The following is a 57,671-nucleotide window of genomic DNA, read 5'->3' on the forward strand; positions in this document are numbered from 1 at the left end:
TTTCAATCAAAGATGAGTCTGCTTATGTCGTCGAGTTAGCATTACGGCTGGAAGCGACTTATCAACTTACAGATGTGATTGTCATTCCAGCTAATGAGCAAAAAGAAGCTGAGATAGTGAAAAAGGAAGTTAGTCGAGCCGCAGCAACTTATCTTAAAGAACGTTTAAAAACTGGAATGAGTGTGGGCTTATCATGGGGAACAACATTGGCTGATATGATCGACGAGATGCCTTATTGCTCATTTCCAACGATTAATGTTTGCCCTTTAGTGGGTGGGGTTTCTAGTGAACACCTCTATTATGATACAAATCACCTGGTTTTCAGATTAGCTGAAAAGCTCAATAGCCGCTGTCAGTATTTTTATGCGCCAGCATTAGCTGAGAGCATCGATTTAGCTGATGTGCTAAACAAGACACAGCTAGTTGGGAAAGCGCTAGATCAAGCTCGAAATGTTGATTTAGCAATCATTGGTGTTGGCAACCCAAATAAAACTTCTACATGGAAACGCCTTGGTTACATTGAAGCAGAAGAATTAAAAGTGATCAAGGAAACAAATGTTAAAGGAGATGCCGTAGCGTCCTTATTTGACAAAAATGGTCAAACAGTGAACAATGAAATAAGTAAACGCATGTTAGGTGTTAAAGTAGAGGATTTAGCAACTATGCCTGATGTAATGATCATTGGCTGCGGCAATGAAAAAGCTGAAAGCATCAAGTCATTATTATTAGGTAAATGCTGTACTATTTTAGTTATTGATCAAACAATTGCTGAGGCTTTGGTTTGAACTTGACGGACATGTCACAGGGAAGCTAAAATATGATTGTAGCAGATAGGGACATCCACAGACTTTTTATTTTCCAGGCAAGGATCAATAGACGTAGTCAATTGGTGGTCCTAGAAAAAGGAATCAATGAGCTGGCTACGGGTTTTATATTAAGGAGAGTGTTTTTAATGGATTTATCACAAGGAACACCAGTATCTATTCAGCTGAAAACAGTTGTGGATCAAGCTGGTGAAAAGAAGAACTTTTATTTTGATTTGGAAGGCCAAATAGTAAAAATTGGCGATACGCTATATATTCGTTACAAAGAAGAGCAAGAAGAAGGCGAAGCAGTTCCAGTTACGATCAAAGTTGAACCGGACGGAAAGATACAATTGATTCGTGCAGGTGGTCTTAGAATGCGGTTGAAATTCGCTTATCAGGAACGCTTAGAAACTAGCTATAAAACTCCCTACGGTTTATTTCAAATCACTACGTTTACTCGTAATTTACGGTTTAGCTTAAAAGATCAGCCTGTTGCTGGAACGATTTTGATCGACTACGATTTGTATTCTCAGGCCGAAAAAATTGGGGAATATCATTTAGAACTAGAATTTACTGCTTAATTATGCAATAATCAATTGATTTTTTCTTCATGTTTTTGTATGATAAGGAGTAGACTGTGAAAGGACGTGTACCGTTTGGAAATTAATGTATTTGACGGGTTGAACAAAGATGAATTATCCATGATCGAAGTTGCGCACGCAATTTTAGAACAACGTGAAGATGTGATGGACTTCTCTGACTTAGTAAACCAAATTCAAAATTATCTTGGAAAATCTGACAGCGAAATTCGTGACTCTTTAGCACAATTTTATACTGACTTAAATATTGATGGCAGTTTTATCTCTCTTGGAGATAACCGTTGGGGCTTGCGCTCATGGTATCCAATCGATTCTATCGACGAAGAAGTAACACATGGTTTAGATGAAGATGAAGAAGACAAACCACGTCGTAGAAAACGTAAAAAAGTTAATGCCTTCATCATTGATGCGAATGATGAAGATGTGATCGACTACAACGATGATGATCCGGAAGATGCAGAATTAACGGATGATGATGACGATGATATTCTTTATGACGATGACGATGACGAAGAAGATGAGGAGATCAAAGCTTATAACTCTGACCTTCAAGAAATCGGTGCAGATTCTGATGACGAAGAAGAAGAGCTACCAGGGATCGAAGAAGATCTTACAATTATCGATGAAGATGATGTAGACGATGACTTTGATGATGAAGATGAATATGCAGATCCTGAAGAAGAAGCATAACATTTAAAAATATGGGTGTTCTCAGTGTGAGAGCACTCACATTTGATTCATTAAAGCAAAAAATACGCTTTTTTTTAGTTTTGTAAGAAAAAAGTGAATCAAAATGATTGACAAATGGTCTATATCTTTGTAAACTGTCACTGTTAACAAAAACAAATAGCGTTTTCATGTGACTAGATAATACTAGGCATGGAAGAATTTCAAAAAAATATGATATACTCATATTTTGACGGGATTGTTCTATGCTTTTTTTGTTGTCTTGATGCATGTTAGCTGACAATCTACTTCTGCAGAAGAGGAATGTTTATGAAAATTAAAAAGGTACTTAATCAAAATGCTGTGCTCGTTGTTGATGCTGGGCAGGAAAAAGTGGCAGTTGGTAAGGGCGTGGGCTTTAACAAAAAGAAAAATGATTTGTTACCCCCGCAACAAGTGGAACGAATGTTTGTAATGGAACCAGAAGGCGTGAAAAAGCTTCAAGTTTTATTATCACAAATTGATGAAAAGTATTTTTTTGTCACAGAAGAAATCATCACCCATGCTGAGACAGTGCTTGGTGAAAAGCTAAATGAGCATATCAATATTGGCTTGAGTGATCACATTGCGTTTGCCGCAGAGAATATTCAAAATAATATTATCGTAAGAAATAAACTTTTGAATGAGATCGAAATTCTTTATACCGAAGAGTTTTCAATCGCACAATGGGCAGTGGATTATTTGACGCAAACGTTAGGTATTCCATTCAGTTATGATGAGGCAGGTTACATTGCAATCCATATTCACAGTGCTCGCAGTGGTCGCACGGATAATAGTAAAAGTATTCGTGAGGTCACAATTGTTTCAGAAATTATTCATTTGATCGAGCAGGAATTAGGGATCAACATTCATGATGAAAAAATGAGTCTAAGTTATTCACGATTAGTTAATCACTTACGTTTATTTATCCATCGTTTCCAACAAAGTCAGTATGCAGTATTAGATGATGAGATATTGGACGTTGTGCGTAAAAAATACGCAGAAAGTTACGAGATATCAAAAAAAGTTCAAGTTTTGTTAATGAGAAATTTCCACTATCAAGTACCAAATGAAGAATTAGGTTATCTGGCGATTCATATCGAACGGCTTAAGATGATCAAATAACAGACAAGGGGAGAAACAAAAATGAAAGCATATATGCAAAGAATGGGACGCTCGTTGATGCTTCCTGTAGCGGTATTGCCAGCTGCTTCTCTATTAGTAGGGATCGCAAACTGGATCGTAGGAACAGTGGGACCTAGTGCGGCTACGTCATTTTTAATGAATGGTGGTTTAGCTATTCTTGACCATCTAGCATTATTATTCGCGGTTGGTTTAGCTTTAGGGATGTCAAAGGATAAAGATGGGTCTGCAGCACTTGCTGGTTTAGTGGCATATTTAGTTCCTTCATCTGTATTAAGTACAGCTTCTGTACAATCCTTAATGGGGCTAAAAGACATCGCTGATGTAAGCCCAGCGTTCAATAGCATGGGAAATAATGTATTTGTCGGAATTATTGCAGGTTTGACAGCTGCTGCAATGTATAACCGATTCTCAAATGTGAAATTGCCGATGGCACTTTCATTCTTTAGTGGTAAACGTTTAGTTCCAATCATGTCAGCTATTGCAATGTTAGCAATTTCATTTGTTTTACTATTCATCTGGCCAGTTGTTTATAATGGCTTAGTTACGTTTGGTGAAGCTATTTCTAGCTTAGGTTTTGTTGGAGCTGGATTATACGGATTCTTTAACCGCTTGTTGATTCCAACAGGCTTACACCATGCCTTGAATTCAGTTTTCTGGTTTGATGTTGCAAATATCAATGATATTGGTAACTTCTTAGCAGGACAACAAGCATTAGATTCTGGTAAAGCTATTATTGGTCAAACTGGTATGTATCAAGCTGGATTCTTCCCAGTAATGATGTTCGGTTTACCAGCAGGAGCCTTTGCAATTTATCAATGTGCTCGTCCTGAAAAGAAAAAAGTAACTGCTTCGTTAATGTTAGCAGCAGGTTTTGCTTCATTCTTTACAGGTGTAACTGAACCATTGGAATTCTCATTCATGTTTGTTGCATGGCCTTTATATGTAGTGCATGCTGTACTAACTGGTCTGTCACTAGCATTTTCAGCATTCATGCATTGGACTGCTGGTTTTGCGTTTAGTGCTGGTTTTGTTGACTTCTTCTTAAGTCTAAAAAATCCAGTTGCAAACCACCCAATGATGCTAGTCGTTCAAGGTTTAGTAGTGGCTGTTATTTATTACTTTGCATTCCGTTTTGCAATCACTAAATTTAATTTAATGACTCCAGGACGCGAAGAAGGCGATGGCGAAGAAACACCTGATTTAGATACGACTGGTGATAATAAATTTGCCGTATTAGCAAACAAGATCTACCAAGGGTTGGGTGCTGATGCAAACGTTACTTCAATCGACAATTGTACAACTCGTTTACGTTTAACTGTTAATGACACAAGCAAAGTCGATCAAGCAAAAATCAAAGCAACTGGTGTACCAGGGGTGAAAGTGATCGATGACACGAATATTCAAGTTATTGTTGGTACCGAAGTTCAATTTGTAGCTGACGAAATGACTAAGCTGCATAATGGTGCTGCACCAGTTACCTCAGGTGAGCCTGTAAAAAAGCCTGAATCGAAAACTGTAGCACCAAAAGAAATTAAAAAAGCAACGACAAAAGAATCTGAATTATTCGCTGTTGCAAACGGAAAAGCTATTCCGATTTCAGAAGTACAAGATGACGTTTTTTCATCAAAAATGATGGGTGACGGTTTTGCAGTTATCCCAACTGATGGTGAAGTTTCGACACCTGTTGCAGGTAGAATCACAAGTATCTTCCCAACAAAACATGCATTAGGAATCCAAACTGATTCTGGTATTGAAGTATTGTTACACATGGGATTAGACACTGTTGAGCTTAAAGGCGCTCCATTTACCTTGCACGTTGAAGAGAATCAAGTCCTGAAACAAGGGGATAAAATTGCAACGATCGATCTAGCAGCGTTAGAAACAGCTGGTAAAAAATCTGATTTGATTGTTGTTTTCACAAATCAAGATGTTGTTGAAAGTTATGACTTAACTAAAGCAAATCAAACAGTTTCTGCTAATGAGTTAATCGGTAAAGTAACTGTAAAATAAGAACATAAAAGCTACCTAAGAATATTCTTAGGTAGCTTTGTTTCTTCTATTGCATTATTTTTTTTCTATGATATGGTTAAAGTGTACTTGTTTTATATTATCTAGCTTCAAGAACTAGCCTTTCAGGCAAAAGATAAAAATCGAATAAGGCAAAAAACGCCTTAGTCAATTTTTCCTATTTTCCTGTCACGGCTGATTGAGCTCTTTCAGCTTGTAAATCAGGAGGAGATTATCTTGCGCGAATAACACTGGACACAAAGAAGTGCCAGTTGATGATCATATCGTTTCTTTGTGTCATATTGGGTAAGTATGATGAAGAGTAAAGGAGCATAATCACATGATTATTATTAAAGGAAACAATCCGAGGAAAATCGACAACATTTGGGAATTTGTTAAAAAAGATCACACAGGTAAGAAAATTGCGATTATCGGCTATCCTGGAAGCATTCCTCATAATTTTGTTCGAGCAAAACAAATGCCTGCCTATGAAACAATTACAAAACACAATACACTTGATGATTTAACAGTTTTTTTAAAAGAGACAAAAGATCGATTTGAAGCAATCATTCTTTATATTGATTGTGAATCTCATTTGATAGAGTCAATAAAAGAGGTAACAAAGTCATATAAAGAACAATTCATCTTAACTGTTTATGATGAAAACGTATATGAGCAAGTGGTTGATGGAGAATAAAGGTGGTAATGGTATGAACGACAATACAGAAAAACTATTAGGCTTGATTGAAAAATTTAAAACAGAAGATCTTTCTTTAGATGATGCAATCGAACTTCGCCGACTATCAGCGGAATTTGCTAATGTTTGTGGGGAAGCTGTCGAAAAGAAGATGGATCAATTTTATAAAAATTAAACACTATATGACTAAGAAGAGCAGAGAGATTTCTGTTCTTCTTTTTTTATCATTGGCAATTTACCGTTTACTTATAAATAGTAAGCAAATAACTTGTAGATTCTTTTAAAAGGTATATAATAACACTATAAAGGTCAGAGATGGTCAATTATTACTTGATTTTCTACTATCCCTTTAACCAAAATAGGAGGTTTGTAAAATGGCAAAACAACATTATGACAGAAGTAAACCACATGTAAATATCGGTACGATCGGACATGTCGATCACGGTAAGACAACATTGACCGCTGCAATCACAACAGTATTAGGGAAAAAAGGCCTAGCAAACCCGCAAGACTATGCTAGTATTGATGCAGCGCCAGAAGAACGTGAACGTGGGATTACAATCAATACATCACATGTAGAATATGAAACAGAAGCTCGACACTATGCCCATATCGATGCACCCGGACACGCAGATTATGTTAAAAACATGATCACAGGTGCAGCCCAAATGGATGGGGCGATCTTAGTAGTATCAGCAACAGATGGACCTATGCCACAAACAAGAGAACATATCTTATTATCGCGTCAAGTAGGCGTAAAATATTTGATTGTTTTCCTTAATAAAATTGATTTAGTTGATGATGAAGAGTTGATTGATTTAGTTGAAATGGAAGTTCGTGAATTATTGAATGAATACAATTTCCCAGGAGACGACACTCCAATCATCAAAGGATCAGCTTTGAAGGCTTTACAAGGAGACGCAACCGCAGAAGCTGCGATTATGGAATTAATGAATACAGTGGATGAATATATTCCTACACCAGAAAGAGATACGGACAAACCATTGTTATTACCAGTGGAAGATGTTTTTTCAATTACTGGCCGAGGAACCGTTGCTTCTGGACGTATCGACCGAGGAAAAGTCAGTGTTGGGGATGAAATCGAAATTGTTGGGATTAAACCCGATACGCAAAAAGCTGTGGTAACAGGAATTGAAATGTTCCGTAAAACATTAGATTACGGCGAAGCAGGAGACAATGTGGGCGTTCTTTTAAGAGGAATTACTCGTGACGAAATCGAACGCGGTCAAGTAATTGCAAAACCTGGTTCAATTACTCCACATACAAAATTTATTGCCGAAGTCTACGTCTTAACAAAAGAAGAAGGCGGACGACACACGCCATTCTTCACAAATTATCGTCCGCAATTTTACTTCCGCACGACTGATGTCACAGGCGTCGTAGAATTGCCAGATGGTGTTGAAATGGTTATGCCAGGAGACAATGTTACGATTGATGTTGAATTGATTCATCCAATTGCGGTGGAACAAGGAACGACATTCTCTATTCGTGAAGGCGGTCGAACTGTCGGTTCAGGTATTGTTACTGAAATAGAAAAATAAAGAAAGAAGAATCTTTGATGATACGAGTCAGAGATTCTTCTTTTATTTTAATTACTAGAAATCAAACGAACACGTTTATGTTATACTATTTATCAAAAAGAAGAGAAGAGGGGGCAGAAGGGATGAAATGTACCGTTTTAAGGGTGGATGCCTTTACTACTATCGCTGGTCAAGGAAATCCAGCAGGTGTTGTGCTAATGGGAGATAGATATACTACAGAAGAAATGCAAAAAATCGCAAAACAAGTTGGTTTTAACGAAACTGTTTTTGTGTGTTCGAGTGAGAAGGCCGCAGTTAAATTAAGGTATTTTACGCCTGGTCATGAAACACCACTATGCGGACACGCAACAATGGGGGCAATTTACGCTCTTTTTAGGACTAAAGGTGATCAGAATCTGCAAATTGAAACCAGCGCTGGAGTACTATCGATTCAGTACGAAGAAAAACGACAAAGAATTACTATGGAACAGGCAGCGCCCAAGTTTATTGATTTTAAAGGAGATCGTGTAGCGCTTTGTCAAAGTTTAGGTATTGTGCCTTCAGACCTTCATCCAGATTTGCCTATTCAATATGGTAATACAGGGTCTTGGACGTTACTTCTACCTGTGGTTGATGCCGCAACTTTAGATAAAATGGCGCCGAATCAGGAAGTTTTTCCTGAGATTTTACAGGAATTACCTAGATCATCGATTCATCCTTTTGCAATTCTTGACGAACAAGCAGGGCTATTCACAGCAAGACACTTTTCCTCGCCATTCTCTGGAACATTAGAAGATTCAGTGACTGGGACGGCTTCTGGTGTGATGGGAGCATATGCGTTAACACACATTTATATCGATGAGGAAGTCAAAGAAATTACTATCTCTCAAGGCAAACACGTCCAAATGGAAGGTTCCGTTTTCGTTCATGTCACAAAAGATGAAACAGGTGCACAGACAGTCAAAATTTCTGGAACAGCTTGTCTTAATGAGGAATTTGAAGTTGAGATAACAAAATAGGTGTAAGTGGGACATAACTCTCTGAGTCATATCCCACTCACTTGGAATTCGGATAAACGGTAGGAGCAGAAGCAATCACTACACTACACTTCGTTTCGATCTCATTAACTTCTACGCATGGAACATGCTAGAGTTAAAGGCCTACGCTTCGATCACATCAAATTCTAAGTGCTAAAGCACTAAGATTTGAAGGGTTCGGAAATAAATACTTCTGTCCCATCCTCCCCTAAACGCTATTAAACGGTGGTAAAAAGCGCCTATTTCCTCTTTTTCACCTTAACGTTGATATCTATTTCTAAGAATCCGACGAACACCATGCATTTTCTTTTGCTGCTCAACCGGCGCATTATCGATGATCAATAAGGCAATCATTACATAAGCGATGAAGCTATCTCTTGAATACAAAGTGTATCTAGGTACCCATTTAGCAGCATATTTTTGTTTATAGTCGCGTAGACCTCGGAATGAATAAAATCGGGAGCCAAATTCGTAAACTAAATAGGCGATTCTTTCCTGAATAAAGCTTTTTTTAGAAGTCCCGACATTTGATAAAGGCGCCATACCTAAATTAAAGTAAGCAAATCCTTCATCATTCATATAGTTGAATAGAGAAATAAACAAATAATCCATCACACCAGAAGGCGCTTCTTTACTATAACGCATCAAGTCGATCGTGCCTTCTTCTTTAGTGTAAGTAGGTATAATATTTGCGAAAGCCACAATTTGATCTGATTGATTTTTTGCAACAGCTATTTTTCCTCGTTGCAGATAACTTTCAGAGAAAAAACCTAGAGAAAAGCCTTTTTCTTTGCGGCTGCCTAGCCATTCATCAGAAACTTGTTTCAACTCTTGCATCAATTCCCTAGAAAATGGGGGAGATAGGACTTCGAATCGATAATTTTCTTTAGTAAAACGATTCATGACCGCTCGCTCGCTTTTCATTTTTTTACCAGATAATGTAAAGGTTGGTAGATCCACATGGGCTTCTTCTCCCATTTTAATAAAATCATAGCCGAATTCGTGTAAAAACATCACCACTTCTTCAGATGATTCATAGAAGACGGGAAGATAGCCCCATTGATCTGCTTCATTAATGAACTGTTCAACAGCTGCTGGAAAATCTTCTTTTTTACCAGAAGGATCGCCCATTACAATGCACTTATTGTTGAATGTTTTAAACTGCAGCAACACTGTATCTTCGTTGTCTTGATCGGTGTAGATGTACATGTCTTTGTCTTTGAGAAAAATCAGCTGACTATCAGTATTTCCGCCATAGGTAGTCAAAAGAGCGAGAGCACGCTCCTCATCCAAGGTGGTACCCAAGGTATGTCGACTTCCCTCTAGATAACGGATGAATAAATAACTAAACAATGTAACCAATAATATCCCGATAAATCCAGAAAACCAAATTTTTCTGAAGGAAAGAAAAAGAACGAGATAAAATGACGCTTATGATGAGGAAAAGTTGGCAAATTGTATACGCCGATCACGATATATAAGATAGTCAGGGCTAAAAAAATTAGACCATCTACCGTAATCATCTCCCAAGAATACACTAATTGTTCTCTGAATAATTCTCTTTTTGAAAAAATAATGATTACAAGCAAAAGACTAAGAAAAATAAGGATGCCCCAACTAAAATCTTTCACAAATGTATAAACTAAGGTAACTAGTATTAAACCAATTGTTGGCACGTATGCACGTTTGACTCTGGCAGCTATCCCACGTCCTGTGATCAGTAACAAAAAACCTAGTAAAATAGCAGGAAGCTGTGTGATAAGGTGAAACGAAAGTGGATTTAATTGCCTTAACCAGTTAATTTGACTAAATGCTTCTGGGATCGTAGCAGAAAGGACAATCATAATACCTGAAAAATACATCAGGAAAACAACGAATTTATGTGCTAATTCTGTTGCCAGGTCTCTTGGAATTCCCGAATAACGTGAATTTAAACTATGGCTTAAATTTTTCACAAAAAAGAGGGCACCTATCATAAATGGTATAATGTAATAAAATAGACGGTAAAGTAAAATCCAAGCAATTACAACTTCTCGATTGATTCCAAGAGCAGATAATCCCACGATCATCATAATATCGAAACTGCCAAGTTCACCTGGAATCATCGACACAATGCCGATCACTGAAGCAGCGATAAAAAGAGGGATGATTTGAAGAGGATTCATCTTGATGCCCATCAACATACCGATTAGAATAAAGCTACCTAAAACCCCAGTCCATTCAAAAAATGAAGTCAAGATAAGTCCAGCACGCGTTTGATTATCAATATCCCCAATGTAGTCATCTTTTCTGATCAAGCTCACAATTAAAACAACTGGAAAATACAGGCCTCCGCCAATCAACCAAATCCAGTATTGCTGTAAGTAATCATTGGTATGACCGAATAGAACAAGGAAAAAGGCCATCAAGCTATAAATAGAGAGTCCAGACATCAAAAAGATCAGAATTTTTGAAAGAGCCTGAACAACTTTTTTCCCATCTTTTTCTTTTCCATAAAACTCTGAGCGCAAGCCAATACTGACTAAACCGCCAAATCCAGCAATATTATTGATCGTATTGATCATCCAGCTGCTTTCTATAAGAAAACTTTTTTTGGGTTTTTGCTTCAATATTTTATTAAGGATTATATCGTAGCCGATCATTGGCGAAACAGCAACCAGACCAATAAGCAGCATCAAACCAATTTTCCAAATAGCAAGATCTTGAAAAATTTCTCCCAGTTGTTCAAATGAAATTGTTTTGCTGATCGAAAGTAATTCACGAAAGACGATGATTACGACTGAGAAAATAAATATAGTTTTAAAATAACTAAGATGATCTTTGATCCATTGAAGCATGTTCTTCATTAATAGCACCTACTTTTCTTTTAAAAATGTTAAAATTTCTCGATTGAATGTTTCCGGATCTTTCTTAGCAAAAGAATGTCCTTGTTTAGAAACTAAGACAAATGAAGCGTGAGGAATTTCTTTTGCTAGATAAATTGAATGTGACCGCTTGATGATGTCGTATTTGCCAACAATTACCAAAGTTTCAGCTTTAAAATGTTGTAAATCAATGTTGGAAACGCCAATATCGTGGGTCATTAAACGAACAGTGAGAAGTTGTTTCTTCGCCTTTTTACTGAATAAAGCAAGGAACTGTAAAAAGGCATATTCGACAGCAGTAAAAACTCTTATAGGAAAACGGACTCCTTGAGTCACCGTGTTTCCAGCATTCAAAACAAGGCGATGGACCATTTCGGGGTGTTTTTTTGTGAAAACCATCGCAAGATTCGCCCCGTCACTAAAGCCGACAATATTTGCCTGTGTGATTTTTTCTTGCTTCATAATCTGGTATAAATCTTCGGCCATCTCTTCAAAGGTGAGCGAGTCGCGAGTGTTCGTTGAACGGGCATGTCCACGACTATCAACCGTATAGACAGTGAAATAACGACTAAATTCAGGTACTTGTTTTTCAAAATATTTTCCACTGCCACCATTGCCGTGTAAGAGAAACAAAGGAAATCCTTCACCAGATACTTCATAATATATCGAACTATTGTCCACAGTTAAAAGTGCCTTTTCTTGTTTTTTCATATCGTTACCACCTATCTTTCTTAGTATATCGGTTTTTGCTTAGATTTCAAACTGAAACGAGGAAAGCGTGCATCAAATTTTTATTAAAGAATCATAAAGAATGCTCCTTTTTTTAGATTTTTTTTTAATAATAAAGTATGATAAAAACTACTCACAAAAAGTTTGGATGATAAGATGGGCAAATTGATGAAAATCGTAAAAAAATTATTGCTTTTGTTTCTTCTACTGTTGATTATCGGTGCAGGTTACTTAGGCTACCAAATTCGACAAAACGTTCAGCAGGTAATGACCTATGAAGCTGAGGTAGAACAGGCAGTCAAAGCAAATAACATTCCAGAGTACAAAAATTTAGTGTTAGCCATTATTTATACGGAATCAAAAGGTCGGACAGAAGATCTGATGCAAAGTAGTGAAAGTGCCTATGGTAAACGACAGATGATCGGGACTACAAAAGAAAGCATAGATACTGGTGTATCATTTTTAGCACAAGCAATCGAAAAGGCTGATGAAGCAGGTAGCGATATTTGGACTGCTGTTCAAGCGTATAATTTTGGATTAGATTATATTCAGTTTGTAAAAGAACGTGGTGGAAAAAATTCAATTCGTTTGGCTGAAGAATATTCAAGAGAAGTACTATCTCCGTTATTGGGAAATGACGAGCAAAAGACATATCGCTATTATCGTCCACAGGCACTGATCTACAATGGTGGATTTTTATATAGCAATGGCGGAAACATGTTTTATGCTGATTTAGTCAAGATGAATGAGCAGTTTATTAAATGGTTAAAATAATCGAATGATCAAAAATATCGATCCTTAAGAATATCGTCTGATAAAAAGTACGAATTCTTAAGGATTTTCTTGAAGTTCTTTCTATTAACAAGTAAACTAAAGAGGATGTATTTTTAACAAGGAGAAAGTAGGGAACCAAATCCATGACAAATAAGTTTGACCTAAAACAAGGATTGACTCAATTAGAGGTTGAGGAACGAAAAAAACAAGGTTTACAAAACGACTACGAGGAAAACGTAGCTAAGTCTACGAAAACTATTATTTATGATAACGTAATGACGCTGTTTAACTTTTTAAACTTTGGGATTGCGCTTTGTCTGCTATTTGTTGGTGCATATTCCAACCTAGCATTTTTAGCCATTATATTAGTAAATATGGGGATGGGAATCTATCAAGAAATCCATGCTAGAAACTTAGTACAGAAATTATCGATCGTTGCCAAAGAAAGTGTTCATGTTATTCGAGACGGCAAGGAGATAGAAATCGATACGAAAGAATTAGTAATGGATGATATCGTAGTGATTTCTGCTGGAGAACAGGTACCTTCTGACTTAGAAGTTTTAGACGGAAAAGCAGAAGCCAATGAAGCTTTATTGACTGGTGAGTCAGATTTAATTGAGAAGACAGAAGGAGCGATTTTATTATCTGGTAGTTTTCTAGCGAGTGGTCAAGTTTATGGAAAGGTCATTCACGTAGGCGCTGATAACTATGCAGTAAAAATCACCGCAGAAGCGAAAGTACACAAGCCGATCCAATCTGAATTAGTGAATTCGATCCGTAAAGTATCAAAATTTACCAGCTTAGTAATTATTCCATTAGGGATTATTTTATTTGTAGAAGGTTTTATGATCCGCAACTCTGGGATTGAAGCTTCTGTGGTTGCATCAGCTGCGGCCTTACTTGGAATGTTGCCTAAGGGTTTAGTTCTGCTGATTAGTATCACGTTAACAACTGGTGTGGTAAAGCTGGCTAAAAAGAGAATTTTAGTTCAAGATATGTATTCAATTGAAACATTAGCACATGTTGATACACTGTGTTTGGATAAGACTGGAACGATTACAGAAGGAAAAATGAAAGTCCAAAAAGTAGAAGTATTGCATGCAAATTATCATGAGCATTTCCCACAAATCATTGGTAGTTATTTGGCTGAAAGTACTGATAATAATATTACGATGCAAGCAATTCGAGAGTACTTTGAACTTTCTAATCGTTATGGTGCTGTAAGGGCATTACCATTTTCATCTGAAAGAAAATGGGGGGCAATTGAATTTAACGAATTAGGAACAGTTTATCTTGGGGCGCCGGAACGATTGTTTGCCGATGACCGCTTACCTAAAGAAGTCATCGAGGCACAAGGAAACGGTTATCGGGTATTGATGTTGGGTATTGCTGAAAACACGCCGTTAGATGAAGAAAAAATGCCTTACTTAGAACCGTTAGCTATTTTAGAAATTGATGACCCGATTCGCCAAAATGCAAATGAGACGTTGGCTACTTACGAGAAGAAGGAATTGATCTTAAAGTAATATCTGGAGATAATCCAGTAACTGTTTCTAATATTGCCCGTCGTGCTGGATTATTTGGTTATGAATCTTACGTTGATCTTTCAACGATGGAGACAGAAGCAGAAGTTCGTAAAGCCGTTCATGAGTATACTGTTTTTGGGCGTGTCTCTCCTCAACAAAAACGTACGATCGTTCGTGAATTAAAAGATAACGATCATGTGGTTGCTATGACTGGGGATGGTGTTAACGATGTTTTAGCTTTAAGAGAAGCTGATTGTAGTATTGCCATGGCAGAAGGCGACGGCGCGACAAGACAGATTTCTAACTTAGTACTATTGGATTCTGATTTTACAACTTTACCTGATGTTTTATTTGAAGGTCGACGTGTTGTTAATAATGTAACGAAAGTTGCCAGTGTGTTCTTTATCAAAACTATTTATTCATTTATTCTATCAATGATTTGTGTGTTTACAACTATCGCGTTCCCGTTTATACCGATCCAAATCACATTGATCGATTTGGCGATCGAAGGCTATCCAGCGTTTTTCTTATCATTTGAAAGTGATAAACGAAAAGTACACGGGAAATTTTTACCAACAGCTTTAAGAAATGCTTCTGTGAACGCCGTATTAGTTGTATTAAATATTGTTGCAGTATACCTGTTGGGACAAAATCAAGGGTTTACTCAAATCGATACCACAACATTGATGTATTATTTATTGATCGGTATTAGCTGTATGGCTGTTGTTCGTGCATGTTTACCGTTCAATCCATTACGTATTTTCTTAGCAATTACAACAGTGGGTGGCATTTATGTAGCAGCCATGCTGTTCCATAGTATTTTAGAAGTAGGCTTTTTAACTCAGCAAACGTTACCGATTTTTGCGGTAATGATGCTTATCAATATCACTGTTCGGATCATGATTGGTCTTTTTCAAATGAAACGAGCAGGAAAAACAATCAAAGAGCTTTAAAAAAGGGAAGAAAAATGTGAAAAATAGGGAGGGGTATCGATGAGCGGAGAGTATCAAATGCGTAAAACGATTGGGAAGTGTTTTCGGTCTGCAACAGATAATTTTAATGGAGTTGTTCGGATTTACGGTAGCCCCTACATGTATCGCGTAGTAAATGGTATCCCTGAAAAAGGGGCTATGCTAGAAGTCGTAGATTTTTCTAGTACTGAATTATTTGTAACGGTAAACAACTATCTATTTGAAAGTGATGTGAATTATCTTGATAATCCTTAATATTCTAATTTTTATTATCGTTTTGGTTTTAATTTTGGTACTTGTCTCAAAAATGGTGATCATTGTTCAACAAGGTGAGGTCAAAATCGTCGAAAGCTTTGGAAAATATGTCAAAACGATCGATCCAGGTCTTCACTTCTTGATTCCGGTATTATACAAAGTAAGAGGTCGTGTTTCCTTAAAACAAACGCCGTTAGAGATTGAGTCTCAAAGTGTGATCACTCGTGATAATGTAATTGTAGAAGTTGATGAAGCAATTAAATATCATGTGACGGATGTTCGGGCATTTGTGTATGATAACGAAGACTCAGTTACATCGATGATACAAGACTGTCAGTCAAATTTACGTGGAATCATTGGTAAAATGGACTTAAATGAAGTTCTTAACGGTACAGAAGAGATCAATGTAAGTTTGTTTGAAAGTGTAAAAGATATTACAGCTGGATATGGGTTGTCTATTGATCGAATCAATATTGGAGAAATTTCTGTTTCAGATGAAATTGTCAACTCAATGAACAAACTGATCACTGCAAGTCGGGATAAAGAATCAACGATCACGATTTCAGAAGGTAGAAAACAATCGATTATTTTAGATTCAGAGGCCAATGCTTCACAAATGCAAATTGATGCTGAAGCAAGAGCCAAACAAACGAAAATCGATGCAGAGGCTCGGGCACAACGTACAAAAATCGATGCGGATGCAGAAGCAGAAAGAATCCGTATTACAACAGAAGCAGAAAGACAACGGATTTTAGCCTTGAATCAAGCGATCAAAGATAGTGATTTAAACGAGCAAGCTTTAGCTTATTTAGGGATAGAAGCCTTTAAACAAGTTGTTAGAAGTGAGACAAACACAGTTATCTTACCAAGTAACATGACAGAACTTGGGAATATCCCGGTTGCAAAAGAGCTGTGGACCGCGAAAGAGACTAAGAACCAAGTCAATCATTCCCACGGGGAAGAATAGCGAGTAAACAAACGAAGAAAACAACGAGCTGTTTTCTTCGTTTGTTTATCGGAATATAGGTTACCATATACATATTATGTAAACTAATTTGTGCGAATTCCAACATTCATGAAAATTAAAGTGCAATTTACTTGAAAATTGTGCTTAGTATGATACAATGAAACATGTGTAATTGTGTCTTTTAAAAATCGCGCTGAAGATTTCAGTGCTTTTTTACTGACTGATCACGTGAATTAGCGTTTCGCTATTTTTAGGAGGTGAGAACAGTGGCACAAAGAATTCCTCAAGAAGTGATAGAGGAAGTAAGACAACGTACAAATATCGTTGATGTCGTTGGACAATATGTTCAATTGAAAAAATCCGGTAAGAATTATATGGGTTTATGTCCGTTTCATGAAGAACGTTCCCCTTCATTTTCAGTAGCAGAAGACAAACAAATTTTTCATTGTTTTGGCTGTGGAAAAGGCGGAACCGTTTTTAATTTTTTGCAGGAAATAGAAGGAATCAATTTCCCGGAATCCGTAAGAAGAGTGGCTGAATTAGAGCAGATCCCAGTAAATATCGATTGGGTCAATACAATGGAGTCTGATTCGACGGAAAACTTGCAAAATCGTAAATTGATCGAACTGCACAAAAAAGCAGCAGACTTATATCATCATGTGTTGATGAATACTCAAATCGGCGAGCCAGCTTTAAATTATTTGCTCGAGCGTGGTTTAACAAAGGAACTTATTGAGACGTTTAAAATCGGATTTGCTCCTCAGAAACGGGACTTTTTGAGCCAAGTTTTCCAAAATGAAGAGGTAGCTGAAGCGTTATCTAAAGAGTCTGGGCTCTTTATCCAAAGAGACAATGGCGAGTTTTTAGATCGCTTTTATCAGCGTGTTATGTTTCCAATCAATGATGATCGTGGAAATGTGATTGCTTTTTCAGGAAGATTACTCAAAACAGAAGATTTTCCGGGTGATGATATGCCGAAATATCTAAACAGTCCGGAAACAGTCTTGTTTAATAAAAGAGAGACATTATTTAACTTCGATAAAGCGCGTAAAGAAATCCGCAAAGAAAACACTGTATTTTTGTTTGAAGGTTTTATGGATGTGATCGCTGCTTGGCAGGCAGGTATTACCAGTGGTGTTGCCTCAATGGGAACGAGTTTGACAAATGAGCAGATCCGTAAGCTTGAACGAGTAGCAAAAGAACTTGTGGTTTGTTATGACGGTGATACTGCGGGTGTCGAAGCAACCAATCGAGCCATTACACTGCTAGGCGAGCATAGTCGTTTTCAATTAAGTATCGTTAGTATTCCAGAAAAACTGGATCCAGATGAATATTTACGAAAGTATGGGAATGAATCATTTCGTGAATTAGCGCTGCATGGTCGAGAAACGGTTTTTAGTTTTAAAATGCAGTACCATCGTTTAACGAGAAATATGAACAATGAAAAAGAACAGCTTGATTATGTGAATGAGCTGTTACAAGAATTAAGCTTTGTACAATCACCTTTAGAGCGTGATCGTTACTTGAATCAGTTAGCTAAAGAATTTCAGCTATCCTTCCAATCTTTAGAAGAGCAGCTAAAACAGCTTGAAACACAACAACGTTCTGCTAAAAGACGTGAAAGACAGCCGCAAGTGTCACCTCCGCCTCAAGCTATGAAATAGAGAATATGCAAGAGCCGCCAGAAATGCTTGAACAAACGGTCATCCCATCTGTTCAAAATAAATTGCCATTGACTCAAGTAGAAAAAGCTGAACGGACGCTATTATATCGTTTGATGAATGAGCAAAGTGTGCGTAATCAGTTGATCCAGTTACCAGACTTCAGTTTTGCCCATGATCAATATCAAGAACTCTATTTGTTGTTGGATAGTTATATGAGTATCCATTCTGATTTTCTGCTTGCTGATTTTATTGATTATCTAAAAGATGCTGCAATCAAAAAATTAGCGATCGACATTTCTTTACAGACGATTTCAGAGGAAAGTTCTGAACGGGAAATTGCAGATGTGATAAGGGTGATCCAAAATTCCAGTTTGGAAGATCAGCTTAAGGAAAAACAATTGCAAAAAAAAGAAGCAGAGCGTCTTGGGAATAAACAGTTGGTTGATGAATTAGCGATCGAAGTTGTCAATTTAGTAAAACAATTGCAAAAAAGTCGTACAGCGTCTTAAAAAACTCTTTAGACAACGTATCAGACTATTATTTATATATTTAACCGAATGGAAAAATGAAGGGGGCCTTCTTTCATGGAAAAAGAAACAGAAAAAAAATATGCAGCTGCATTGGCAGCCTTTATCAAAGAGAGCAAACCGAAAGGCAATGTTCTTTATGATGATCTAACAAACAAATTAGCAACGCCATTTACATTGAATGCTGATGAAATGGAAAAATTAATCCAAAAAGTCGAAGATGCTGGAATCAGCGTTGTTGATGAAAATGGTGATCCAAGTGAACATAGTCTTAAAAAAGACGCAAAAGTTGCTGAAAAAGCCCAAATGGAAGATTTATCTGCCCCGACTGGTGTTAAAATCAATGATCCTGTCCGTATGTATTTAAAAGAAATCGGACGTGTTCAATTATTAACTGCAGCAGAAGAAGTAGAATTAGCCTTAAAAATCGAAGAAGGCGATCAAGAAGCAAAACAACGTTTAGCAGAAGCTAACTTACGTTTGGTTGTTTCGATTGCGAAACGTTATGTGGGACGCGGTATGCAATTCCTTGATTTGATCCAAGAAGGAAATATGGGTCTAATGAAAGCTGTTGAGAAATTTGATTATCGTAAAGGCTTTAAGTTTTCAACTTATGCCACGTGGTGGATTCGTCAAGCAATCACACGTGCGATCGCTGACCAAGCTAGAACCATTCGGATTCCGGTACACATGGTTGAAACAATCAATAAATTGATCCGTATTCAACGTCAATTACTGCAAGATTTAGGTCGGGAACCAACGCCTGAAGAAATCGGTGCAGAAATGGACTTACCAACTGAAAAAGTGCGTGAAATCTTGAAGATTGCTCAAGAACCAGTTTCATTGGAAACACCGATTGGTGAAGAAGATGATTCTCATCTTGGTGACTTTATTGAAGACCAAGATGCCACAAGTCCTGCTGAACATGCAGCATACGAGCTGTTGAAAGAGCAATTAGAAGATGTCCTTGATACATTAACGGATCGCGAAGAAAATGTTTTACGTTTACGTTTTGGTTTAGATGATGGACGTACACGTACATTAGAAGAAGTTGGAAAAGTGTTTGGTGTAACGCGTGAACGGATTCGTCAAATCGAAGCCAAAGCATTACGTAAATTACGCCACCCTTCTCGTTCTAAACAATTAAAAGACTTTCTAGAATAAGAAGTTTTTCTTGAAAAATTTGAACAGCTCTTTTCGATTTCTTTCGGAAGGGGCTGTTTTTAACAATCGTAACAAAAAAGTTATAGACTACATATTGGAAGAAACACGATTTTATGGTAGATTAGATTTACGAATGAGTAGAATGTGAGGCGGAATGAATGACGAAACAATGTCCGAATTGCGGAACTGAAATAGATAATGATGAAGATGTATGTCCAAAATGCGGCTATTCTTTTAAAGAAGATCTTAAAGAAGAGGAAACAGCCCACAAAGAACTGAGTGAAAAGAAGGAGACTAGCGAAAAAGAAGAGTCGACTTCCAACTTTTTAAATAAAGATCAAAACGAAAATATCGAATGGTCTGAATTAAAGGATATGAGCATAGGTCATGTAATGACAATGTTTAATGAACAACAACCAGAAGAAAAAATAACTGATAAATCAGAGAAAGAACAAAAAAAACAAGCAGATACAAAAGTCGACCCAGAAGCTAACGAAGCTGAACAGCTTAAAACAGAGGCCGTTCCACCAACTGAGAAGACTGATGAGCTAGTGAATACTGCTGCGCTGGATCAATATATTAATGAACATAAAAATGATAAACTAAACTCAGAAAATTCCACTAAAGTTGAACAAGAAACAACGAAACTAGGGCAATCGACGGAAGAAAAACAACAAAATACTGAGCAAGTTTTAACTACTGGTGATCATTCAGAATTAGAAGATAAAGAACATGATGAAGCGAAGCCGAATGAATCAGAACATAATTCATTAACCCCTGCGGATAACGACCTAAATCAAGAGGAAAAAAAGGAATCGACAGAAGATATTACAAAATTTACTAAACCAGAAGAAATAGTCGAAGAAGCCAAAACAATTGGTCCTAAGGCACTGCCAAAAAGCACAGCTTCAGAAATCTCATCTAAAAGTAAAAAACCGGATGAAATCGAGATGGATGCTGCACCTATTTTCTTTAAAGATGGTGAAGAAGAGACTGGCTCGACAGATCCATTTGAAAAAACGGTTAAGGGAGATCCATCGCCAAAAGTGTCAAAAAGCGAAACTTCTTCTAGCAAACCAGCAGGGAAAAATTATAAAAAAATGTCACTCATTTTAGCTGCGGTCGTTGTACTTGCTGGTGGTTCTTGGTATGCTTACAGCCAAACACAAAATAAAACTGCCACTGGCGGTCAAGTAACGCAACAGCAGGAAAAGCTAGCAGAACAAACAGAAAAAGAGTTAAATAGTTATTTTACGGATGATAAACAACTATTTCTTAAGCCAGAAATGGTGAGCGTCAGTCCTCAAAAGATCAAAGAAACTCTTGACACACTTAAAGAGGATTCAAAATATAAAAATTTAGAAGCTGTTTATAAAAAAGTAGTGGATAAACAAACCGCGATCACAAGCGTCAATGAATTGTTTGCTCAACCAATTATTGACGGCAATAAACTAAATGATGCTGCGATTAAAGCGGATAAAAAAATTGATCTTGCCAAACGCGAAGAAAAAGATGCGTTTGACAAATTGCTAAATCAAGCAACTGATCAAGCAACTAGTCAATATGATCAACTGCAAAAAGCAAAAGCTGCAGTGGCTGTTTTTTATAAAGAGAATGAATTAACAGAAGCGTTAAACAGAGAGAATTATGCAGCAGCAAAAACAGAAGTAGATCAGGTTAAAAGTGATTCTTTGCGTAAACCACTAACTGATGTATTGACCAAAGCTGATAAAGCGTTAACCGATGCAGAAGCAGTTGCAGCTTCACAACAAACTAACTCTGCTCAAACGCCGGTTCAACCAAATGAAACTCAAACGGCTGTCGATCAAAATAACAACGCACAGACGACCAATGGTATACAGCCGGATTCCAATACGTTTTCTGCACCAAACGCAGAGGGTGTTTATACTGCACCAGTATATTCTGTTGATGAAAATGATGTTAGTGATATGAGTAATCCTGCATGGAGTTGGGCTCCAGGGGTTCAAGAGAAAGTCATTGCGACCTGTATTGAACGCGGATATATTACAGCTGGCGGGTATTCGTTGCAACCAGCGAGAATCATTAACGGGGAAGGCTATTACAATCTGTATGGATCAGACAATCAGTATTTAGTCACGATCAATGCAAAAACTGGTTGGTTTAAAGGAAACGCGTCAAGAAATGCCGGTAGATGATTTTATTTGATTGAAAATAAAAAATGAAGGTATCGATACAGTGGAGCAGAATGTTTCACTTCAAGAGATGAGGAGAAATCGCTTTTGCCCCTGTTATTGATTTAAATTATAGGAGAGTGGGATGTGACTTATGCAAAGTTGTGTCCCACTCTTGATCCGCTTAAATGTAGTAATGTCAGTGGAATCATTCAAGCAAAACGATCAATGACGATTGATTTAGCACAAGGAGAATCAGGTATGGAAAAAAGAGAATATTTAACCTTTAGAGAAGGTGTTAGCGCATGTATTCCGACGATTTTAGGCTATTTAGGCATTGGGATCGCTGCCGGGGTAGTTGGTAAAAATGTTGGTTTATCTATAGTAGAGATTGCTTTAATGTCGATTTTAGTATACGCTGGCGGAGCACAATTTATTATTTGTGGGATGTTAGCCATTCATTCCCCAATATCGGCTATTATTTTTACTACATTTTTAGTTAACTTACGGCACTTTTTAATGAGCATGTCGGTTGCTTCTTATTTTAAAAAAGAGCCATTGATCACGAGTATCGGTATAGGAACTCTTTTGACAGATGAATCTTATGGTGTGCTCATGACGGTTTTGAATAATGAAAATCGAGTCAGTTCAGCGTGGACTCACGGATTGAATATCACAGCCTACTTAACTTGGATTCTATCAACCATTGTTGGTGGGTTACTGGGGACATGGATTCCAGATCCTTACTTACTTGGATTAGACTTTGCCTTAGTTGCAATGTTTGCGGGACTATTTATTTTACAAATAGATGTTCCAATTAGAAAACAAACAAAAAAAACATTGATTGTTTTAGGTGTAGTCTGCTTGTCACTTTACTTTTTTATGGGCTTTTTTTCACCAGAGCTTTCGGTTTTATTCGCAACTCTTTTAGGTTGTGCAGTTGGGATGGTGAATCATCATGAGTAGCAATTATGTATTGTTGACGATTTTAGGTTGTTCATTGGTCACTTGGATTCCAAGGATTGTTCCTTTTGTGATTTCAAAGCGAGTTGACTTTCCAGAATGGTTCCTCCGTTTTTTATCTTATATTCCAATTTGTATCTTGACCGCGCTCTTGTTTCAGAGTATTTTAGAAGTTCAGGCAACAGGCTTTCCTAAAGTAAAAACGTTAGAAGCGTTAAGTTGTATTCCTACTTTACTTGTTGCTATTCGAACAAAAGATTTAATGAAAACTGTTGTGGTAGGAATTGTTACAATTGCATTACTACGTATTTTTTTAGGCTAAGTGCCAGAAGGAGAAAATTATGAACGAATTATTAGCGCAAATTTTTACAGCATTGGTAATTGATGAAAATGAAAGTTACTACTTTTTACAAAAAAATGGGATCACGTTACGCTTGTCAAAAGAAGAAGGGCATCATGAAATCGGCGAAGCGGTAGAGGGTTTTGGTTATATGAATCAAAAACAAGAACCGGAAATGACTACAACGATTCCAATTGCTCGAGTGGGGCAATTTGCTTTTGGAACAGTGACTGGCACAAGACGTGATTTAGGCGCCTTTGTGGACATTGGTCTAAAGGATAAGGATATTGTCGTCTCTTTAGATGAACTGCCTGTAATGCGTGAATTATGGCCGAAAAAAGGCGATCAACTGATGGTCTCTTTAAAGGTTGATAACAAAGAACGTATTTGGGGCGAATTAGCAGACGAGAAAATATTTAAAGCGATGGCTAAACCTGGAACAGAAACCTTAAAAAATGAAAATATCAGTGGAATTGTCTATCGTTTGAAGATGATTGGTTCATTTGTCCTAACAGATGATTTTTATATTGCATTTATTCACCCTTCAGAGCGTTACCAAGAGCCTCGTTTAGGTGAACGTGTGAATGGGCGTGTGATCGGTGTACGTCCAGACGGTATTATCAATATTTCATTAAAACCACGTGCTCATGAAGCAATCGGGGATGATGCATCTATGATATTAACTTTTTTGGAGCGGGCAGTGGATCATAAAATTCCATTTACTGATAAATCAAATCCGGAGGAAATCAAACAGACTTTCGGGATCAGCAAAGCTCAATTTAAGCGTGCGATAGGGAATTTATTGAAGCAGGGAAAGATTGCTCAAAAAGATGGATTTACGCTATTAAAAGAAGAACAACAGGAACAATAATTGTTTTCTGATTCTAATTGAGAATCACTTGCAAATATTTCTGAGTTAATTTATACTTATTATAATTTGATACAGTTAAATATTGTTCTAGATTAAAATAATTATAAATAAGGGGCTGCTTTCATGGATTCTACTGCTGCTTTAAAAAAAACTAAACAACAATTGCATGAATCTGGTTTCAAACTGACGCCTCAACGAGAAGCAACAGTCTTGGTACTATTGGAAAATGAGAAGGATCATTTATCGGCAGAAGAAATTTATTTCTTAGTTAAACAAAAAAGTCCGGAGATTGGTCTTGCAACAGTTTATCGTACATTAGAAATTTTAACTGACTTAAAAGTCGTAGACAAGGTAAGCTTCAATGACGGGTTAGCTCGTTATGATTTACGAAAAGAAGGTGCAAAGCACTTTCATCATCATCTTTTATGTTTAGAATGTGGCAACATTGAAGAAGTGGAAGAGGATTTATTAGGCGAAGTAGAGCAAGTAATCGAACAACGCTATCATTTTGTGGTAAAAGACCACCGCTTGACGTTTCATGGCATTTGTCAAGAATGTCAACAAAAAAAGAAAACTCAATCAAACCAAGAAGCGAACTAAGAGCTTTCACATTATGAGTAAAAGTTGTCCTTAGATTTAAAATCTTTGGAGTGCCTACTTGATTCTCGGAGGTTAAACGTATTTGCTATACTCTCTTGTTGCTGCGTAGAGTAAATACAATTTTTCATTTCCTTATGAAAAAAGATTGACAATTCTCAAAGAATCTCATACAATGACTTCAATAAACAATAAAAGTCTTGATAAGAACTAGTAAGATACTACAGGTGTACAGAAAGCAGCCGGTTGTTGAGAGGCGCACAAACCTAATGTATCTGAATTCCTCTTTGAACTTCACACCGAATCGAGTAGCTGTGACGGTTAAGCGCACCCGTTATTGTGCCAGGGTATAATTTTGTACCTGACAAGTCAATGAGTGTAAGCTGATTGTAAACAAAGGTGGTAACACGGATCATTCGGTCTCGTCCTTTTCAGAAATGAAGAGGACGAGGCTTTTTTTATTGTTTGATTAAAAGAAAAATGAAGGGAAGTTATCGTATGAGTTTTAAATCATTAAGCCAACCAATCAATTTTGAACAAGTCAAATCCTTATCTAAATTAACACCCGCACAAGAGCAAATAAAGGCAATTCGGGATCAAGAGTTAAAAGAAATCATCGAGGGAAAAAGCGACAAAATTCTTTTAGTGATCGGTCCTTGTTCTGCTCATAATGAAGAAGCTGTGATGGAGTATGTCATTCGTCTAGCTAAACTACAAGAAAAAGTCCAAGATAAAATTTTTATGGTGCCTCGCGTTTATACCAATAAACCTAGAACCAATGGCGACGGCTATAAAGGTTTGTTGCATCAGCAAAATCCAGAAGGCGAAAGCAATTTAATCAAAGGAATTGCAGCGGTTCGTAGTTTGCACAATCGTGTTATCAGTGAAACTGGTTTGACGACAGCTGATGAGATGCTCTATCCAGAAAACCTTGAATTTGTTCAAGATTTAGTCAGCTATATTGCAGTTGGCGCGCGTTCTGTTGAAGATCAACAGCATCGTTTTGTTGCTAGTGGAATCGACCAGCCAACAGGCATGAAAAATCCAACTAGCGGCAATCTTAAAGTATTATTCAATTCACTATACGCAGCACAACAAAAGCAAGAATTTATTTTTAATGGACTTGAAGTAGAATCTAGCTCTAATCCGTTAGCGCATGTTGTTTTAAGAGGTGGTTTGAATGAATATGGTGAGAATATCCCTAATTATCACTACGAAGATTTGCTAAAAGTGGTTGATCTTTATAAAGCAGGCAATTACCAAAATCCGTTTATTGTTATTGATACGAATCATGACAATTCAGGAAAACAATATAAAGAACAAATCAGAATCGTCAAAGAAACGTTGTTTAATCGCTCGTGGAATAAGGATATGAAGCAATGGGTACGTGGGTTTATGATCGAAAGTTTCCTTGAAAGTGGTCGTCAAGAAGCTGATGGAAAAATTTTTGGACAGTCTATTACGGATCCATGTTTAGGCTGGGATGAGACAGAGGAATTAGTGAACTATATTGCAGAACATGCTTGATTGATCAATTAAAATAAACCTCTTAGAACTGATAAAATCAATTCTAAGAGGTTTATCTATTTAATTTATAAAAAATAATTTTTTATAAATTAGCAAATTTTTCTAATAAACGAATCATTTGGCAAGTAAACCCATATTCGTTATCATACCAAGCGACGGTTTTAACTAATTGGAAGTCACCAGAAGTTGTCACTTCCGTTTGAGTTGGGTCAAAAATAGAGCCTTCTGTTGTTCCAATGACATCACCAGAGACGATTTCGCGATCATCATAGCCAAATGATGGGTTATCGATTGTATGTTTCTTAATCGCTTCATTTACTTGATCAGCTGTTACTTTTGTTTTTAAAATAGAGACTAATTCAGTTAAAGAACCATCCACGACAGGAACACGTTGTGCATGACCTTGCAGTTTTCCATTTAATTCTGGAATAACTAAACCAATAGCTTTAGCAGCTCCTGTTGAATGAGGGATCGTATTATCAGCGGCAGAACGTGCTGCTCGCAAATTGCCACCTTTTACTGGACCATCTAATAACATTTGAGTAGAGGTATAGGCATGAACAGTAGTCATTGTACCCACTTCAATTCCAAATTCATTATTTAAGAAGTAAGCCATAGGCGCTAAACAATTAGTTGTACAAGATCCAGCAGAAATGATTGTATCTTCCGGAGTCAAGGTATCATCATTCACATTATAAACGATTGTTTTCATATCACCAGCTGGCGCTGAAATCACAACACGTTTTGCTCCTGCATCTATATGAGCTTGTGCTTTTGCTTCAGAAGTGTAAAAACCAGTACATTCTAAAACAATATCCACACCGTTTTCTTCGACCCATTTTAATTTGCTGGCATCAGCTTCCGCATAAACCTTTGTTTTTTCACCATCAACTACGATTGAGTCTTCTGTGGCTGTGACTTTTCCTGGATATGTTCCATGAGTTGAGTCAAATTGGAGTAATTGTGCTAACATAGTGGGGCTTGTCAAATCATTGATTGCTACAACTTCGATATCATCAGAAACTTCTTTGATGCGACGGAATGCAAGACGACCAATACGTCCAAAACCATTGATTCCTACTTTTACTGTCATACTAAATTTCCTCCTTAAAATTAACTGCGAAACGAGCTCATCTACCTTTAATAACATAGGGTGCTAGACATCATTGAAATGAGTAGCATCATAGAATCCCTTATTTAAAAAGAAGATAATATACGCTATACTTGTAGCATGAACGCATTTCAGATTTTTGTCAAAAATCTTGTCTTTTAAGTACCAAAGGAGGGGGAAAAATGAATAGAAAGCAAGTTGTTGAGTTACTTCAAATGAATTATCAGGAAATCAAAGCTGGGAAAGGAAAATGGTTTGATAAGCAGTCAGCGTACACGATCGCCCAATCGTTCGCAGCTAAATCGCGTCATTTCTCAGATAACGAATATCGTCGTTTAGAACAAGTGCTTCAAGCTGAATTAGCTGTGTTTAATGTTTTGGGACAGCCGCTTAGAGGTATTCTACTAGGAATGTTATCAGCAAATGGAAAGACCAAGGAGTTGGATATTCATACGTTGATTACAGACTATCAACGGTTGCGTGATGTTGGATTTCAGTCATCCTCTTACTCGTATTTTTCAGCTTATTTGCTTCAGTTCACTGAAATAGCTGAAAAAGAATTGATTGTTCGTAGAGGAAAAAGTATTTTTGAAGAAATAAAGAGCCACCATTATTTTCTTACTGGTGCTGAAGATGGAATGATCGCAATCACTTTAGCTCAGCAAGAAAAATTAGAGTCATTAACAACAAGTCAAATCGGCATGTTAGTGGAAGAGTACTATCAGGCATTAAACGATCATGGTTTTCATAAATCGAATGAGCTTCAATTTGCGGCTGCAACAGCAGCCATGCTGACTGGTTCTTTTTCTAATGAGTTGATTGAACAACTTGATCAAACAATAGAAACGGTGAACGCATTTGGGATTCGTTTGAAACCAGAATTTTATAATAATATTGTCACGCTTACTTTTTTGAGGACTTTAAAGAAAATTAATTTCCAAGCATTAGGGGAGTATGTAGAACTACTTGAAGAAAAAACACATTTGCGTTTCTACAAGAATTTTCGATACTCACTTGCATTAGGGTTATTGATCCATGAAGAGATGGCCCATTTATCTAATGATAACTTGAACATATCTGCTTTAACTGTCACGATGATGTTAGCACAAGAAGCAAATGTAGCAGTAGCTGTTATTGCGGCATCAGCAGCCTCTAATTCTAGTTCATAAAAACGAGTTTGGCTAGACAAATTCTTGTTTAACCTTTACAATAAGAAAGGCTTTCAAACAGAATATGTTATAAAAAAGCGAAGTAAAAATGAATAACTAGATTTGTAAAAAAGCAAACCCAAAGAATTAGTAAGGTAAAGATTGTCTTTTTCATCTATGATGATGAAGCACTTTATCCCAATTTCTTTAAGATAGGAGGACAAAAATATGTCCATGTTTTTAGATCAGGTAACAATTGATGTCAAAGCCGGTAAAGGCGGAGACGGAATGGTTGCCTTTCGTAGAGAGAAATATGTACCAGACGGCGGACCTGCCGGAGGTGACGGTGGTCAAGGTGGAGATGTGATTCTTGTTGTAGAAGAAGGATTACGTACTTTGATGGATTTCCGTTTTAACCGTCATTTTAAAGCACAACCTGGTGAAAATGGAATGAGTAAAGGGATGCATGGCCGCGGTTCAGAAAATACATTTGTTAAAGTTCCGCCTGGCACCACAGTACGTGATGCGGACACGGGTGTCTTGATCGGAGATTTAATCGAGAATGGTCAAACCTTGACAGTAGCCAAAGGCGGAAGAGGTGGTCGCGGAAATATTCGTTTTGCTTCTGCAAAAATCCTGCTCCTGAAATCGCTGAAAATGGTGAACCAGGGCAAGAAAGAAAAATCGAGCTGGAATTGAAAGTTTTAGCTGATGTTGGTCTAGTCGGCTTCCCATCTGTGGGAAAATCGACATTGCTTTCTGTAATTTCCTCAGCACGACCTAAAATCGGTGCGTATCATTTTACCACTTTAGTCCCTAATCTGGGCATGGTTTCAACGAGTGATGGACGAAGCTTTGCAGCAGCTGACTTACCTGGTTTAATTGAAGGTGCATCTCAAGGCGTTGGACTTGGAACTCAGTTTTTACGTCATATCGAACGTACCAGAGTTATTCTACATGTGATCGACATGAGTGGGATGGAAGGACGCGACCCTTATGAGGATTATCTGGCAATCAACAAGGAATTAGCCTCACATAACATGCGTTTAATGGAACGTCCGCAAATCATCGTAGCGAATAAAATGGATATGCCGGAAGCAGAAGAGAATCTGAAAAAATTCAAAGAACAGATTGAAAAAGAACGGACAGATGAATATGCTGATTCGCTACCTATTTTTCCGATTTCAGGTGTTTCGCGCAAAGGAATCGAGCCTTTGCTTAACGCAACAGCAGATTTAATCGATGTAACGCCGGAATTCCCATTATATGAAGAAGAGATAGTAGAAGATACGGTTCACTATGGCTTCCAGCCAGAAGGACCAGAATTTACGATCGATCGTGATTCAGATGCGACATGGATTTTATCAGGAGAATCATTAGAAAGATTGTTCGAAATGACAAACTTTGAACATGATGAAAGTGTTATGAGATTTGCACGTCAACTACGTGGTATGGGCGTGGATGAAGCCTTGCGTGCTCGTGGAGCAAAAGATGGAGATATTGTTCGAATTGCAGAATATGAATTTGAATTTGTAGATTAAGAGAAGAGTGAATAAAGAAGAGAGCTGATGACTTATTAGCTCTTTTTTTTATTGACGATAGTGATTGAATTCACAAGATGAAGTCTACCGATTGCTAAAGCAATAGATAGTGTTTTTCACTTAAACTAATGATCAGTATTAAGGTAGAACTGATTTTCTACAGCAGTTTCTAAAACGATTGAGCTTTTGACATTCGCAAACGTCATCCACTTGGCTAGTAAGTTCTTCATTTCTGTCGTATTAGCTACTGTTGCTTTGACTAAGTAATTGACATCACCACTAACAATATGCACTTCGTTTATGCAAGGGGTACTTTTTAATAAGGCTAAAGTTTTTTCAACAGAAAGAGTGACTTGACTTAGTTCAGTGAAAAAGGTGATCGTTTGTTCAACCTGCTCCATAGAAACTTGAATCGTAAAGTTTTTGATGATGCCTTGTTCCACTAACTTATTGATTCTTTCTTTCACGCTAGGTCGACTCAAATTGATTTTTTGAGATAGTTCAACGATTGAGATACGTGAGTTTTCGTGTAGAATGTTTAATAGTTTGCGGTCAGTTTTATCCAATGGTCTACCTCCTTGTTAATTATACTAACAGTAACATTTTGTCTATTAATTATAGTGGATAACTAGTCTCATTTCCAGATAAAATTAGTTTTACCAGCTTTCAATTTAGTGTATCTTTAAATATCATCCGTTATAAAAGGGGGGATTCCAGATTGTAAAAATAATTGACACACTTTTTCTAAATCGGAAAGAAAACGGTTACATTTCGTTCATATATTTATATACAAAAAGCTTGAAAGTTCGATATGATGAAGCTATCTTAAGATGATTCGTATGTTACTAGTAATTGTATTGTTTCTTCAATAAAAGACAAACCAAAAAGGAGCATTCTTTATGGTAAGAAACAGATGGCTAAAATTTTTGTTGTTGTATGTAGGCGGCGTGGTCGTTTCGTTAAGTCAATTAAAATTGGTGCCGATCCAAAATGAATTGGGTCAGGATTTGGGCGTAAGTCTTTCCCTTGTGTCGTGGTTAATGTCGATTTTTACAGTTTCTGGCATTTTTTTAGCAATTCCGGGAGGTGCATTGGTTACAAGGTTTGGTCCTAAAAAATTATTAGTTGGCTTGATGGGTTGCTTGGCAATCGGAAATATCTGGGGAGCTTTTTCTAACAATTTTTGGTCTTTATTAATTTCGAGAGCGATCGAGGGCATTTCTTTTTCAATGATTATCATGGTAGGAATCGTCTTGATCAACTTTTGGTTTAAAGATGGTAGTAGCGGGATTGCCACGGGGCTTTGGGGGACCTTTTCGGCTTTAGGTTCGATGTTGGCAATGAATTTGTTTAAACCTTTAGCTGTGGCTTATGGTTTGCATTCGCTCTGGCTGATTATCGCAGGTTTATCTGTGTTGTTGTTGTGTTTGTATCTTTTTTTACTGGATGAGCCGACTAGCCGCACGATTGCTGAGCAAAAAAATGACAAGGGATTAATGACAAAAGCAATAACAAATAAGTCGATTTGGCTGTTGGCCTTTGCTCAAGGTTGTATGGCATTTATACTATTTGCTTTTATCAATCTGTACCCGCAGATGTATACCCAGCAGTATGGTTTATCAGAGTCATTGGCTAATAGTTACACGGGTTATTTCGGATTATTCGGTATTCCCTTTGGTGCTTTGGCAGGTTACTTGATCGATAAAACTAAAAAAGGGCAAATTATCATTTTCTGTTCCTTTATGTTGATGCTTGGGGCAACGCTTTGGATGGGCTATTTAGGAAGCAACGTGACTTTTATTGCACAGCTTTTTGCACTCTCAGCTGGTGCCAGTTTGTCTTCTTCTTGTGTGATGATTTTAGCACCAAAAGTTGTGAAACAAGAGCGTTTGATAGGTGCTAGTATTTCATTTATCAATTTATTTTATTATATAGGTATCTTTATAGGAACACCGCTTGTCACAAAAATTAGTGAATCCAGCCAATCTTGGACAGTAGCTATATATGTACTCAGCAGTGTGGGAGTTGTCGCACTGTTGGCAGTAGTGGGATTTGTTAAGCTAAACAAAAAAAATGTGTTGTCCTAATTTATCGTATTCAAAAAGAAGTATTTTCATTTAAAAATGATGCTTCTTTTAAATAAAAAAACTTGGAAGGTGACGAATAATGGAAAGAATATTTCAAACAGACCTTGCTTTTGCAAAGGAAATGGACCAAAAGGATCCACTTAGAAGTATCAGAGACCGATTTTATGTTCAACCTGGTGAAATATACATGGACGGTAATTCATTAGGTCTGGCGTCAAAGGATGCTGAAAAAGCGTTGCTGAATATGATGGATATCTGGAAAACTGAAGGAATCAAACTGTGGGATGGTTTGTTCCATTATGCAGGGAAATTAGGTGAGATGTCGGCACCGTTGATTAATGCTCATCCAGATGAGGTCGTAATCACAGGCAGTACCACAATCAACATCCATCAATGTATCAGTACATTATACAAACCAACAAAAGATCGATATAAAATTTTAGTGGACGACTTAAATTTTCCAACTGATCGTTATGCGATCGACAGCCAAGTTCGTTTAAAAGGTTATGACCCGAATGATGCAGTGAAAGTTGTAAAAAGTGCAGATGGACGGTTGATCGATGAGTCAGCTGTTATTGAAGCAATGACAGATGATGTGGCGATCATCTTATTGCCAACCGTGTTATACCGCAGTTCACAAGTATTGGATATGAAACGAGTGACAGAAGCGGCACATAAAAGAGGAATTTTGATTGGTTGGGACTTATGTCATGCGATTGGTGCAATACCGATGGATTTCAAAGATGTCGATCCTGATTTTGCCATCTGGTGTACGTATAAATATTTATCAGCAGGACCAGGTTCGATCGCGGGCTTATATATGAATCAAAAACATTTTAAAGAAACACCAGGATTAGCAGGCTGGTGGGGAAATAAAGATGATACACAGTTTGAATTGAAACACGAGTTTGAGCACCAACGTGATGCGAGCGGTTGGCAAATAGGTTCCCCAAGTTTCTTGGCGATGGCGCCATTAGAAGGAACATTAACGATTTTTAATGAAGTAGGGATGGATAAGATTCGAGCAAAATCATTATCTATCACCGCTTATCTAATGTATTTGATCGACGAAAAACTTGCAAAATATGGTTATGCTGTTGGCAATCCCCGTGAAGATAGTAAACGCGGAGGACACGTTTGTTTAGAACATGAAGAAGCGTATCGGATTTGCAAAGCGTTGAAGGAAGCGAATATCATTCCAGATTTTAGAGAGCCTAATGTGATTCGTTTAGCGCCAATTGCGTTGTACAACACCTATGAAGAAGTATACACCTTAGTTGAAACGTTAGAAGATATTGCTGTAAATAAAAAGTATGAGAATTTCAGTAATGAACGGACATTAGTTGTTTAAAATAAATCAGTGAGGTGAAAATCATGCGTATCGGTATTCCAAAGGAAATCAAAAACAATGAAAATAGAATTGCTATTACGCCTGCTGGAGTCGTTAGTCTGATCAATAATGGTCATCAAGTAGTTATTGAAAGCGAAGCAGGACTTGGCTCAGGCTTTACAAATCAAGAATTTCAAGAGGTTGGTGCCGAAATTGAACAAGATGCCGCAGCAGTTTGGCAGTCTGACATGGTTATTAAAGTAAAAGAACCACTAAAAGAAGAGTTTCAATATTTTCATGAGGACTTGATTTTATTCACCTATCTACATTTGGCACCAGAACCTGAATTAACAGACTCATTGATCGCAAATAACGTAACAGCTGTAGCGTATGAAACAATGAGTCTAAATCATACCTTGCCATTATTAACGCCGATGAGCGAAGTAGCAGGTAGAATGTCTGTCCAAGTCGGTGCACAGTTTTTGGAAAAACCCAAGGGCGGAGAAGGGATTTTACTGTTTGGTGTACCAGGCGTCGAAAGAGGAAAAGTTGTGATTATCGGCGGTGGCGTTGCAGGGACTAACGCAGCGAAAATCGCGATTGGTTTAGGCGCAAAAGTGACAATTTTAGATGTTAATCCTAATCGTTTGGCAGAATTGGATGATCTTTTCGGTAACAATGTCCAAACACTGATTTCTAATGCGTATCATATTGAAAATAAAGTAAAAGAAGCCGACGTTGTGATTGGCGCCGTTTTGATTCCAGGAGCAAAAGCACCAAAATTAGTGACTGAGAAAATGGTCAAGCAAATGAAACCAGGTGCGGTAATTGTTGATATTGCAATCGATCAAGGCGGGATTTTTGAAACAACTGATCAAATCACGACCCATGATAATCCAACCTATGTCAAACATGGTGTTGTACATTATGCAGTAGCTAATATGCCAGGTGCAGTTCCTAGAACATCAACCTTTGCTTTGACTAACGCCACGATTCCATACGCGGTCACGATTGCCAACAAAGGAATTGTCCAAGCGGCGAAAGAAAATTCTACGGTTTCAACGGGAATCAATACGTACAAAAAACATTTAACAATGGAAGCGGTAGCAAAGGATCAAAACAAAGAATACACGCCAGTATGTGAGTTGTTAAAATAAAAATACTTTTTTTAGATGAGGTTGGGTCAGAAGAGGTTGCTTCTGATCCCAGGCTCATCTCTTTTTTTCGCTTTAAGCTTCATTTATGGTTCCTCTTATACAATGAATTTAGTCAAAGGAGGAGATAAAATGGTGAAACTAAAAAACAGCTTTCAACGGAAAGAAAAAAAATACCCACTGACAAATGAAAAATATTATCTGCTTAGAGAAAGATTACAGCCTTATATGCAAGAAGACGAATATGGACTACATACAATTATTTCTATTTATTTTGATACGGCAGATTATGAGATGATTCGACATTCTGTCACAAAACCAATATATAAGGAAAAATTCCGGATTCGCAGCTATGGCATTCCGAATGAAACATCAACTGTTTTTATGGAAATTAAAAAGAAAGTCAGTGGAGTCGTCTACAAGAGAAGGATTGCTCTTTCGTATCAATCCGCTAAAGAGTATATCCAGCATCCACATTCATGCAAATTTGAACAAACCAAAGACCAGCAAATCAAACAGGAAATTGACTGGTTAGTCGCTAGAAAAAGATTAGAGCCTAAAGTGATGATTGCCTATGATCGACGAGCGCTTTTTGATACAGAAAACGAAGATTTTCGTATTACATTTGATTTTAATATTCGTTATCGAAAAGAAGAATTAACCCAAGCGTTAGATGATAAAGGAGAACGAGTGGCATCTGAAATCGATGTGTTGATGGAAGTGAAAGCTTTAGGTGCTTATCCTCTTTGGTTTTCAGAACTGTTAGCAGAACTTGAAATCTATCCAGCCTCGTTTTCAAAGTATGCTCAAACTTATCAAAGATATTTATATTGTAAGGAGGATTTTTTTAATGTTGTCTAGTTTATTAGTCGAAAGTACCGTGGAATTGTCATTCAAGCAGTTGTTACTTTGTATCGTTACTTCTATTGCGCTGGGACTTTTAGTTGCATGCGTTCATATGTATAGAAATGTTTATAGTAAAAATTTTGTGATCACGCTAGCTGTTTTACCAGTATTAGTTCAGTTGGTGATCATGTTAGTCAATGGAAATCTAGGAACAGGAGTGGCAGTTTTAGGGGCGTTCAGCTTGATTAGATTTCGTTCAGTAGCCGGTGGAGCAAGAGAAATCACGAGTATTTTTTGGTCGATGGGAATTGGTTTAGCTACTGGCATGGGATTTGTGAGCTACATTGCTATTTTTTCCGTAATCATTGCCTGCTTCTTATTGTTTTTAAATACGATTCATTTTGGAGAAAAGCAAAAAGTGACGGAACGTGAAGTTAAAGTTACCATTCCAGAAGATTTAGATTATCCTGGTTTATTTGATGATTTATTTCAGCAATATGCCTATACATCTAACTTAGATTCAGTAAAAACAACCAATATGGGCAGTTTGTATGAACTACGTTATCGAATAACACTAAAAGATAGTCAAATGGAAAAAGAATTGATGGATGCTATGCGTGTTAGAAATGGTAATTTAACGATTATTTCAGGCAAGGTTTCAACAAATAGAGAAGAATTGTAGGTGAGGATCATGAAAAAAACAAAATTTGGTTTAGCTGTATTAACGATATTGCTTATGCTGCTAACAGGATGTGCCAAAGAAACCACCCAAACGACAACTACTTCAACTTCGAAAAGCAAAGAACAAGTTGTTGCGGTTCAAGAGGCTAACAAATCAGCTGATAATAAATACGGTGCTTATTCTGAAGAAGATTTTAATGAAAGTTATGACGAAAAAAATGCTACCAAAATTGAATTGAAAGATTCTGGCAGCAAAATAACTGGAACAGGCGCTTCGGAAAAGGATCAAACAATCACTATTACTACTGGTGGTACTTATATTGTATCAGGGAGCTACAACGGACAAATAAAAATCAAAGCGAATGAAGAAAATGTTCATCTCGTTCTAAACGGAGTATCGATAACTAATGATTCGTCGTCAGCAATTTATGTAGAACAAGCAAAAAAAGTAATTACGACTTTAGCACAAGATACAAAAAACAGCCTTATAGATGGTTCTGAATACACGTTTGCTACAGCAGGTGAGACAGAACCAGATGCCACCTTTTTCAGTAAAGATGACTTAACGATCAATGGCACTGGAACACTAGAAGTTACAGGTAATTATAGTAACGGGATTCGTAGTAAAGATGATTTAGTGATTACGAATGGAATAATCAGTGTTACAGCTAAAAATAACGCAATCAAAGGCAAAGATTCTGTATCAATCGCAAATGGAACCTTCTCAATAAAGACAACTGAAGGTGACGGTATCCAAGCAAATAATAGCACAGACGCGGATAAAGGATGGGTCGCGATCGATGGTGGGACGTTTACGATTAAATCAGGTAACGATGGGATTCAGGCAGAAACAAATTTATCTATTGCGAAATCTGATATCAAGATACAAACAGCAGCGGGGTATAATGACCAATCAATTGACACGACAGCCAGCTATAAAGGATTAAAAGCCTCAGGAAATATTATTGTAGACGATGGTACGTTTGACTTAAACACGGCCGATGATGCAATCCATTCAAATGCGACCGTTACAATCAATAACGGTACTTTCACAGTAGCAAGTGGAGATGACGGGATTCATGCAGATACTGATTTGCTGATCAATAAGGGAAAGATAATAGTCAATCACTCTTATGAAGGATTGGAAGGTGCAACGGTAACGATTAACAACGGCGATATTTCTGTTAATGCAACAGATGATGGCATCAATGCAGCTGGTGGTAGTTCAGGTGAGCAAGAGCAAGAAGGACAATTTGGTGCAGATTCATTTGGTGAACCTGGCGGTGGACAGCCCGGTGGTGGCGGTGATAGCACTAAATTTATAGAAGTAAACGGCGGAACGACCTATGTAAATGCAGACGGCGACGGGATCGATAGTAACGGTGATATTCGAATGACTGCAGGCACACTAATCGTAAATGGGCCAACTAATGATGGAAATGGAGCACTTGATTACGATGGAACCTTTACAATAGATGGTGGAATCTTTGTTGCAAGCGGCAGCTCTGGTATGGCAATGAGCGCAAGCGATGCGTCTTCTCAAGCAGCGCTGAGTCTTTACTTTGACGATACTCAAACAGCAGGAACTCTTGTCAATCTTAAAAATGCTGCAGGGAATACAATCATTTCATTTGCACCAGAAAAGGATTTTTCTCATATCGCAATCAGTTCATCTGATCTAAAAGTGGGCGAAACAGTAACATTATCTACTGGCGGTAAGGATTCTGGGGAAGCAAAACATGGTTTGTATAGTGACAGTAGTTATTCAGATGGAACAGAACAGGCAAAAATTTCGATCAACGACATAATAACATCAGTCGATCAATCTGGCGCAGAAGTTACTGGTAGCCAAATGGGCGGAGGGCCTGGAGGGCAACCACCAAGATAATTGATTTTCATTGCTTTAATGGCTAGTTTATTGATAGAATAAGGATATCAAATAGAACGAGGTGGTCGTATGTCTAAACGTGTTATTATTATGCATTTCGAAGTAGAGAGCCAAGCTTACCAAGCATTTTCAGAAATAAAGAAATTGTATGCTGAGAAAAAAATAAAAGGCGAACAAATGGCTGTAGTAACCCATGTTAATGATGGGGTTCATCAGTTTAAAATCGATGATTTTCTTGATTTTACTGGTAATAACCATACGGCGAAGAACAGTATGATTGGGATGCTGATCGGCATTTTAGGTGGTCCATTAGGGATTCTGCTAGGTTGGTTTGCAGGAAGTTTATTTGGTGCTTCTCAAGATGCAAAAGAAATTCAAGGTGCTCAAACAGTTTTTGAACATGTAACAAAACAAATCGGTGAAGGCGAAACAGGCTTGATTTTAATTGCGGAGGAAGATGATAATCGTCCATTGAACCAATTGATCATGAATGAATTAGGCGGCGAAATTACCCGTTTAGATTTTGAAGATGTTGAAAAAGAAATCACGGATGCCAAAGCTGTTGAGAAAGAAACAAAAGATTCAGCAGAAAAATCTTGGCAAGATAAAAAACAAGAGCCAACTGAAAAAACAGAAAATTAAATATTTTGTAGGGATAGATGCAAGTTATTGGCTAAACTTGTCTCTATTCCTACACTTAAAAATGAATAAAAAGGGAAGCTAGAGGACGGGACAAGAAATTTTTTCCACTAGTCTTCTTTTTTGATTATAAGGATGTGATAATAAATGCTGAAAATACTATTAGTAGAAGACGATGAAATTTTATCAGATAGTATCTTAGAAATATTAGCAGAAATAGGCGATATTGTTCAAGTATACGATGGGGAAGAAGCCTGTACGAAGGCGAGCGGGGAATTTATGACTTGATCGTATTGGACTTGATGTTGCCGTTAATGTCTGGCGAGCAGGTTTTAACAGCTTTGAGAAAGAAAAATATTTATACACCTGTTTTGATTTTAACAGCTAAAGATGGGCTAGAGGATAAAGTCAATGGGTTTAAAAATGGTGGGGATGATTATTTAACTAAACCCTTCCACCGAGAAGAGTTATTATTGCGTGTTCAGGCACTTGCTCGTCGTTCTTTAGGAATGAACGGGAAAAATGAATTAGTAGTTGGAGACTTATGTTTGGACATGGATAATCGCCAAGCTAGTTTCAATGGTTTGGAGTTGGTTCTCCAAGGAAAAGAATTTGATTTATTGCATTATCTTATGCAGAACAAGGGACGAATTATTACAAAAGACCAATTGTTCGATCGTATTTGGGGATTTCAATCCGACACGACTTTGACAGTGGTTGAAGTGTATATGAGCAATTTGAGAAAAAATTTAAAACCATTTGGAATCGACCGATGGATCAAAACTTTGCGAAATGTCGGTTATCTTTTCGAACTACCAGAGGAGCTGAAGCATGAACAAACAACTGAGTAAAAAGCAACGAATCAATTATTTCGCGATTAATCTGATTTCATTTGCTAGCATTTTTCTCATTCTAGGTTTGATTGTCTTCCAACTTGTTCAAACGTCGATTTACCAGTCAGTTGACCATGATTTGAAGCGCCTTTCTGAGGATGAAAAATTTTTGCAGCATCAGCTTATGCAAATTGAACAGCCACAAGGAATACCAGCCCAGTTGGGTAAATTTAATACACCACCGCCAAATAATTTCCAACAACAAGTGATTCTGTGGTCCAAAGAAGGGAAAATTCTCAATGAATCTGAACTAGGTTCACGTTTTTATGATTTTCAAAATTTGAAATTATCAACTGAAAATTTACATAAAATCAGCAATGTGCAAACAAAAGACAGCAACGATCGCTCTTTACAATTCCGTTCGATCACACTTCCTGTTGAAAATCAGCAAGAGGTGGCGTATCTGCAACTTTTAGTCAATACTGACCCGATCAGAGGAACGGTCGAGCAGTTCAAACAAATCCTGATTATTTGCATGATTATTTTTGGCTTGCTATCGATTGCTTTGAGTTACTTTTTGTCTAAGTGGTTTATGAAACCGATCTTAACCTCATGGAAAAAGCAACAGGAGTTTGTCGAAAATGCTTCTCATGAGCTAAGGACACCACTAACCATTATTCAAGCCAAACTAGAAAAATTATTTACCAAACCCAATCATACCATCTTAGAAGAATCTGAAACGATCGCGCTATCATTAGAAGAGGTTCAACGCTTGAGTCAATTAACAAGCGACTTGCTTTTATTGGCTCGCTCGGACTCTGATGCATTGACCTTGGAAAAAGAACCAGTGAAAATCAACTGCTTTTTAAATACGGTACTCTTACCTTATCAAGAATTAGCGTCAGCAGAAGACAAAGAATTTATCATTGATCTTGGGAAGGAGCAGCAAGTCTTTTTTGATAAAAAGCGGGTCCATCAATTATTGATTATTTTACTGGATAATGCATTAAAATATACGAATTCGTGTGAGAAAATAATCGTCTTTTCAAGTGTGAAAAATAATGAATGGCTCATAAAAATCAGTGATACGGGCAGTGGGATTCCCGATGAGAAAAAATCAGCTGTTTTTGAACGCTTTTATCGTGGAGAAGAGTCTAGAAACCGAAAAACAGGCGGCTACGGAATCGGTCTTGCGATAGCTAAGTGGATCGTGGATGAGCATCAAGGGAAAATTGAATTAATCGATAATTTGCCAAAAGGTACGACTGTGATAGTGCGATTTCCTATAAAATAAATATTATTTGCTAAAGTGGCGACTTTCTTCTAAAATAAAGAAGAAGTTTAAGGAAAGTTAGGTAGCCAATGGAATTACAATTTTTAGGTACAGGAGCTGGAGTTCCAGCAAAACATCGAAATGTGAGTAGTATCGCATTAAAATTATTAGATGAAAGAAATGCCGTATGGTTATTTGACTGCGGTGAAGGAACACAATTACAAATTTTGAAAAGTAATATCCGCCCAAGAAAAATCGAGAAAATATTTATTACTCATTTACACGGAGATCATATCTTTGGTTTGCCTGGTTTATTGAGTAGCCGCTCATTTCAAGGTGGAAATGAACGACTAGAAATTACGGACCACCTGGAGTTGCAGAATTTGTCCGAACAGCATTGAAAGTATCGCAAACGAAACTCTCTTATGAACTAAAGTTTATCGAAATCAAAGACGAAGGAATCATTTTTTCAGATAAACAATTTACGGTCTCTTGTTTGCCTTTAGAACATGGGATTCTTAGTTTTGGTTATCGTATAGTAGAAGCGGATCATGAAGGTGAGCTTCAAGTAGACAAATTAGCAGCCTTAAATATTCCGTCAGGTCCGATCTATGGGAAAATTAAACGTGGTGAAACTGTGACCTTGCCTGATGGAAGAATAATCAATGGTAAAGACTTCGTCGGTGAAAAAAAATCTGGTAGAATCGTAACGATTTTAGGAGATACCAGAAAGACAAATAATAGCGTTCAACTTGCTGAAAATGCTGACGTACTTGTTCATGAAAGTACGTTTAATAAAGATGAGGAAAAAATGGCTAGAGCATATTTTCATTCAACGAGTCATCATGCTGCCCAAGTTGCGTTGAAAGCCAATGTAGCAAAACTAATACTGACACATATCAGTGCGCGTTATTTAACAGGTGATATTATTCAGTTAGAAAATGAAGCCAGAGAGATTTTTCCAAGGACAAAAATCGTGAAAGATATGGAAATCGTAGAAGTACCTTTTAAAGATGAGTAAGGGGGAATTAAAATGTATCATAACCAAGATTTAACAGATAAAGTAGTTGTAGTTACAGGTGGATCGGCTGGTTTAGGTGAGCAAATCTGCTACGAAGCTGCCAAAAGAGGAGCAATCGTAGTTGTTTGTGCCAGACGTATCAATTTGATCGGTAAAGTAAAAGAAACTTGTGAAGAATTAAGCGGGAAATCAGCGTTCTCATTTCAATTAGATATTGCGGATCCTGAAAATGTAGAAACTGTTTTTGAAAAAATCGAGGCAGAAGTAGGTGTTATCGATGTGTTAGTAAATAATGCAGGCTTTGGTATTTTTGAAAACTTTGTGGATATTGATTTAGCTGTAGCTAGAAATATGTTTGAAGTCAATGTATTAGGAATGATGGTTTTTACCCAAAAAACAGCGATCCAAATGGCTGAAAGAGGTACAGGTCATATTATCAATATTGCTTCTATGGCAGGGAAAATGGCAACAGCAAAATCAACAGTTTATTCTGCTACAAAATTTGCAGTTTTAGGCTTTTCAAATGCCCTCCGTTTGGAATTAAAACCATTAGGTGTCTCTGTAACAACAGTTAATCCAGGACCAATCAAAACTGAATTTTTTGATAAAGCAGATCCTTCAGGGGACTATTTAGCCTCAGTTGATTTACTGGTTTTAGAACCAAATAAGCTAGCCAAAGAAATTGTTAATGCAATGGGAACATGCAAACGCGAGATCAATCGTCCCCGTGTTATGGAAGGTGCTTATCGCCTCTACACATTATTCCCTCATATAGGAGATCTATTAGCAGGCGGATTGTTAAATAAAAAATAAGGAGGAAAAAACGATGAAAAATCAGTGGCGTGTGGTTGTGGGGCTTGTTTTGGTTCTGATTGTTGTGATATTTGCTGTGCTAAATAATCAGACAGTGCCCGTTAACTTCGGCTTTACTAAAATCTCTGGTCCATTGATCCTCATTATTTTAGGATCGGCAATAGTTGGTGCTTTGATTGGTTTACTAACATCAACAACAACCATGTGGAAACAGAAAAAACAAGTCAAAGAGTTAAGAAAAGAGATCGAAGGATACAAAACGGATACAGATAAATTGGTCCAAGAGGAAGCTGAAAAAATAAAACGATCATATGAAAATCAGCTAACTGAATTACAAGCAAAATATGATGCTGTAAAAACCCAAGAGCCGATAGAACCGATGGTAGATACAGAACCCGTTGGCAGTAGAGTCGACCATTTTACTAAGCCAAGAAATAATGAAGAATAAATATAACACGGAAAAAGCAAAGATAAAGCAGCAATCGTTTATCTTTGCTTTTTATTTTGCAGTTCTTTTTAGGATACTTTCTTTAGTTTTTCGATTCTATTTGATATAATTACTTGGTTAGGAGTGACGTCGTGAAAAAACCAAAATATATGTGGCAATTGCGAGAAACAACAGAGTTGCCAGAAGAATTTTCGAATATATTAACAGATGAACAAATCAATCCATTACTAGGACAATTGTTATGGCATCGCAACATTCAGTCAAAAGAGAGCTTAGATCTTTTTTTGCATCCAACAGTAGAAAATCTATATGATCCATTTTTAATGTATGATATGGAAAAAGCTGTAAATCGGCTTCAAGAAGCCGTAGCACAGGGAGAAAAAATCTTAGTCTATGGAGATTACGATGCGGATGGGATCACAAGTACAACGGTTATGAAAGAAGCGATTGAGCTGATTGGTGGAGAAGTAGAGTATTTCTTGCCAAATCGCTTCGTTCATGGCTATGGACCAAATTTAGCGGTCTTTAAAGAACAGATCGAAAATGGCGTCCAATTGATCATTACCGTCGATAATGGGGTTGCAGGTCATGAAGCGATCCATTATGCTACAGAACAAGGCATTGATGTCATTGTTACAGATCACCATGAACTGCCTCCAGTTTTACCAGATGCTTATGCAATCATCCATCCAAAACATCCACAAGGACACTATCCCTTTGGTGATTTAGCTGGAGTAGGCGTTGCATTTAAAGTCGCAACAGCCTTATTGGGCGAATTGCCTGCTGAATTTCTTGATTTAGTTGCAATCGGTACAATAGCAGACTTAGTTTCCTTAACCGATGAAAATCGAGTTTTGGTTAAAATGGGATTGGAAATGATTCGAACTGGTGAAAGAATCGGTCTCGATATTTTGATCCATTTAGCTGAGCTTAAAAAAGAAGCAATTAGCGAAGAGAGCATTGGTTTTACGATCGCTCCGCGTTTAAATGCCTTAGGCCGTTTAGGTGATGCAGCTCCTGGGGTAGAATTAATGACGACTTTTGATGAAGAGGAAGCTGAGCGAATCGCAACATATATCAATAGTCAAAATGATGAGCGTAAAGAGATCGTTGCTACAATCACAAAAGAAGCTTTCCAGCTTATTGTGCCGACTGATCCAATTCATATCGTGGCAAAACAAGGCTGGCATGAAGGCGTTCTGGGGATTGTTGCTGGAAGAATTATGCAAGATACCGGAAAACCAACGATTGTGTTAACGATTGATGAGAACAATGAAACTGCTAAAGGTTCTGGTCGTAGTGTTTCTGCCCTGAACTTGTTTGACGCACTAAGTGAGATCCGTGAAGCGTTTACTCATTTTGGCGGTCATCATATGGCTGCTGGAATGACTTTGCCTGTCATGAATATCGATAGAATGAGAGAACATTTGATCGGCTATCTAAAAGAAAATCAGATAGACCTTGCTCAAGGGCAAGAATTATTGATTGATGAGTCGCTTAAAATAGAAGATGCAACAATTCCATTTATTCAACAACTTAAGATACTTGCTCCGTTTGGAACAGATAATCCCGTACCCAATTTTTTATTTGAAGATATAACTGTCGAGCAATGCCGACAAATCGGGGCAGATAAAAGCCATCTTAAATTCCAACTAAGCCAAGCTGGTGCAAAATTAGATGCTATTGCTTTTCAAATGGGGGATCAAGCAGACGAATTTGGGCAAGGAACAACTAACATTGTTGGGCAGCTATCAATCAATGAGTGGAATGGCAATAAAAAACCACAACTGATGGTCAGTGATTTTTCAGTAGATGGCGTTCAATTATTTGACCTTCGAGGGAAAAATGGTCGCCAAAAAGAAATTCCTGTGGCAAATACAATGTATATATACTTCAATTCAGATAGCCAAAAATTAATTGATCATCAGGCAAGTCATCAACAGCTGTTTACGACAGTCGAGGAAACCGTTGAGCAAATCAACAAAACAAATAGCCAGCAGTTAGTTTTTGTTGATTGTCCAGATAATATTGATTTGCTAAAACAAATTACTCAAGCTGGAAAAATCGAGCGCGTTTATCTGATGGGCATTTCATCGGAAGAAGCGTATCTAAACGGAACTGGGACAAGAGAGCAATATGCTCAACTTTACAAATTTGTAAGACAACAAGAGCAAGTAGATGTTCGTTACAAATTAAATGTAGTAGCACAGCACTTAAAAATCCAAGAAAAATTATTAATTTTTATGATACAGGTGTTTTTTGATCTAGGATTTGTTACAATAGAAAACGGTGTTTTAAGAAAAGTTGAGAGTCCTGAAAATCATCCATTAACGGAAAGTAAGGTTTATCAAACTCGCTTAAAAAGAATCAAAACAGAAGAGTTTTTGTTATACAGCGATCGTGAGACATTACAACAATGGCTGTGGAATGAGGAGGAAGTATAAAAAATGGATTTAAAAGATTATATTGCTAGTATTCCAGATTATCCGGAAAAGGGAGTGATCTTTAGAGACATCTCCCCGTTGATGGCCAATGGAGAGGCGTATCGTGAAGCAACAAAACAAATCGTTGATTATGCAAAAGAAAAAAGAATCGATATGGTTGTTGGACCAGAAGCACGTGGCTTTATCGTAGGCTGTCCTGTGGCGTACGAATTAGGAGTAGGTTTTGCTCCTGTTCGTAAAAAAGGAAAATTACCTCGTGAAACGATCGAAGTAACCTATGATTTGGAATACGGTACTGATACGTTAACACTTCATAAAGATGCAATTCAACCTGGGCAAAGAGTATTGATTTGTGATGATCTATTAGCAACTGGCGGTACGATCAAAGCAACCATCGAACTAATTGAAGCATTAGGCGGGATCGTTGTCGGTTGTGCATTTTTAATTGAATTGATGGATCTACATGGACGAGATAAAATTACTGGCTATGAAATTGTTACATTGATGGAATATTAAAAAACAGCTCCCAGAAATATAAGGGAGCTGTTTTTTCGCTGTTTCATATTAGAAATAAGGTGACCGTAAAACTGAAGGTCACCTATAAATCAATTATACTTTGACCTATGGGTATTTACGGTAAATATAATGTTGATGCTCATTCTTTTTTCTTGTATGAGAATATCGTTTCTCATCCCATAACATGAACCATATAATAAACAGAGGACTAACAATAAGTAAAGCTGAACGTAGCCCTAATGTACCCAAGAAAATACCAATAATCAATACTACAAATAATAACCCACCACGACGAACTGCTTTCATCCTTAATCACCTCATAATTTTTATCGAACAAACGTTTGTATAGTTATTATACGAATGTTTGTTCGGTTTGTAAAGAGATAAATACAAAAAAGGCATTTCTTTTTTGATAAATCAAAAAGAAACGCCTTAACCCTTTTAAACAAAGGAATCATATGAAGTTTAAGTATAAAGTAAAATCGAAAAGAACATGAAACCGGCGCCTAACATAACGAACAGATGCCAAACTACGTGCATGAAACGAACACTTTTTAAGCTGTAAAAAGCAGCACCCAATGTATAAGAGACACCACCGGCTACTAGTAAGGCAACGCCAGTAAATCCTAAAGAATCATACAATGGTTTGGCAGCAACAACACAAAGCCAACCCATAATAATATAAATGACAGTAGAAATATTTTTCACGGTCTCTTGTTTATGCAAGGTTAAAGATTTATAAACAACACCGCTAATTGCCATCAGCCAGATAAGTATAAATAATAACCAGCCGAGCCAACCATCAATACTTAATAAACAAAAAGGGGTATAGCTACCAGCTATCAATAAGAAAATAGAACTATGATCAAAAACTTGAAATACTTTTTTAGCTTTCGTAAAAATCAAGCTATGAAATAAGGTGGATGATAAAAATAAAAGAATCAGCGTAGAACCATAAATGGCATAAGAGACGACATGAACAGGGGAGCCCAGGCGTGCACCTTTCACCAGCAAGATGATCAAGCTACAATACTTAAGCCAGCTCCAATCCCATGTGTGACCGCATTAAGCACTTCGTTTAAAATCATATATTTTCTGGAGAATTTTACTTTTTCCAAGAAATCAACTTCCTTCATTTTAATTTGGTGAAAAATAATTCTTAGTCTGTTATAATAAAAACAGACATTCAAGCCTCAAAAGTATTTTACCACGAATTGAGGTTGTTTTTAAAGAAAGAGTGATAAAATTATGACAAATGTTAAAATTGTGACTGATTCTTCTTGTACGATGCTTAGAAGTGTACGCGATGAATTAGCTATTCACATGATTCCGTTATCCGTAATGATCGATGGTGTAGTATATGCTGATGATGATCATTTAGAAGGTGAACACTTTATGGAATTGATGAGTACATCAAAAGCATTACCTAAAACCAGCCAGCCGCCAATCGGTGAGTTTGTTGAGCTTTATGATCGTTTAGGTGCTGACGGCAGTGAGGTTGTTTCAATCCACATGACAAAAGGTCTAAGCGGTACAGTAGAAGCAGCTAGACAAGCCGGAAATCTTAGCTCTGCGAATGTGACAGTGATTGACAGTGATTTTACTGACCAAGGCTTATCCTTTCAAGTAATACAAGCAGCTAAACTTGCTAAAAATGGAGCAAGTGTTCCAGAGATTTTAGCAGAAATCAATCATGTTAAAGAAAATACGAAGCTTTTCATTGGGATCTCTACATTGGATAATTTGGTTAAAGGTGGCCGTATTAGCCGCGCGACAGGACTTTTATCTAGTATTTTTAATATGAAAGTAGTAATGGATTTCGATCATACCGAACTGATACCAGTTGCCAAAGGTCGAGGATTGAAAACATTCAATAAATGGTTTGATGAGCTTAAAACTGAGTTGAGCACTTTGTCAAATGTACGACAAATTGGGATTTCTTATGCAGACGGATTAGAGCTTGCGAACAGTTTTAAAGACGGTCTGCAAGCATTATTTCCAGATATGGACATTCCTGTACTGCACACAAACCCTGTGATTGCGACGCATACAGGTAAGGGTGCATTTGCGATTATGTACTATACAGACTAAGTGTCAGCTATTTGAAGGAGTGTTTCATTCCAAATGGTTGCTACTGGTCTCACCGTTTATACGGATTTTTCAAGAGTGGGATATGACTCGTAGAGTTATGACCCCACTCTATTTTTATAAATTTTACTGTACAAATCGATTAAAAATAGAGATAATTTAAAGTATTAAGACTAAAAACTCCAAATACTGTAAACGAGTAAATTACGATTTTTCTATGGTTTACAGCAAAGAAAGGGATAGAATGAAGAATTTTTTCAAAAATAATTGGTCAAGCTTTGCGCTTTTTTTCGCCACGATCATTGGTATTTTTTTACTTTTGTTCTTAATCGTGCCTAAGGCTAAACCAATTCTAGGAACTGGGGCACAACAAATAGCCAAAAGTGAAACAAAAGAAGTCATCCATTACGTTGCAATTGGAGACTCTTTAACAGAAGGAATTGGGGATCTGACGAATTCCGGAGGTTTCGTACCGTTAGTTGCCAAAGATTTGCAAGAGCAGTATCATTTGAACGGTGTTCAAACGGACAATTTCGGGAAAAATGGTGACCGCAGCGACCAAATTCTTAAACGAATCAAAAAAATGAAACCATTCAAGATGGTTTAGCAACAGCCGATGTCATCACATTGACTGTTGGCGGAAATGATTTAATGAAAGTTATAAAAGGCGATATTTTTCGTTTAACAAAAGACTCATTTAAACGGCCATTAACAAGCTATCAAAAAGAAGTAGATAAGTTATTGACAGAGATTCGCAAATACAACACAGATGCACCAATCTATGTTTTAGGAATATATAATCCGTTCTATCTGTATTTTCCTGATATTACTGAAATGCAGGAAATCGTTGATAATTGGAATGCTGGTACAGAGGAAATTGTTAAGGCAGAAAAAAATGCTTATTTTATTCCTATCAATGATTTACTTTATAAAGGTGTTGGGGATGAAGTGGGGATCGTTAGCAGTGAAAATACGATGACCTCAAGTGAAGAAGTCGACATCAAAAATAATGCCCTGTATGAAGAAGACCATTTCCATCCTAATAATCTAGGGTATCAAATCATGGCAAGCACGGTTCGCGATAAAATGGTAAAAACACAAGATAAATGGCTCAAAAAGGGAAGTGAGTGATACAAATGACAAATGAATCAGAAGAAAAAAAGGTCGCGCCAAAAACTACTAAAAGAAGAAAAAAAACACCGGAAGTCAAAAAAACGATCAATCGCTGGAAAGTCGCTTTTCTTGTTTTGATTGCTCTTATTATTGGAAGTCTTGCTTTTATTTTTGTTAGAATTACTCAAGTTAGAGAGCCTAATTATAAACCTGTTCCCGAATTAGTCGAAAAAGATGGTACCCCCGTCATTGCGATTCAATCGAATAAAAAACAAGTAAATGCCTTGATTGATTTTTATCTAAAGGATTTCCAAAAAGGCTCTGATATTACCTATAAATTCTATTTAGAAAATGAAGCTATGTTGAATGGTACTTTTGAAGTATTGGGCCATCCGATTCAGTTTTATCTGTATTTTGATCCTTATGTGATGGATAATGGCAATGTCCAATTAAAAGCAAAAAGTTTATCCATTGGAACATTGGGACTACCTATGAAAGAAATCTTGAAATTTGTACAAAGGGATTACAAGTTACCAAATTGGGTAGAGGTGAACCCTGAAGATAGTACCGTATTATTACGCTTAGATCAATTCAGAATGCAAAATGGTCTGTTTATCCGAGCAGAAAAAATCAACCTAGTTGATGATGATATTCGCATGAATATTTATTTACCAAAAGACAGTGCTGATACAGCTAAAGATGTGAAGGAGGAAACCAATTGAGCGAAAAAGCAATATTTGCTGGTGGCTGTTTTTGGTGCATGATCCAGCCCTTTGATACCCAACCTGGCATTCATTCAGTCGTTTCGGGATATACAGGGGGACATGTCGAAAATCCAACGTATGAACAAGTTTTAAGTCACACTACGGGTCATACTGAAGCGGTTGAAATTGAATTCGACCCGACTATAATGTCTTATGAAAAATTAGTAGAAATATACTGGCAGCAGACAGACCCCACAGATGCGTTGGGACAATTTGAAGACCGTGGAGATAACTATCGCCCGGTGATCTTTTATACAAGCGAGCAACAAAAAGAAATCGCCGAAAAAAGTCGTCAAGCGTTGCAAGAGAGCGGTCGTTTTAGTGAACCGATCGTAACCTCGATCGAGCCGGCAATGACTTTTTATCCCGCTGAAGATTATCATCAAGATTTTTATCAAAAAGATCCTGAACGTTTTGAAAATGCCCATGAGAATCGAGCAAATTTTATAGAAGAGAATTGGTGATTATATGAGAAGAAGCTTCTATCATTATTTAATGACATTGAGAGCGCCCAAAAAAACTGAAGAGAGCCAATTTGCAAATGATGCGGCAAAAGATATTCAGTTTCCGAAACAATCTGAGGATTACCATGAATTATCAAGTTATTTAGAGATGGATGCTGATTACTTAACTAATATGCATATTTTTGATGAGTTGTGGGAAAAATATGTAGAAAACAATAAATAAAAAAGGAAGGAAAGGTAAAGAAAGCTTTTCCTTCCTTTTTTTCATGGTAAACTGGAAAACATGCAATGATAATTTTATAGAAAGAGATGACTATATGAAAAATAAACAACAAGTGCCTTTTCACCAATACATTATTTCGCTTGCATGTGTCGCTTTTTTGACCGGCGGCAGTTGCTATATTTATTTTGACTCTCAATATAAAAAACAACTTGCGGATAGTCCTGCTCAAAGTGCTAATCTAAGAAAAGTTGATAATCTATATAATGAAATCGTCAATAATTATGTAGGGAAAGTTGATGAAGAAAAGTTAGTTGATGGTGCTTTAAAAGGCATGACAGAGGCTTTAGATGATCCTTACTCCAGTTATTTAAACGAGCCAGAAGCCGATGAGTTAGACCAAAGTCTTGCAGGCAGTTTTGAAGGAATTGGCGCGACAATGACTATGACAGATGAACTGCCAACGGTTGCTCAAGCTCCGATCGAAGGCTCACCAGCAGCTAAGGCAGGGATGAAGACGAATGATACGATTTTAAAAGTGGATGACGAAGAAACGCAAGGCAAAACTCTTTCTCAAGTTGTCAGTAAAATTCGTGGAAAAAAAGGAACAGAAGTCAGTTTGACCATTAAACGTGGTGAAGAAACCTTTGAATTGAAATTAAAAAGAGATACGATTCCAATCGAAACAGTCAAAGGGGTATTAGATAAAGACGACGATTCAATCGGCTCGATCAAAATCACTTCATTTGGCGAAAATACGTACAAAGAACTTCAAGAAACCATCAAGACATTAAGAAAAGACGGAGCAACCTCTTTTGTGATCGACTTACGCCAAAATCCAGGTGGATTACTTGATCAAGTGGAAAAAATGGCCAGCATGTTCCTTAAAGACGGTAAAACGATTCTTAAGTTTGAAGATAAAGCTGGGAATACTAGTGAAGAAGTGGCTTCTAGTGAACTCGATGGCGGTTTTAAAGTAACTGAACCGACTGTTGTTTTAGTTGATGAAGGCAGCGCTAGTGCATCTGAGATTTTTGCAGCTGCCTTAAAAGAATCTGGGAATAAAGAGATTATCGGAACTAAAACTTTTGGAAAAGGAACTGTTCAAACGGTTAAAAACCTGAATGACAAAAGCGAAGTCAAATTAACTGTCTTAAAATGGTTGACGCCAAAAGGAAAGTGGATCCATGAAAAAGGATTAGAACCTACGATCAAGGCTGATTACCCCGAGTATGCTTATCTTTCACCAATCTCTAGAGATAAAATATTAAAATTAGGAGATTCTTCTCCAGTTGTCAAAAATATAAATGCTCTATTAAACGCACTGGGTTATGATGTCAATGCACAGGCCAGTGATTTTTCGGAGCAAACAAAAGCCGCAATCAGTGCTATACAGACTGATAATAATCTTCCCGTTACAGGAGAAGTAGATAATGAAACGGCGGCTCAAATCGAAACGGAGATAGGTAAAAAAATCAAAGAAAATGATCAAGCGTATGCTGCTGGAATCAAAGAACTTCAAAAAGAAGATAAAAAATAGTAAGGAGAATGGGTGTCAAAACTGGCTATAAACAAAATAAAAGCCTTTTTTTACACCTTTCACATCCTTTATTTATTGATGCTTCGTTTTTTACTTTAAATTAGTCGCTTTTTTTGGTGTTTTTCCTTTATAATAGAACCAGTAAGTAAAAGGGAGAGAGTAATAGTGGAAAAACGAAAATCTTATATTGGCTCCTTTATTTTTTTCATGAAACTGCTTATTCCTTCGTTACTGTTGTTATTTATACTGAGAGGCTTTATTCTGATCCCTGTTCCTGTAGATGGAAATTCAATGGAGAAAACATTGAGTCAAGGAGATATGATTGCAATGGAAAAGTTTACATCGATCAAGCGCTTTGATGTAGTCGTATTCAAGTTACCAAATGGCGCCATTTATATTAAACGCGTGATTGGACTGCCTGGAGATGCCGTTCGCTACGAGGATGATCAGCTATATATCAATGAGCAACCCGTTGAAGAATCATTTTTAGAAAAAAATATCAAAAAAGATCATGAGACGGCTCCTTACACAACTAATTTTAATTTAAGTGATCTCATCACAACAGATGTATTACCTAAAGACAGTTATTTTGTATTGGGAGATAACCGTAGAATGTCAAAAGACAGTCGTTCTTTTGGTGCTGTCGAGAGTAAATATATTTTAGGAAAAGCTCAGTTTGTTTACTACCCAATAACACATATGAAATTCATACCAAGATAGGTGATAAAATGACAATACAATGGTTCCCAGGACACATGGCAAAAGCCAGAAGAGAAGTATCTGAAAAAATAAAGTATGTTGATATCGTTTTTGAATTAATCGATGCAAGACTTCCACTCTCATCGCGAAATCCGATGATGGATCAAATCGTCCAACAAAAACCTCGGTTGATCCTATTGAATAAAGGAGATTTAGCGGATAAAGAGCAGAATCAAAAATGGCAGCATTATTTTCAGGAAAAAGGCTATCACACGCTGATTATTAATGCTCAACAAAATAAAGGCGTCAATAAAATTGTGCCTGAGGCAAAAAAAGCACTAAAAGAAAAACTGGATCGAGAACGATCAAAAGGAGTAAAACCACGCGCAATTCGTGCAATGTGTATCGGTATTCCTAATGTAGGAAAATCTACTTTAATGAATCGTTTAGTTGGAAAGAAAATCGCACAAACAGGAAACAAACCAGGTGTAACAAAAGGTCAGCAATGGCTGCGCTCTGGGACAGATTTAGAGCTACTTGATACGCCAGGGATCTTGTGGCCTAAATTTGAAGACCAAGAAATCGGGAAAAAGTTAGCACTGACAGGTGCTATCAAAGATCAACTACTGCATTTAGATGATCTTGCGATTTATGGCTTATCGTTTTTTTCACAATTTTACCCTCAGCGTTTGGTTGAACGCTATAATCTAACAGAGGAAGACACTTTGCTACCCGCTGCCGAACTTTTGATGCTGATCAGTCAAAACGCGGTTATCGTGATGATTATGATCGCGCAAGTGAAATGATCATTCAGGAAATTCGCAGCAGCAAATTAGGTCCATATACTTTAGATCGTTGGGAAGAATTAGGAGCACTAAAAGATGAAAACTGAATCAATTCAGCAAATTAAAGCAGCGTTAGCTACTATTGAGACAAGAAATGATGAACGGATCGAACGATGGAAAAAAGATGAACGTAGCGGTGTTCAGCAGGCTTTGGCCCAGTGGGATCGAAGAATCCAACGTTATGAAAAAGAGCTGGCACTATTTGAAGAAATGCAAGAGTTTGAAAACAACGCTCGAGCTCAAGGTCATCGTTTAATCGTAGGGATCGATGAAGTAGGCCGTGGACCATTAGCAGGACCTGTTGTAGCTGCAGCAGTAATCTTCCAGAAGGGTTCAAATTGCTTGGAGTAAATGATTCTAAAAAGTTATCAGCTAAAAAAAGAGATGAACTTTATAATGAAATTCAAAATCAAGCCATTTCAATTGGAATCGGCATGGTGGATCATAACAAAATCGATGAAATTAACATCTATCAAGCTTCAAAACTGGCGATGGGTATAGCTCTTGAAGATTTGTGTTTTATTCCTGATTATTTATTGATCGACGCAATGAAATTAGATGTTAACATTCCACAAGAAAGTATCATTAAAGGGGATGCTCGTTCTATATCGATTGCAGCGGCAAGTATTGTTGCCAAAGTTATTCGTGATCGCTTGATGGAAGACTATGCTAAAATGTATCCTGGATACGGGTTTGAACACAATGCAGGCTATGGAACAAAAGAACATTTATTAGGGATAAAACAGCAAGGAATCTGTACGATTCACAGAAAAACATTTGCTCCAATTAAAGACCTGTGTTAAAAAAATAAAAAGCGCCTTTTTTTGCGGATACTTACTATAACAAGTATTTGTGAAAGAAGGTTTTTTTATGGAAGATAAACAACGAAATTTATTATTTAAACTGGTAGTTTGTAATGGTATTGGCAATTTAGGGATACTAAAAGTGTTAGATTTTTCAATGAAATATAATAACTGTACGGATTTCTCAAAGGAAGAAATCATTCAAATTGCTGGTATCACATCATATCAAAAATTATTTTCAGAGTCATGGGATCATTGGACAAAAGAATCTGAGAAATTGGTCAAGTACCAATTTGATCATACGTTTATCACTATTTTAGACTCGTATTATCCCTATTACTTAAAACAAATCTATAATTGTCCTGTTCTATTATTCTATAAAGGAAACATAGAACTTTTAAAAAATAATTGTTTGTCTTTTATTGGAGCCAGGGCAGCTTCAGTTTATGGTATAAATGTTGTCCGTCAATTGATCCCTGATATGATCAGAAACGATTTCACAATTGTCAGTGGATTGGCAAAAGGAATTGATAGTGTTAGCCACCAAGTCACTATGCAACATGGTGGAAATACAATTGGTGTTATCGGAACTGGACTGGATATTTGTTACCCAAAAGAAACTGCCCATATTCAACGAAAAATGATGACAGATCAATTAGTGGTCAGTGAATATCCGAACGGTGTAGGTCCTCGAAAATATCATTTTCCAATGCGAAATCGAATTATCGCTGGTATAAGTTTAGGGACTTGTGTGATCGAAGCTCGAAAAAAGAGTGGTTCTTTGATTACAGCACAAGCAGCATTAGAGTATGGTCGTGAAGTTTTCGCTGTACCGGGGAATCTATTTGAAGCCCAATCTGATGGCTGTCATGGCTTGATTCAAGAAGGGGCAAAATGTACGATTTGCCCTCAGGATATCCTAGAAGAAATTCAATTTTTTTCAATTTAACTGTATCAATCCTTGACAAACCTTTAATGAATAGATATGATGAAGTACGATTTGTGAGTTCTCTACATTTTGATATATATAATAGAAGAAACACAAAAACCGAAAGGAGCCACACGTTGAATGGCGTATAAATATCTAGTTATTGTAGAATCACCAGCTAAAGCCAAAACGATTGAAAAATATTTAGGAAAAACTATAAGGTTGTTGCCAGTGTTGGGCATATTCGAGATTTACCCAAAAGTAAAATGGGCGTTGATACTGAAAATAATTATGAACCGCACTATATCTCAATTCGAGGTAAGGGCGATGTAATCAAAAGTTTAAAAGCGGCTGCTAAAAAAGCTCAAAAAGTTTATCTCGCAGCCGATCCGGACCGAGAGGGAGAGGCCATCGCTTGGCATTTGTCTTTCCTTCTTGGCTTGGATTTGAATGATAAAAACCGTGTTGTATTTAACGAAATTACTAAAGAAGCTGTAAAATCCGCTTTTAAAGAACCGCGTACGATCAATTTGGACTTGGTTGACGCACAACAAGCTCGACGCATTTTGGATCGCTTAGTTGGTTACTCTCTTAGTCCGATCCTATGGAGAAAAGTCAAAAAGGGCTTAAGTGCTGGCCGAGTTCAATCTGTTGCGCTTAAGATCATCATCGATCGCGAGAATGATATTCGCAAATTTATTCCTGAAGAATATTGGAGTATCGACGGTAATTTCCAGAAAGCTAAGAAAAAGTTTAAAGCGAATTTCTGGGGTGTAGATGGCAAAAAGAAAAAATTACCTAACGCTGAAGCCGTAAAAGAAGTGACTACTCGAATCAAAGGCAAAGAGTATGACGTAACGAAAGTTGAGAAAAAAGAACGCAAGCGGAATCCGGCGTTACCTTTTACAACTAGTAGTTTGCAACAAGAAGCTGCCAGAAAATTAAACTTCAGAACACGAAAAACCATGATGGTTGCTCAACAACTATATGAAGGAATTGCTTTAGGTAAACAAGGTACCGTAGGGTTGATTACCTATATGCGTACAGATTCAACTAGAATCGCGGATTCAGCCAAAGCAGAAGTAGCGGAATATATTGAAAAAACGTATGGTAGTGAGTTTTCAGCTCATGGCGGACGGAAAGTCAAGAATGCTCAAGGGGCTCAAGATGCCCATGAAGCAATCCGTCCTTCTAGTGTGATGCGTACGCCAGAAGAGATCAAACAATACTTAGATAAAGATCAATTGAAACTTTATACATTGATTTGGTCACGTTTGGTTGCCAGTCAAATGACGCCTGCTGTGTTAGATACCATGAAAGTAACACTAGAACAAAATGGTGTGATTTTCATTGCGAATGGAGCAAAAGTCAAATTCAAAGGGTTTATGCAAGTTTATGTTGAAGGCCGTGATGATGGTAAAGAAGATAAAGAAAATATCCTGCCAGATTTAGCTGAAGGGGACAAAGTCAATGCCCTTGATATTGAACCAAAACAGCACTTCACACAACCACCAGCAAGATTTAGTGAAGCAACCTTGATTCGTGCATTAGAAGAAAACGGCGTAGGACGTCCATCTACCTATGCGCCAACCTTGGAAACAATCCAAAGAAGGTACTATGTCAAACTAACAAATAAACGTTTTGAACCGACTGAATTAGGCGAAATCGTTAATTCACTCATCGTTGAATTTTTCCCACAAATCGTCGATGTTCACTTTACCGCTTCAATGGAAGGTGATCTAGATAAAATTGGTGTGGGTAAGGAGAAATGGGTCGAAGTTGTTGATCGTTTTTACCGCCCATTCGAAAAAGAATTGACGAACGCAGAAGAAAAAATCGAAAAAATCCAAATCAAAGATGAACCAGCTGGATTCGATTGTGACCTTTGTGGCCATCCAATGGTAATCAAGTTAGGTCGCTACGGTAAATTTTTTGCTTGTAGCAATTTTCCAGAATGTCGAAATACAAAAGCAATCGTCAAAGAGATCGGTGTGACTTGTCCTG

The 57,671-nt window shown here is 37.2% G+C and carries 43 protein-coding genes, 11 pseudogenes and 1 other annotated feature (2 of these 55 cut by a window edge); of the genes and pseudogenes, 48 read left to right on the forward strand and 6 right to left on the reverse strand.

Features of this window, described 5'->3' with window-relative positions; all coding sequences use genetic code 11:
* The 9 genes from V192_RS0103010 to V192_RS0103050 form a co-directional block, all read left to right on the forward strand.
* On the forward strand, positions 1-785 hold the 3' portion of the coding sequence (locus V192_RS0103010; RefSeq protein WP_025868891.1) for a sugar-binding transcriptional regulator. 157 nt of this gene lie to the left of the window's left edge; 785 of the gene's 942 nt are visible here — the last part of the coding sequence; the start codon falls outside the window, past its left edge; it ends in the stop codon at positions 783-785.
* Positions 786-952: 167 nt separating this feature from the next.
* Positions 953-1,387: a YwiB family protein gene (locus V192_RS0103015; RefSeq protein WP_025868892.1), complete on the forward strand. Its 435-nt coding sequence runs from the start codon at positions 953-955 to the stop codon at positions 1,385-1,387.
* A 75-nt stretch (positions 1,388-1,462) separates the two neighbouring features.
* A complete protein-coding gene (gene rpoE, locus V192_RS0103020; RefSeq protein WP_025868893.1) occupies positions 1,463-2,095 on the forward strand; it encodes a DNA-directed RNA polymerase subunit delta in 633 nt (210 codons plus the stop codon).
* 306 nt (positions 2,096-2,401) lie between these two features.
* The gene (locus V192_RS0103025; protein WP_025868894.1) at positions 2,402-3,235 is read left to right on the forward strand and encodes a PRD domain-containing protein; all 834 of its coding nucleotides are present in this window, start codon (positions 2,402-2,404) and stop codon (positions 3,233-3,235) included.
* Positions 3,236-3,256: 21 nt separating this feature from the next.
* A complete protein-coding gene (nagE, locus tag V192_RS0103030) occupies positions 3,257-5,266 on the forward strand; it encodes an N-acetylglucosamine-specific PTS transporter subunit IIBC (RefSeq protein WP_025868895.1) in 2,010 nt (669 codons plus the stop codon).
* A 337-nt stretch (positions 5,267-5,603) separates the two neighbouring features.
* Positions 5,604-5,960: a hypothetical protein gene (locus V192_RS0103035; protein WP_025868896.1), complete on the forward strand. Its 357-nt coding sequence runs from the start codon at positions 5,604-5,606 to the stop codon at positions 5,958-5,960.
* Entirely contained in the window at positions 5,950-6,135 is a 186-nt protein-coding gene (locus tag V192_RS19125) for a hypothetical protein (protein ID WP_035010721.1), read from the forward strand. Before V192_RS0103035 ends, V192_RS19125 begins: the two co-directional genes overlap by 11 nt.
* A gap of 199 nt (positions 6,136-6,334) precedes the next feature.
* Positions 6,335-7,522: an elongation factor Tu gene (gene tuf, locus V192_RS0103045; protein ID WP_025868897.1), complete on the forward strand. Its 1,188-nt coding sequence runs from the start codon at positions 6,335-6,337 to the stop codon at positions 7,520-7,522.
* Between the two features lie 17 nt (positions 7,523-7,539).
* Positions 7,540-8,520 (forward strand): PhzF family phenazine biosynthesis isomerase, encoded by a 981-nt coding sequence (locus tag V192_RS0103050; protein ID WP_239644554.1) that lies wholly within the window; start codon positions 7,540-7,542, stop codon positions 8,518-8,520.
* Between the two features lie 276 nt (positions 8,521-8,796).
* Here V192_RS0103050 and mprF read toward each other — a convergent pair.
* Together mprF and V192_RS0103060 are read right to left on the reverse strand one after the other, a co-directional pair.
* Positions 8,797-11,384: pseudogene (gene mprF / locus V192_RS19130) on the reverse strand (bifunctional lysylphosphatidylglycerol flippase/synthetase MprF).
* Positions 11,385-11,393: 9 nt separating this feature from the next.
* Positions 11,394-12,113, reverse strand: coding sequence for an alpha/beta fold hydrolase (locus V192_RS0103060; RefSeq protein WP_025868899.1), 720 nt, complete (start codon positions 12,111-12,113; stop codon positions 11,394-11,396).
* Between the two features lie 174 nt (positions 12,114-12,287).
* Between V192_RS0103060 and V192_RS0103065 the strand changes: the two genes are divergently transcribed.
* The 12 genes and pseudogenes from V192_RS0103065 to V192_RS0103120 all read left to right on the forward strand — a co-directional run bounded on the left by V192_RS0103065 (position 12,288) and on the right by V192_RS0103120 (position 26,430).
* Positions 12,288-12,905, forward strand: coding sequence for a lysozyme family protein (locus tag V192_RS0103065; protein WP_025868900.1), 618 nt, complete (start codon positions 12,288-12,290; stop codon positions 12,903-12,905).
* A 143-nt stretch (positions 12,906-13,048) separates the two neighbouring features.
* Positions 13,049-15,384 (forward strand): annotated as a pseudogene (locus tag V192_RS19135) (cation-translocating P-type ATPase).
* A 39-nt stretch (positions 15,385-15,423) separates the two neighbouring features.
* Positions 15,424-15,657: a hypothetical protein gene (locus tag V192_RS0103075; RefSeq protein WP_025868901.1), complete on the forward strand. Its 234-nt coding sequence runs from the start codon at positions 15,424-15,426 to the stop codon at positions 15,655-15,657.
* A 52-nt stretch (positions 15,658-15,709) separates the two neighbouring features.
* Positions 15,710-16,624 carry an SPFH domain-containing protein gene (locus V192_RS0103080; RefSeq protein ID WP_420834549.1) on the forward strand — a complete coding sequence of 305 codons (915 nt, stop codon included), beginning with the start codon at positions 15,710-15,712 and terminating at the stop codon, positions 16,622-16,624.
* Positions 16,625-16,890: 266 nt separating this feature from the next.
* Positions 16,891-18,797: pseudogene (dnaG, locus tag V192_RS19140) on the forward strand (DNA primase).
* A 75-nt stretch (positions 18,798-18,872) separates the two neighbouring features.
* Positions 18,873-19,979 carry an RNA polymerase sigma factor RpoD gene (gene rpoD, locus V192_RS0103090; RefSeq protein ID WP_025868903.1) on the forward strand — a complete coding sequence of 369 codons (1,107 nt, stop codon included), beginning with the start codon at positions 18,873-18,875 and terminating at the stop codon, positions 19,977-19,979.
* A 158-nt stretch (positions 19,980-20,137) separates the two neighbouring features.
* Entirely contained in the window at positions 20,138-22,156 is a 2,019-nt protein-coding gene (locus V192_RS0103095; RefSeq protein WP_025868904.1) for a cell division site-positioning protein MapZ family protein, read from the forward strand.
* Between the two features lie 237 nt (positions 22,157-22,393).
* Positions 22,394-23,098 (forward strand): AzlC family ABC transporter permease, encoded by a 705-nt coding sequence (locus V192_RS0103100; protein ID WP_025868905.1) that lies wholly within the window; start codon positions 22,394-22,396, stop codon positions 23,096-23,098.
* The gene (locus V192_RS0103105) at positions 23,091-23,417 is read left to right on the forward strand and encodes an AzlD domain-containing protein (RefSeq protein ID WP_025868906.1); all 327 of its coding nucleotides are present in this window, start codon (positions 23,091-23,093) and stop codon (positions 23,415-23,417) included. Before V192_RS0103100 ends, V192_RS0103105 begins: the two co-directional genes overlap by 8 nt.
* A 19-nt stretch (positions 23,418-23,436) precedes the next feature.
* A complete protein-coding gene (locus tag V192_RS0103110) occupies positions 23,437-24,306 on the forward strand; it encodes a CvfB family protein (protein WP_025868907.1) in 870 nt (289 codons plus the stop codon).
* A 123-nt stretch (positions 24,307-24,429) separates the two neighbouring features.
* Complete coding sequence (fur, locus tag V192_RS0103115; RefSeq protein WP_025868908.1) at positions 24,430-24,906, forward strand: ferric iron uptake transcriptional regulator; 477 nt, start codon at positions 24,430-24,432, stop codon at positions 24,904-24,906.
* Positions 24,907-25,094: 188 nt separating this feature from the next.
* Positions 25,095-25,336 (forward strand) — a binding site (T-box leader).
* 65 nt (positions 25,337-25,401) lie between these two features.
* The gene (locus V192_RS0103120; RefSeq protein WP_025868909.1) at positions 25,402-26,430 is read left to right on the forward strand and encodes a 3-deoxy-7-phosphoheptulonate synthase; all 1,029 of its coding nucleotides are present in this window, start codon (positions 25,402-25,404) and stop codon (positions 26,428-26,430) included.
* Between the two features lie 82 nt (positions 26,431-26,512).
* On the opposite strand, the gene gap is transcribed toward V192_RS0103120, so the two are convergent.
* Positions 26,513-27,523, reverse strand: coding sequence for a type I glyceraldehyde-3-phosphate dehydrogenase (gap, locus tag V192_RS0103125; protein WP_025868910.1), 1,011 nt, complete (start codon positions 27,521-27,523; stop codon positions 26,513-26,515).
* Positions 27,524-27,723: 200 nt separating this feature from the next.
* Here gap and V192_RS0103130 point away from each other — a divergent pair, with 200 nt between their 5' ends.
* On the forward strand, positions 27,724-28,710 hold the full coding sequence (locus tag V192_RS0103130) for a DUF4003 family protein (protein WP_025868911.1): 987 nt from the start codon (positions 27,724-27,726) through the stop codon (positions 28,708-28,710).
* Between the two features lie 207 nt (positions 28,711-28,917).
* Positions 28,918-30,230: pseudogene (gene obgE, locus V192_RS19145) on the forward strand (GTPase ObgE).
* 125 nt (positions 30,231-30,355) lie between these two features.
* Here obgE and V192_RS0103140 read toward each other — a convergent pair.
* A complete protein-coding gene (locus tag V192_RS0103140; protein WP_025868912.1) occupies positions 30,356-30,796 on the reverse strand; it encodes an Lrp/AsnC family transcriptional regulator in 441 nt (146 codons plus the stop codon).
* Positions 30,797-31,129: 333 nt separating this feature from the next.
* Between V192_RS0103140 and V192_RS0103145 the strand changes: the two genes are divergently transcribed.
* The 14 genes and pseudogenes from V192_RS0103145 (at position 31,130) to V192_RS0103210 (ending at position 46,203) form a co-directional block, all read left to right on the forward strand.
* Positions 31,130-32,317 carry an MFS transporter gene (locus tag V192_RS0103145; protein ID WP_025868913.1) on the forward strand — a complete coding sequence of 396 codons (1,188 nt, stop codon included), beginning with the start codon at positions 31,130-31,132 and terminating at the stop codon, positions 32,315-32,317.
* 79 nt (positions 32,318-32,396) lie between these two features.
* The gene (kynU, locus tag V192_RS0103150; protein WP_029948100.1) at positions 32,397-33,668 is read left to right on the forward strand and encodes a kynureninase; all 1,272 of its coding nucleotides are present in this window, start codon (positions 32,397-32,399) and stop codon (positions 33,666-33,668) included.
* Positions 33,669-33,691: 23 nt separating this feature from the next.
* Positions 33,692-34,804, forward strand: a complete 1,113-nt coding sequence (gene ald, locus V192_RS0103155; RefSeq protein WP_029948101.1) for an alanine dehydrogenase — start codon at positions 33,692-33,694, stop codon at positions 34,802-34,804.
* A gap of 129 nt (positions 34,805-34,933) precedes the next feature.
* Positions 34,934-35,662, forward strand: a complete 729-nt coding sequence (locus tag V192_RS0103160) for a polyphosphate polymerase domain-containing protein (RefSeq protein ID WP_179190710.1) — start codon at positions 34,934-34,936, stop codon at positions 35,660-35,662.
* A complete protein-coding gene (locus V192_RS0103165) occupies positions 35,652-36,329 on the forward strand; it encodes a DUF4956 domain-containing protein (RefSeq protein WP_025868917.1) in 678 nt (225 codons plus the stop codon). Before V192_RS0103160 ends, V192_RS0103165 begins: the two co-directional genes overlap by 11 nt.
* A gap of 9 nt (positions 36,330-36,338) precedes the next feature.
* Complete coding sequence (locus V192_RS0103170; RefSeq protein WP_025868918.1) at positions 36,339-38,216, forward strand: carbohydrate-binding domain-containing protein; 1,878 nt, start codon at positions 36,339-36,341, stop codon at positions 38,214-38,216.
* Between the two features lie 69 nt (positions 38,217-38,285).
* Positions 38,286-38,858, forward strand: a complete 573-nt coding sequence (locus tag V192_RS0103175) for a hypothetical protein (RefSeq protein WP_025868919.1) — start codon at positions 38,286-38,288, stop codon at positions 38,856-38,858.
* Between the two features lie 144 nt (positions 38,859-39,002).
* Positions 39,003-39,706: pseudogene (locus tag V192_RS19150) on the forward strand (response regulator transcription factor).
* Positions 39,687-40,982, forward strand: a complete 1,296-nt coding sequence (locus tag V192_RS0103185; protein WP_025868920.1) for a sensor histidine kinase — start codon at positions 39,687-39,689, stop codon at positions 40,980-40,982. The pseudogene V192_RS19150 and the gene V192_RS0103185 overlap by 20 nt, the downstream one beginning before the upstream one ends.
* Before the next feature lie 68 nt (positions 40,983-41,050).
* Positions 41,051-41,982, forward strand: a pseudogene (rnz, locus tag V192_RS19155) (ribonuclease Z).
* 12 nt (positions 41,983-41,994) lie between these two features.
* Positions 41,995-42,795, forward strand: a complete 801-nt coding sequence (locus V192_RS0103195; RefSeq protein ID WP_025868921.1) for an SDR family NAD(P)-dependent oxidoreductase — start codon at positions 41,995-41,997, stop codon at positions 42,793-42,795.
* Positions 42,796-42,808: 13 nt separating this feature from the next.
* A complete protein-coding gene (locus tag V192_RS0103200) occupies positions 42,809-43,243 on the forward strand; it encodes a LapA family protein (RefSeq protein ID WP_029948102.1) in 435 nt (144 codons plus the stop codon).
* A gap of 131 nt (positions 43,244-43,374) precedes the next feature.
* Positions 43,375-45,687, forward strand: a complete 2,313-nt coding sequence (recJ, locus tag V192_RS0103205) for a single-stranded-DNA-specific exonuclease RecJ (protein ID WP_025868922.1) — start codon at positions 43,375-43,377, stop codon at positions 45,685-45,687.
* 3 nt (positions 45,688-45,690) lie between these two features.
* Positions 45,691-46,203 carry an adenine phosphoribosyltransferase gene (locus V192_RS0103210; protein WP_025868923.1) on the forward strand — a complete coding sequence of 171 codons (513 nt, stop codon included), beginning with the start codon at positions 45,691-45,693 and terminating at the stop codon, positions 46,201-46,203.
* Between the two features lie 105 nt (positions 46,204-46,308).
* On the opposite strand, the gene V192_RS0103215 is transcribed toward V192_RS0103210, so the two are convergent.
* Both V192_RS0103215 and trhA read right to left on the reverse strand, forming a co-directional pair.
* Positions 46,309-46,509, reverse strand: a complete 201-nt coding sequence (locus V192_RS0103215; protein WP_025868924.1) for a hypothetical protein — start codon at positions 46,507-46,509, stop codon at positions 46,309-46,311.
* A gap of 159 nt (positions 46,510-46,668) precedes the next feature.
* Positions 46,669-47,321: pseudogene (trhA, locus tag V192_RS19160) on the reverse strand (PAQR family membrane homeostasis protein TrhA).
* A 130-nt stretch (positions 47,322-47,451) separates the two neighbouring features.
* Between trhA and V192_RS0103225 the strand changes: the two are divergent.
* From V192_RS0103225 to topA, 11 genes and pseudogenes are all read left to right on the forward strand, one after another.
* On the forward strand, positions 47,452-48,294 hold the full coding sequence (locus V192_RS0103225; RefSeq protein ID WP_025868925.1) for a DegV family protein: 843 nt from the start codon (positions 47,452-47,454) through the stop codon (positions 48,292-48,294).
* Between the two features lie 241 nt (positions 48,295-48,535).
* Positions 48,536-49,422, forward strand: a pseudogene (locus V192_RS19165) (SGNH/GDSL hydrolase family protein).
* Between the two features lie 5 nt (positions 49,423-49,427).
* Positions 49,428-50,126, forward strand: a complete 699-nt coding sequence (locus tag V192_RS0103235) for a YpmS family protein (RefSeq protein WP_025868926.1) — start codon at positions 49,428-49,430, stop codon at positions 50,124-50,126.
* On the forward strand, positions 50,123-50,632 hold the full coding sequence (gene msrA / locus V192_RS0103240) for a peptide-methionine (S)-S-oxide reductase MsrA (RefSeq protein WP_025868927.1): 510 nt from the start codon (positions 50,123-50,125) through the stop codon (positions 50,630-50,632). The genes V192_RS0103235 and msrA overlap by 4 nt, the downstream gene beginning before the upstream one ends.
* Positions 50,633-50,636: 4 nt before the next feature.
* Positions 50,637-50,855, forward strand: a complete 219-nt coding sequence (locus V192_RS0103245) for a YozE family protein (RefSeq protein WP_035010730.1) — start codon at positions 50,637-50,639, stop codon at positions 50,853-50,855.
* Between the two features lie 94 nt (positions 50,856-50,949).
* Positions 50,950-52,392, forward strand: a complete 1,443-nt coding sequence (locus V192_RS0103250; protein ID WP_025868929.1) for a S41 family peptidase — start codon at positions 50,950-50,952, stop codon at positions 52,390-52,392.
* A gap of 165 nt (positions 52,393-52,557) precedes the next feature.
* A complete protein-coding gene (lepB, locus tag V192_RS0103255; RefSeq protein WP_035010732.1) occupies positions 52,558-53,112 on the forward strand; it encodes a signal peptidase I in 555 nt (184 codons plus the stop codon).
* Positions 53,113-53,120: 8 nt separating this feature from the next.
* Positions 53,121-53,983 (forward strand): annotated as a pseudogene (ylqF, locus tag V192_RS19170) (ribosome biogenesis GTPase YlqF).
* Positions 53,973-54,739: pseudogene (locus V192_RS19175) on the forward strand (ribonuclease HII). The pseudogenes ylqF and V192_RS19175 overlap by 11 nt, the downstream one beginning before the upstream one ends.
* A gap of 67 nt (positions 54,740-54,806) precedes the next feature.
* Positions 54,807-55,688: a DNA-processing protein DprA gene (gene dprA, locus V192_RS0103270; RefSeq protein WP_025868931.1), complete on the forward strand. Its 882-nt coding sequence runs from the start codon at positions 54,807-54,809 to the stop codon at positions 55,686-55,688.
* Between the two features lie 120 nt (positions 55,689-55,808).
* Positions 55,809-57,671: pseudogene (topA, locus tag V192_RS19180) on the forward strand (type I DNA topoisomerase); it runs 215 nt beyond the window's last position.

This window comes from Enterococcus crotali (assembly GCF_000633635.1).
GTDB classification, from domain to species: Bacteria; Bacillota; Bacilli; order Lactobacillales; family Enterococcaceae; genus Enterococcus_L; species Enterococcus_L crotali.

Bases quoted from the DNA above. Each gene is read 5' to 3' on its own strand.
- V192_RS0103015 (WP_025868892.1), top strand. From the start codon at position 953: ATGGATTTATCACAAGGAACACCAGTATCTATTCAGCTGAAAACAGTT.
- V192_RS0103025 (WP_025868894.1), top strand. From the start codon at position 2,402: ATGAAAATTAAAAAGGTACTTAATCAAAATGCTGTGCTCGTTGTTGAT.
- nagE (WP_025868895.1), top strand. From the start codon at position 3,257: ATGAAAGCATATATGCAAAGAATGGGACGCTCGTTGATGCTTCCTGTA.
- V192_RS0103035 (WP_025868896.1), top strand. From the start codon at position 5,604: ATGATTATTATTAAAGGAAACAATCCGAGGAAAATCGACAACATTTGG.
- V192_RS19125 (WP_035010721.1), top strand. From the start codon at position 5,950: ATGGAGAATAAAGGTGGTAATGGTATGAACGACAATACAGAAAAACTA.
- tuf (WP_025868897.1), top strand. From the start codon at position 6,335: ATGGCAAAACAACATTATGACAGAAGTAAACCACATGTAAATATCGGT.
- V192_RS0103050 (WP_239644554.1), top strand. From the start codon at position 7,540: ATGATACGAGTCAGAGATTCTTCTTTTATTTTAATTACTAGAAATCAA.
- V192_RS0103060 (WP_025868899.1), bottom strand. From the start codon at position 12,113: ATGAAAAAACAAGAAAAGGCACTTTTAACTGTGGACAATAGTTCGATA.
- V192_RS0103065 (WP_025868900.1), top strand. From the start codon at position 12,288: ATGGGCAAATTGATGAAAATCGTAAAAAAATTATTGCTTTTGTTTCTT.
- V192_RS0103075 (WP_025868901.1), top strand. From the start codon at position 15,424: ATGAGCGGAGAGTATCAAATGCGTAAAACGATTGGGAAGTGTTTTCGG.
- V192_RS0103080 (WP_420834549.1), top strand. From the start codon at position 15,710: ATGGTGATCATTGTTCAACAAGGTGAGGTCAAAATCGTCGAAAGCTTT.
- rpoD (WP_025868903.1), top strand. From the start codon at position 18,873: ATGGAAAAAGAAACAGAAAAAAAATATGCAGCTGCATTGGCAGCCTTT.
- V192_RS0103095 (WP_025868904.1), top strand. From the start codon at position 20,138: ATGACGAAACAATGTCCGAATTGCGGAACTGAAATAGATAATGATGAA.
- V192_RS0103100 (WP_025868905.1), top strand. From the start codon at position 22,394: ATGGAAAAAAGAGAATATTTAACCTTTAGAGAAGGTGTTAGCGCATGT.
- V192_RS0103105 (WP_025868906.1), top strand. From the start codon at position 23,091: ATGAGTAGCAATTATGTATTGTTGACGATTTTAGGTTGTTCATTGGTC.
- V192_RS0103110 (WP_025868907.1), top strand. From the start codon at position 23,437: ATGAACGAATTATTAGCGCAAATTTTTACAGCATTGGTAATTGATGAA.
- fur (WP_025868908.1), top strand. From the start codon at position 24,430: ATGGATTCTACTGCTGCTTTAAAAAAAACTAAACAACAATTGCATGAA.
- V192_RS0103120 (WP_025868909.1), top strand. From the start codon at position 25,402: ATGAGTTTTAAATCATTAAGCCAACCAATCAATTTTGAACAAGTCAAA.
- gap (WP_025868910.1), bottom strand. From the start codon at position 27,523: ATGACAGTAAAAGTAGGAATCAATGGTTTTGGACGTATTGGTCGTCTT.
- V192_RS0103130 (WP_025868911.1), top strand. From the start codon at position 27,724: ATGAATAGAAAGCAAGTTGTTGAGTTACTTCAAATGAATTATCAGGAA.
- V192_RS0103145 (WP_025868913.1), top strand. From the start codon at position 31,130: ATGGTAAGAAACAGATGGCTAAAATTTTTGTTGTTGTATGTAGGCGGC.
- kynU (WP_029948100.1), top strand. From the start codon at position 32,397: ATGGAAAGAATATTTCAAACAGACCTTGCTTTTGCAAAGGAAATGGAC.
- ald (WP_029948101.1), top strand. From the start codon at position 33,692: ATGCGTATCGGTATTCCAAAGGAAATCAAAAACAATGAAAATAGAATT.
- V192_RS0103160 (WP_179190710.1), top strand. From the start codon at position 34,934: ATGGTGAAACTAAAAAACAGCTTTCAACGGAAAGAAAAAAAATACCCA.
- V192_RS0103165 (WP_025868917.1), top strand. From the start codon at position 35,652: ATGTTGTCTAGTTTATTAGTCGAAAGTACCGTGGAATTGTCATTCAAG.
- V192_RS0103170 (WP_025868918.1), top strand. From the start codon at position 36,339: ATGAAAAAAACAAAATTTGGTTTAGCTGTATTAACGATATTGCTTATG.
- V192_RS0103175 (WP_025868919.1), top strand. From the start codon at position 38,286: ATGTCTAAACGTGTTATTATTATGCATTTCGAAGTAGAGAGCCAAGCT.
- V192_RS0103185 (WP_025868920.1), top strand. From the start codon at position 39,687: ATGAACAAACAACTGAGTAAAAAGCAACGAATCAATTATTTCGCGATT.
- V192_RS0103195 (WP_025868921.1), top strand. From the start codon at position 41,995: ATGTATCATAACCAAGATTTAACAGATAAAGTAGTTGTAGTTACAGGT.
- V192_RS0103200 (WP_029948102.1), top strand. From the start codon at position 42,809: ATGAAAAATCAGTGGCGTGTGGTTGTGGGGCTTGTTTTGGTTCTGATT.
- V192_RS0103210 (WP_025868923.1), top strand. From the start codon at position 45,691: ATGGATTTAAAAGATTATATTGCTAGTATTCCAGATTATCCGGAAAAG.
- V192_RS0103215 (WP_025868924.1), bottom strand. From the start codon at position 46,509: ATGAAAGCAGTTCGTCGTGGTGGGTTATTATTTGTAGTATTGATTATT.
- V192_RS0103225 (WP_025868925.1), top strand. From the start codon at position 47,452: ATGACAAATGTTAAAATTGTGACTGATTCTTCTTGTACGATGCTTAGA.
- V192_RS0103235 (WP_025868926.1), top strand. From the start codon at position 49,428: ATGACAAATGAATCAGAAGAAAAAAAGGTCGCGCCAAAAACTACTAAA.
- V192_RS0103245 (WP_035010730.1), top strand. From the start codon at position 50,637: ATGAGAAGAAGCTTCTATCATTATTTAATGACATTGAGAGCGCCCAAA.
- V192_RS0103250 (WP_025868929.1), top strand. From the start codon at position 50,950: ATGAAAAATAAACAACAAGTGCCTTTTCACCAATACATTATTTCGCTT.
- dprA (WP_025868931.1), top strand. From the start codon at position 54,807: ATGGAAGATAAACAACGAAATTTATTATTTAAACTGGTAGTTTGTAAT.